Origin of the sequence: Yoonia sp. (assembly GCF_046498525.1) — a bacterium.
In the GTDB taxonomy this organism is placed as follows: domain Bacteria; phylum Pseudomonadota; class Alphaproteobacteria; order Rhodobacterales; family Rhodobacteraceae; genus Yoonia.
Genome location: NZ_JAWOAN010000013.1, coordinates 1 through 56,794, shown reverse-complemented (window position 1 = coordinate 56,794; position 56,794 = coordinate 1). Strand labels below are relative to the sequence as shown.

Here is a 56,794-nt window from a genome sequence, read left to right as displayed (position 1 = left end):
CTGGCACTGACGAAAGCCCCGGCGAGGTGATCCTCTATCAGGGCCGGTCGTTCAAATCCTACCGCGGTATGGGCGGTTTGCGCGCGGCGATGGGATATACCGGCTGTGCAACGATCGACGAGATGCGCAAGAGCTGTACTTTTGTGAAAATCACAGGTGCCGGTCTGAAGGAAAGCCACGTGCACGACGTGCGTATCACCCGCGAAAGCCCGAATTACCGGGTCGGCTAGGGTATGACCCCCGGCGCGCGTGTGGCCGCCGCGATTGCGGTGCTTGATCAGATCCAAGACGGTGCAGCGGCCGAGCAGGCCCTGACAGGCTGGGCGCGGAACAGTCGTTTTGCAGGGTCCAAGGACCGTGCCGCAGTGCGCGACCATGTGTTTGACGTGCTGCGCGCCAAACGGTCTTTGGGTGATGGGACAGGCCGCAGCCTGATGCAGCGATTGGCGGTGCGCGAAGGATGGGACCTTGATGCGCTTTTTTCAGGTGAAGGCCATGCACCTGAACCGTTGAGCCTGGCCGAAAGGGCGGCATCCGAGACACCGCTTGATCTTTCCGATGCGGCGCGGTGCGACCTGCCGGATTGGCTCTGGCCGCTTTGGAATGCAGGACTGGGTGATCAGGCCGTTACGGCGGCGCTTGTGCAGCAAGGCCGCGCCGAAGTGTTCCTGCGCGTGAACGGACGCAAAGGGACGGCGGCGCAGGCCGTGCAGGCCTTGGCCGATGAAGGGGTTGGTACTGTCGTGCACCCTAAGATTGCAGGCTGTCTGCGTGTCACGGAAAATCCGCGTCGCGTCAAAACCACACGCGCGTATCTGACCGGGGCCGTCGAGTTGCAGGACGCGGCCTCGCAAGAGGCGGTGCAAAACACGCCGGTGCCTGAGGGCGCGCGTATTCTGGATTACTGCGCCGGTGGTGGCGGCAAGGCACTGGCCTTTGCGGATATGTATCAGGCGCAGGTTTTTGCGCATGATGTTGCACCGCAACGCCTGAACGACGTTCCGGTCCGTGCTGCGCGTGCGGGGGTCGATATCGTGACGCTTGAGACAGCGCAGTTGGCACACCAGCCTGCTTTTGACGTTATATTTTGCGATGCACCGTGCAGCGGGAGCGGGACCTGGCGGCGCACCCCGGATGCCAAGTGGCGTCTGACAGAGGACCGTCTGGCCGCACTGATGCAAACGCAGGCCGAAGTGCTTGATAGCGCGTCACAGCTTGTCGCAGATGGCGGTATTCTGGTTTATGCGACCTGTTCGGTCTTGCCGCAGGAAAACGGGAAAGCCGTGGCGGAATTTTGCGCGCGCAGCCCCGCGTGGGGTGTTCTGCAGCAAAGCCAACGGTTTCCGGACGCCAATGGGGATGGATTTTTTTCCTGCATCCTTATGCGCAAGGATAACAACCTAGAATTGTAATTCAAGATCTGCTATGCGGTATTAAGGGCGGCTTAATCGTTTGAGGGTTAGGATCCTGTGATGCGTAGCGAGGTGACTTCTTGAATGCCCTTTGATCAATCATGCGAAACAACGCCCGCGGATGTTCCTGCAAAACCGCCCCGGGCGGCGCATCTGTTGGTGGTCGTGGCTGTTCTTGCTGCGTTGGCCATGATTTCGCCGCTGGCCTCACTGCAATATGGATTTGCCGTCTTTGGCGGCATCCTGATGTGTCTGGCGGCCTTTCTCAAGATCGCAGATCTCAATGCGGGGCGGGTCAATAGCCGTTTATGTCAAAATGCGCGGCGCGTGATCATGCATGATGTGGGGATTGGCTTTGTCACTGATGGCAGTTGCGTGGTGCAATATGCCAACGAAGGCGCGCATGACCGGTTCGGCGATACCAGGGGCCGTAGTCTGGCCGTGGTTTTCGAACTGATGTTGGCGAATCCGGGCAGTGTGTTGTCGCAAGTGATGTCGCAGGCCAGTGAAACAGGCGCGCAAACCGAAGATATCGTCACGCGCGGCGGTCACTTTCGCCTGCGCCTGCTGATCATGGCGAAGAACTGCCAGCTTTGGTGGCTTGATGACCTCAGCCAGACAGGTACGGGCGGTGTCAAACGGCGACAAAACCCGGCGTTTCCAATGGTTTCTGTCGCTCCGGACGGGTGGATCATTTCGATGAATGATTCGTTTCGGGGCTTGGTCGGGGCCGTACCGAAACGGCTGGAAGAGGTGTTTGCCGAGGTCCCTTTACGATCAGGACAGATGCATGACCTGCGGGGGGTGGAACGCACGGTTTCGGTTATGGTCGCGGTCGTTGAAGGCAAGGATACGGCGCATGATATCTATTTGCTGCCCGGAAACGGCGCAGCGCCGATGCCGCCCCAACTCGGTGCTGGCTGGGATGCGATCGAGGATTTGCCGGTGCCGCTGTTGAAGGTTGCGCAAGATGGCGCATTGCTTGGATCGAATCGCGAGGCCCGGAAACTTCTTGATATCGGACCGGCCCGAAAACTGCATCTTGCAGATGTCCTGACCGATCCGGGGCGACCGATAAATGACTGGCTGGCAGAGGCGTTGTCCGGTCGTGCCGGGAATGTGTCACAGGTTCTGCACGGGCGCGGAGACAAGCAGGATATTTTCGTGCAGGTCACCTTGAACACGGCAGGAGGCCCCGATGACGTGCACCTGGTTGCCGTACTGAACGATGTGACTGAATTGCGATCGCTTGAACTGCAATTCGTACAAAGCCAGAAGATGCAGGCGATTGGTCAGCTGGCCGGCGGTGTTGCGCATGATTTCAACAACCTGCTGACCGCGATTTCCGGCCACTGCGAGCTTTTGCTTTGCAGCCATGATGAGCATGATCAAGACTATGGTGATTTGATCCAGATCCACCAGAACACAAATCGCGCCGCCAGTCTTGTCGGTCAGCTTCTGGCGTTTTCGCGCAAGCAAAACCTGCACCTCGAAACGATCGACCTGCGCGACACGCTCTCGGATCTGACCCATCTGCTGAACCGGTTGGTGGGCGAGAAAGTGACACTGACGCTGGATCATGACCCGCAACTTTTCCACATCAAAGCTGACAAGCGCCAGCTTGAACAGGTGTTGATGAACCTCGTGGTCAATGCCCGTGACGCAATGGAGGGCGCGGGTGGTATCCGTGTGATCACCAAGAATACCCGACTTGTGAAAGCGATGCATCGCGATCGTGCCACCATTCCTGCCGGTGACTACGTGCTGGTCAAGGTCATTGATGAGGGGCAGGGGATTCCGGCAGACCAGTTAACCAAGATATTCGAGCCATTCTTCACCACCAAACGAACGGGTGAGGGAACCGGGCTTGGACTGTCCACGGCTTATGGTATCGTCAAGCAGACAGGGGGGTATATCTTCGTTGATACCGTCGTTGGCGAAGGCACGACGTTTTCACTGTTCTTCCCGTCCCACGTTGCAGGAGAAAAGGCCCCTGCAAAGCCTGCGCCCGCAGCTACGCCGCGTATCAAGACAAGCGCCGAAGGCGTTGTTCTGCTGGTCGAGGACGAGGCGCCGGTCAGGGCCTTTGCGACCCGCGCTCTGCGCCTGCGCGGCTATACGGTGCTTGAGGCAGATCACGCGGAAGCCGCTTTGGAAATGCTGGCAAACGAAGATCTGCATGTCGATGTTTTTGTCACCGACGTGATCATGCCGGGGCTTGATGGGCCGACATGGGTGCGGCAGGCGCTTGTCAAGCGCCCCGATACGAAGGTGATCTTTATGTCCGGCTATCCCGAAGATGCCTTTGATGATGGGCAACCGGAGGTCTTGGGCGCGGCGTTCCTGCCTAAACCGTTCTCGCTCAGCGATCTGACAGACGCCGTTCAGGACCAGTTGCAAGCGGTCCCGGAATTGACGGAACCCTGAACCATCATTGTCCCAGCGCCACCAGATGCGCGGCAGATCCGGTCAATGCGGCATAGTCATCTTCGATCACATATACGGCAAAATTGCTCATGAAGCCTGCAAAGCGGCCTTTGTCACGGAAGGCATCGCCAAAGCCGAAACGGGTCAGATGCGGGGCGAAAGCACGCGCGACGCCACCTACCAGATAAACACCGCCAAAAGGCAGTTGGATCAGTGACAGGTTCCCGCAGACTGTTCCCAAAATGCGCGAAAAAAGCTCGGCCGCTTGCACGGCGCGCGGGTCCGCGCTACTGGCGCAGGCGGTCATGATATCTTGGGCTGCACATTCGCGCGGATCGCCTGCTTCCTGACCCAGAAATGCATACACACGTTCGAGCCCGCGACCGGACAGCACGTCTTCGACTGCTGGAAAACCATGCGCCGTCGAGACAAACTGGCACAGACGCAGTTCCATTTCGGTGCGGATCGGCAGATTTGCGTGGCCGCTTTCTGATGGGGTCACGATGCGCCCATGTTCAAGATCGTAAACCGGTGCGGCATTGAAACCCGTTCCGACGCCGACAACCAGCTTTGCCGCGTTTGCATTATCAGCCGGTCCCGGCAGAATGCTGCGGATTTTGGAAACCTCGATATAACCCAGCGCATGTCCCTGCGCTTGCAGGTCGTTCAGGATCGCCACTGTCCTGGCTTTGGTCGCCCGCGCGAGTGTGTCCTTATCGATCGTCCAATCCAGATTGGTCAAGGTGGCCCTGCCATCGCGTACAGGACCCGCAACCGCAACGCATGCGGCGATTGGATCGACGCCGCCCTCGTCAGCGATATAGCGGGTCAGAACAGATTCGAGCCCCGGAAATTCCGCGTTCCGATAGCGCCTGATCGTGCCATCGACGATCCGGCGCCCATCAGCCAAAGCGACGCGGGTATTCGTACCGCCGATATCGGCGACCAGTGAGTAGGTGTCTTTGGGATGTCCCATGATAATCCTTAACGCGCGATAGCAGCTTTGAGCGCGTGATAGGACGCTTTGGGCGTACGCTTCAAGGTTTCAAAGTCGACGTGTATCATACCGAACCGTTTTTCGTAGCCAAAGGCCCATTCATAGTTATCCAGTAGTGACCAGTAGAAGAAGCCCTGCACGTTGGCCCCTTCTGCGATCGCCTGTTTTGTCGCATTTATGTGGTCGGAGACAAATTTTTCCCGTTCCGGGTCGACGACAGCCCCGTCTTCCACGGCGTCATCCCAAGCCATGCCGTTTTCAGTGACGTAGATCGGCATGTCTCCGACGTAGTCGTTTGACAGGCGGGTCAGGAAAGACTGCAACCCCTGCGGGTAAATTTCCCAGCCCATTTGCGTTTTGTCGCCGGGGCCTTCCTCGGATGCGATATGAGGCCAGACGGCTGTCTCGTCTGCCGTGACTTTGTGGCGGGTATAGTAATTAACCCCGAGGTAATCGATGGGCTGGCTGATCTCGGCCATGTCGTCTTGCCAGCCATTGGGCATGTGGGGCGCAAGCCCGGCCAGCGCCTCGGCGGGGTAGGTGCCTTTGGTGATCGCTTCGACGAACCAGCGGTTCATGATTGCATCCCATGTGGCGGCGGCTTCAGCCGCCCGAGCCGAAGTGTCCTTCGGTTCGGTGTGATCGAAATTGAGGACCACGCCACAGTTCTTCATGCCTTTCTCGCGCAGCCGCGTCATTGCGACACCATGGGCAAGGTTGATATGGTGCATGGCCCGCGCTGTCGCGCGGATATCCTTCAGGCCGGGTGCATGATTGCCGAGGAAATGCGACAGGTACGAGACACACCAAGGTTCGTTGATGGTTGCAATCGCCGCCACACGGTCGCCGATGCGGTCGGCAATGACTCCTGTGTAGTCGCCAAAGTATGCGCAGGTGTCCCTGTTCATCCAGCCGCCTTTATCGGCAAGCGCGCTTGGCAGTTCCCAGTGATAGAGCGTTTGAAACGGCTTGAGGCCGCGCTCCAGCATGGCATCCACCAGACGGTCGTAGAAATCCAGCCCTTCGGGATTTGGCGTGCGCCCGTCGGGCATGACCCGCGCCCATGATGTCGAGAAACGGTAGGCATCCATCCCCGCGTATTTGAGCAGATCAAGGTCTTCGGCGTAGCGGTGATAGTGATCGCAGGCGACCGCCCCGTCTTCGCCGCGCACCACATTACCGGGGCCTGCCGCGAAACTGTCCCAATGGGTAGGGCCTGCGCCGCCGAAACTGTGCCCTTCGATCTGATACGCTGCGGTGGCGGCCCCGAACAGGAAGCCTTCGGGGAAGTCGGATCGTTTGAAATCCATGTCAGTCCTTTCGGGGGGCAGGGCCGGTGGAAGACCCGACCATCAGTTGTGCTTCGAGCAATTGTTGCTGCGGTGTGTGAGTGGGATTGGCAATGGCGGCAAGGAGCATTTGGGCCAGTTTGCGGCCCGCATCACGGACCGAGGATCGGGTCGCCGTGAAAATTGGCACATCGCCACCGTTCTGCAGATAGGACAGAACGTCATCATGCGTGACGACGGACACGTCCTTGCCCATCACGAGGCCTTTTTCTTCGATGGCGCGCCGCACACCCAGAGCACAGATCAACGACGAACAGATGACGGCGGTTGGTGCATTGTCGCCCGACAGCATGTCACGGGTGCATTGATAGCCGAACACCTCGGTCATTTCGCCAGACCGCATCAGCAGAGGGTCCAAAGCGACATCGTGTGAACGCAACGACGCAGAATAGCCTTCGCGTCGGCGATGGGCGAAGTCCATGACCTCTAGCCCGTTGATCAGACCGATGCGCCGATGCCCAAGGTCAAACAGGAAATCGGTGGCGCGCTGAAACGCGCTGCGGTTGTTCACATCAAGCCATGCATAGGGTGTTTCATGGCCCGAGGCGCGTCCATGCACGGCAAATGGCAAACCCAATTCCTGCAAAAGCCCGATCCGCGGGTCATTCATCCGCGGACCATGTACGATCACGCCATCCACGGCGCGCCGCGACTTGAGCCCCTCGTAAATGCGTCGTTCGTCCGCGTCATCGACGATGGACAGGATCATTTCATAACCATGCCGTGAATATGTCTCGCCTGCGCCTGCGATGAAGTCGCCGAAGATCGGGTTCACCATCTCGTGCTTGCTGGAAAGCGGAATGACGTGCCCGATTGCCAGAGCCTGGCCTGTCGCCAGTCCCTTGGCGCGGGTGGATGGGGTATAGTTAAAGGTTCTTGCGGCCTCTTCGACCCTGCGCCTGGTTGTGGGACTCACTTCTGGGTAGCCGTTGAGCGCACGGCTGACAGTGGTCTGGCTCAGACCCAAGTTTTGCGAAAGTTCTTTTAAATTCATAGGGTCAGTCGAGCGTCCAAAGCGCTATTAATCAGAAATTTCGGCCATGCCGCGTCGTGTATTTTAACGCGCGGCCCGCGTTGACTAGCATGTTTTTATGGAAATCCAAGGAATTTTTAGCGCTAACACTGTTGTATTGACAGACGCTCTAACTTCGCTGACTGTGGGTAAATCCAAAGCGCTTTGGGGGTTTGATTCCTTGGCGCATTCGGGAGTGACAGCATGAGAATGCGAAGTAAGGTATGCGTCCTCGCGGCGCGATTGGGAGGAAAATCAATGAAAACGAAACTGTATGCCAGCGTGGCGGCGGTTGCCCTCACTGCGAGTGCGGCAAGCGCAGCCGGCCATCTGGCGTTTACACCGGGCGAAGGCGACTTCAGCTGGGACAGCTATAACGAGTGGGCTGCGAACGCACCGGACCTTAGCGGTCAGGATGTCACGATCTTCGGGCCTTGGCTGGCCCCTGAAGATGACATCTTCCGTTCGATGATCGCCTATTTCACCGATGCAACAGGCGCAAACGTCACATATACTGGCTCTGACGGTTTTGAGCAGCAGATCGTGATCGACTCGGAGGCCGGTTCGGCACCGAACATCGCCGTGTTCCCGCAGCCGGGTCTGGCTGCGTCGATGGCCTCGCAAGGTCTTGTGACGCCACTGGGCGACGACATGGCGTCCTGGGTTGCCGACAACTATGCGGCAGGCCAATCCTGGGTTGATCTGGGTACATATCCCGACGCAACCGGCGACGACCAGTTCTTCGGTTTCTTCTACAACGTGAACGTCAAATCACTGGTTTGGTATTCGCCAGAGAACTTTGAAGATGCCGGTTACGACGTGCCTGAGACAATGGAAGAACTGATCGCCTTGTCCGAGCAGATGATCGCTGACGGTGAAACACCTTGGTGCATCGGTCTGGGTTCGGGTGCGGCGACAGGCTGGCCTGCGACTGACTGGGTCGAGGACATCATGCTGCGCACGCAGCCACCAGAGGTCTACGACGGCTGGGTGACCAACGAAATCCCGTTCGACGACCCGCGCGTGATCGAAGCAGTCGAGACATTCGGCATGTTCGCCAAGAATGACGACATGGTTGCCGGTGGTGCCGCTGCCGTTGGTTCGACCGACTTCCGCGACAGCCCGACAGGTCTCTTCACATCGCCGCCGCAGTGCTACATGCACCGTCAGGCATCTTTTGCGCCTGCTTTCTTCCCTGAAGGCACGGAATTGGGAACTGACGCAGACTTCTTCTACTTTCCGTCCTTCGCCGAAAAAGACCTCGGCAACCCTGTACTGGGCGGTGGTACGTTGCTGGCCGTCACGGATGCGTCTGACGCAACGATGGCTTTCATGGAGTTCCTGCAGCAGCCGATCGCCCACGAGGTGATGATGGCACAGACTGGCTTCCTGACACCACATACAGGGGTGAACCTTGCCACATATGGTGATGACACGCTGCGTGGTCAGGGCGAAATCCTGCAAAACGCCACGACCTTCCGCTTTGATGCATCGGACCTGATGCCCGGTGCGATTGGTGCAGGTGCATTCTGGACAGGCATGGTTGACTATGTTGGCGGCGCATCCGCTGAAGAAGTCACCGGTGCGATCCAGGATAGCTGGGATGCACTGAAGTAATCAGCGTCGTTAGGAACGGATCTCATTAAGAACCGGTTCGGACGGGTGACCGTCCGAACCTACCAACGGCGCTCCATGCAGCCGTAAGAGATACATCGCGACGGGGAGGGCGCCATGAATCCGGCATTACAAGGATTGATCACGATCATTATCGGAGTGGGCGGCTGCGTCGGCTACTTCTACGGTGCGAACCTGTTCCTTGATAAGGTCTTGTTCAAGCCCAGCGGTCCAAACGCCGGCCGTAACATCAACCGTGCCAACCAGATCCGGCCATGGTTGTTTCTGATGCCTGCGCTTCTGGCGCTGGGGCTTTATCTGGCTTACCCTGTGTTCGCGACGCTGCGCCTGAGTTTTCTCGAACGTCTGCCCGGTAATGAATACGCCTTTGTCGGTTTTGATAACTACACCCAGATGTTCGCAGAGCCCAAGTTCATGGAAGCTTTGCGTAACAATGTATTGTGGCTGGTCGTTGTACCCGCTGCCGCCACAGGCTTTGGCCTTTTGTCCGCGCAACTGACGGACCGGCTGAGGTGGGGCAATATCGCCAAATCCATCATCTTCATGCCGATGGCGATTTCCTTTGTCGGTGCTGCCGTGATCTTCAAACTGATCTACGAGGCCCGTCCCGAGGATGTCGCGCAGATCGGTATTCTGAACCACCTTTATCTGACCTTTGGTGGGGACGCGCCCGTACAATGGCTGCAAATACCGTTCTGGAATAACTTTTTCCTGATGGCGGTGCTGATCTGGATCCAGACCGGCTTTGCCATGGTGATCCTGTCAGCCGCACTGCGCGGTATCCCCGAAGAAACTGTCGAAGCAGCGATCATTGATGGTGCCAACCCGTTCCAGATTTTCTTCAAGATCAAGATTCCGCAGATCATGTCGACCATCGTTGTGGTCTGGACCACGATCACGATTGCCACGCTCAAGGTCTTTGACATCGTGTTTGCGATGACCAACGGCCAGTGGGAAACGCAGGTTCTGGCCAACTATATGTACGATAAACTGTTCCGTGCGAACGATTGGGGTATGGGGTCGGCTTCGGCCATGATCATCATGCTGATGGTGACGCCGATCCTTGTCTGGAACGTCTATAACGCCCGCAAGGAGACGCAGTGATGGATGCGATGGCAGGAAGAAAGCCCGCAGTCGTGTGGGCGCTGAATATCTCGGTTGTGCTGCTTGTGGCGCTCTGGCTGTTCCCGACGCTGGGTCTGTTCATCTCGTCCTTCCGGACGGGGGATCAGATTACCGCCTCGGGATGGTGGTCAGCGCTGTTTCCCTCAGAGCAGACAATGCAAATCCGCGTTGCAGACCCGGACACCAACCGGATCGATCTGGGCAACGGACGGTTCATGGTCGAAGGCAACATCTTTGAGGATGAAGACTTTCGGGGTGAGCTGAATGCATGGGGCACATCAAGCCGCCGGCTGGGTGAATTCGAGCCCGGCACCACTGCCGACCTTGGCGACGGTGAAACCCTGACGCTTGAGGCGGATGGCACGTATGTCTGGGAAGGTGATGATGACCAGATCAGTGGCCGTGCGCAGCGACTGTTGCTGGATGTCGTGACTCCGCCGGACTTTACGCTGGAGAACTATAACTTCGTTCTTTTTGATGAAGATAACTCTCAAGGTATGGCCAAGGCGTTTTTGAATACGCTGACCGTTGTGATACCGGCGACGATCATTCCCATTCTGATTGCGGCGTTCGCGGCCTATGCGCTGGCGTGGATGGACTTTCCGGGGCGCGCGATCCTGATTGCCGTCATTGTCGGACTGTTGGTGGTGCCGCTGCAATTGGCGCTGATCCCGTTGTTGTCGTTGCATAACGCGATCGGGATCGGGAAGGGGTATCTGGGGGTCTGGCTGGCGCATACCGGTTTTGGTTTGCCCTTGGCGATCTATCTGCTGCGCAACTACATGGTTGGCTTGCCACGCGATATCATCGAAAACGCAAAGGTGGATGGTGCGACGGATTTCCAGATATTCACCAAGATCATCCTGCCGCTCAGTTTTCCTGCGCTGGCGTCGTTCGCGATCTTCCAGTTTTTGTGGACATGGAACGATCTGCTGGTCGCGCTGGTGTTCCTGATCGATTCATCGGGTCAGACGACCGTGATGACCAAGCAGATCGTGGAACTGCTGGGGACGCGTGGCGGTGACTGGGAAATCCTTGCCACCTCTGCCTTCGTGTCGATTGCGGTGCCTTTGGCGGTCTTCTTTGCGATGCAGAAGTACCTTGTGCGCGGTCTGCTGGCAGGCTCTGTGAAATAAGCAACTGCGGCCCAAGGGAACGGGGCCGCACTCAACCTAGGATGAAAGACAATGACGACGGCGCTTGCCTCGAATACAGAGATGGCTGTTGATAAAGACTGGTGGCGCGGGGCGGTGATCTATCAGATCTACCCGCGCAGTTTTCAGGACAGCAATGGCGATGGCATCGGCGATCTTTTGGGGATCGTCCAGCGCCTGCCTTACATCGCCTCGCTTGGGGTAGATGCGATCTGGATTTCACCATTCTTTACATCGCCGATGAAGGATTTCGGCTATGATGTCAGCGATTACTGCGATGTCGATCCGATGTTCGGCACCTTGGCCGATTTTGACGCGGTGGTCGAAACCGCGCATCGTCTGGGCATCCGGGTGATGATTGATCTGGTCCTGAGCCATACCAGTGACCAGCACCCGTGGTTTGCGGAAAGCCGCACCAGCCGCGCAAATGACAAATCGAACTGGTATGTCTGGTCGGACCCCAAGCCCGACGGCACACCGCCGAACAACTGGCTGTCGATCTTTGGTGGTTCTGCATGGCATTGGGACGCGCGCCGCGAACAGTATTATATGCACAACTTCCTTGTGGCCCAGCCTGACCTGAATTTCCATGAACCTGCCGTGCAAGAGGCGCTTTTGGATGTGGCGCGGTTCTGGCTGAACCGCGGGTGTGACGGGTTCCGGCTTGATACCATCAACTTTTACACCCACGACGCGCAATTGCGTGACAATCCGGGCCTTCCCCCCGAACGGCGCAACGCGACAATCGCGCCTTCCGTGAACCCCTATAACCACCAAGAGCATCTTCACGACAAGAACCAGCCGGAAAACCTTGATTTCCTGCGCAAACTGCGTGCTGTCATGGAGCCTTATGGTGCTGCCGCCGTGGGCGAGGTAGGCGATGCCCAGCTTGGGCTCGAGATCATGGGCCAGTATACCGCCGGTGATGATCTGATGCAGATGTGCTATGCCTTTGAATTTCTGGCGAAGGATCAGCCAACCGCCGCCCGTATCGTAGATGTCATGAACCATGTCGATGAGGTTGCGGCTGACGGGTGGGCCTGCTGGGCGTTTTCCAACCACGATGTCATGCGCCATGCCTCGCGTTGGGAGTTGCCGCCAGCGGCACAGCGTATGTTTGCCACGCTCATCATGTGTCTGCGCGGATCGGTCTGCCTCTATCAAGGCGAAGAATTGGGCCTGCCCGAGGCGGATGTTGCTTTTGAAGACCTGCAAGACCCCTATGGCATTGAATTCTGGCCGGAATTCAAGGGCCGCGACGGATGCCGCACACCGATGGTATGGGAACAGAGCAACCAGAACGGTGGTTTCTCTGCCGCACAGCCCTGGCTACCCGTCGCGACCGAGCATCTGCATATGTCGGCTGCAACTCAGGAAGAAGAGCCCGGCGCGCTGTTACATCATTATCGCAAGGCGATTGCATTCCGTCATACGCACCCTGCGCTGAGCGTGGGCGAACATGACAGTGTGAAAGCGAAAGGCGATGTTGTTTATTTCACGCGGTCAGATGGCAATCAGACGATTTTCTGCGCTTTCAACGTGAGCGAAACACCATCCGATTTCGATCTGCCCGAGGGGAGCTGGACACCGATCGGTGCCGAGTTGGGCAGTGCCCATACATCCGCAGACGGCAGACTGCATCTTGGGCCGTGGCAGGTTTGCCTCGCGCTCAAGTCATAATTTCAAGGGGAGTGAGACATGGCTGATCTGATACTGAAGGACATCGCCAAGACCTACGGGGGGGCTGTTGATGTTCTCAAGGACATCAACCTCGACATCAAAACGGGTGAATTGATTGTCTTTGTCGGTCCGTCAGGCTGCGGCAAGTCCACGCTGTTGCGGATGATCGCGGGTCTGGAAAAGATCACCGGCGGCACGCTTGAAATCGACGGCACGGTGGTGAACGATGTGCCACCCGCGCAGCGGGGCATCGCGATGGTGTTCCAGTCCTATGCGCTTTATCCCCACATGACCGTCCGCGATAACATGTCTTTCGCCCTGAAGCTGGCCAAGAAAACCCCTGCAGAGATCGAAGAGGCCGTGAACCGCGCCGCCAAGATATTGCAGCTTGACGAATATCTCGACCGCTTGCCCAAGGCCCTTTCCGGTGGGCAACGCCAGCGTGTTGCGATTGGCCGCTCGATTGTGCGGGACCCCAAGGTTTACCTTTTCGACGAACCGCTTTCCAACCTCGATGCCGCATTGCGCGTGGCCACGCGGATCGAGATTGCGCAACTCAAGGAATCCATGCCCAACAGCACGATGATCTATGTCACGCATGACCAGGTCGAAGCGATGACACTGGCGACACGGATCGTGGTGCTGGCCAACAAGGGCATTGCACAGGTTGGCACACCGCTCGAGCTTTACGAGCGCCCCGAAAACGAGTTTGTGGCCCAATTCATCGGCTCGCCTGCGATGAACCTGCTAGCGGGTGAAATTGTCGAGACTGGCGAACAGACGACAGTCAAGCTCGATGCAGGCGGGTTCGCGAAATCTGCGGTGCCGACGCGGACGTCCGACAAGGGCCTCAAGGTCAATATCGGTATCCGCCCCGAGGATATGATCTCGACCGATGGTGACGATTTCGCATTCGAGGGCAAGGTGAATATCACCGAAGCGCTTGGCGAAGTCACACTGCTGTATTTTGACAAGGTGGGCGACAATGACGCCGTGATCGGCAAGTTGCCGGGCATTCACGCGGAATTGCGCGGAAAATCCGTACGCATGGCTGCGGTTCCTGAAAAGGTGCAAATTTTCCACAACGGGAAGTCGCTTTATTACCGCTAGCACCCAACGCTATGAGGTTGCCATGAACGCGCCGATGTGATCGCATCGGCGCGTATTTCTTTGGAGACCACCTGATGCAGACACCCGTCAACATGCTGAAACAATCCCTTCAGACCGGTCAGTTACAAACCGGTATCTGGCTGACATCCGGCACGCCTGTTCTGGCAGAGCTTGCTGGGAACGCCGGCTTTGACTGGTGCCTGATCGACGGTGAACACGGGCCGAACACGGTGTCGGAAATACTGTCGCAGTTACAGGCACTTGCAATAAGCGGGACATCTGCTGTTGTCCGCATCGCCAATGCCGAGGGGTGGATGGTAAAGCAGGTGCTGGATTTGGGGTGCCAGACCGTGCTGGTACCGATGGTCGATAACGCCGAAAAGGCGCAGGCGATGGCCCGTGCGATGCGCTATCCGCCCGAAGGTAGCCGCGGCATGGGTGCGGCATTGGCGCGCGCCACCAGGTTCGGATCGGTGACAGATTACCCCCATACGGCCAATGCGCAGGTTTGCCTGCTGGTACAGGCGGAAAGTGCGGCTGCGGTTGCGAATATCGACGCGATTGCCGCCACTGAAGGTGTGGATGGTGTCTTTGTCGGTCCGGCGGACCTGTCAGCGGATATGGGCTATCCCGGCCAACCCGACCATCCCGAGGTCGAGAAGGCGATTGACCATGCGATTGCGCGCATTGTCGCTGCGGGCAAGATCGCAGGGATCATCACCTTTGATGAGAGCCGGTTCGCGGAATACGCCCGGAAAGGGGTGACGTTCCTTGGGGTCGGTGGCGATATGCTGGTACTCAACACCGCCCTGCGCGCTTTGGCAGGGCGGGTGAAAGGCTAAAGCTAGCCGCGACGGCGGCGTCCGGTGCGCGCGCGGCCTTCGCCTTCTTTCGGGGCGACACGGTTGAACTTGATCCATTCGTTGCCGGATGCGTCATTGTTGGTCAGGAAGTTGGCTGCGCGGATGGCTTCCATTTCCTTGCTTGCACGTGGTTTGGTCGATCCCAAGCCGAAAAGCTGCACGAAAACCTCGTCGTCGATGTCTTCGGGCAGGATGATTCCGGCGGCGGCAATCTCGGCTTTCTTTTCCGCGATCTTCTTGGGGCCGATAGGCAGGGCAACAGGGTTCATGATCGCAGAGGTCATCCCGGCCGTCATCGCCATGGGCAGAAAGGCGTTGTTGATGCCGTGTCGGTTGGGCAGGCCGAAGCTGATGTTGGACGCGCCGCACGTGGTATTCACGCCCAGTTCTTCGCGCAGGCGGCGCACAAGGGTAAAGACCTGCAAGCCGGCGGTTCCCATTGCGCCGATGGGCATCACCAGCGGATCGACCACGATATCATGGGCGGGAATACCGAAATCGGCGGCGCGTTCGACGATCTTTTTGGCAACGGCAAAGCGGACGTCAGGGTCTTCGGAAATGCCTGTATCATCGTTTGAGATCGCCACGACAGGCACGTTGTATTTCTTGACCAGTGGCAAGACCAGTTCAAGGCGCTCTTCCTCGCCGGTGACAGAGTTCAGCAGCGGGCGGCCTTCGGCTGCGGCCAGACCGTTTTCCAGTGCGCCGGGCACAGAGCTGTCGATGCACAGCGGCACATCGACGATGGCCTGCACACGCTGGACCATCTCGCGCATCAGGGGCGGTTCGACGAAGTTGTTGTCGGCATAACGCGGGTCTTCGGCCATCTTGTTGGAAAAGACAGCACCAGAATTGATGTCGAGGATATTTGCGCCTGCGGCGACCTGCGCAATCGCATCGGCCTCAACACGGCTGAAATCGCCCCGTTCGAGTTCTTCGGCAAGAATTTTGCGGCCCGTGGGGTTGATCCGCTCGCCGATCACGCAAAAGGGCTGGTCGAACCCGATGATGGCAGTCTTGGTTTTGGATTCGACAATCGTGCGTGTCATGTGAGGTCCTTAGGATTGAGAAGCAGGGACAGCGGATGCGCCGCCGTGTGCAATGGCCCAGTTGGCGTTGGTTTTGATGCCGCCAAGCGGGAAGAAGTGAACATTGGTGATGTTGAAGTCAGGGTTGGCAGCCTTGTGGGCGGCAAGCTGGCTCAGCACATCTGTGGGCTCGTAGGGCAGCAGCAGCTTGCTGACATCCATCGCACGCTTTTGCAGCACCTTGAGCGAGGGACCGACGCCGCATGCGATGGCGAATTTGATCAGGGTTTGCAGTTTGGCCGGACCGGCGATGCCGATGTGAACGGGCAGGGTGATGCCTGCATCCCGCAAGGCATCGGCCCAAGCGATGATCGGCCCTGCTTCAAAGGCGAATTGTGTGGCCAGCGCGATATCCGCGTCTGTCGTTTCGGAAAACTTCTGCTTCCAGCGCAGCGCTTCCATCACATTCTTGTCTGATCCGTCCTTGTCGATGTCGCGGTTGCCCTCTGGGTGGCCTGCGACGTGCAGGCGCTTGAAACCTGCCTTGTCGAACTGACCGGATTCCAGCAGTTGCATGGAAGAATGATAGTCGCCATGCGGCACGGCCACGCCACCGGCCAGCAAAAGCGCCTGATCGACGTCTGCTTCGCCCTGATAGCGAGCGATCCAGTCGGACAGCGTTGCTTCGTCCTTGATGATGCGCGCAGGAAAATGCGGCATGACTTTATAGCCGTCCGTTGCAAGGCGCTTGGCGGTTGCCACCATATCCTCGATCGGGGTGCCTTCGATGTGGGCAATATAGACACGGGTGCCGGCGGGCAGCAGATCGCGGAAATCCTCGACCTTTTCGGCCGTGCGCGGCATTACTTCGATGGAATAGTCCTTAAGGAAGGACTCCACTTCGGGGTTTACGGTCGTCTCGACGACATCTTTGTTTTTGCGGAATGAAAGCAAGGACATAAGCGACCTCCCAAGGGTGCGAAAAGGGAAAGGGGGCGGGGTGTTCAAGCCCAGCCGTCATTGGCGATGAGCGTCTTGATCCGCTCTTGGTCATAGTCAGCATCGATTTTGGCGACAGTGGTCTCTGCGGCCTCCTGATCGCTGCCATCGACGGGGATGGGGTCGGCCTTGCGAAAGCCCGCCATGTAATCATCGGACTCGGCGGCGCCCGATTTCATCGCGGCACGGTCGATTGCCTGCTCGAAGCGTTCCGGCAAGGGCAGTTTCACCCCGCGTCGTCCACGGCCCACGATGACCTGCGCCGGCATATCGCGCCAATAGACGATTGTGACGTCCGCCATGTGATTCCCCTTGTTTATCGTGCTCTCGTTCTATCATCGCGAAACCCACCTCAATGTCGGTTTTCGACATGCGACGTGCAGTCAGCGACCGCGTCAATTGCTAACCCATGGCGCTTGCCTGCGACACCGCTGTGCGCCCTCATAATTTGCATAAAGGTTGTGAGCGTTTACATGACAACGCATGACAAGCCTTGTGCAAACCTGTTCGGCCCCCTAGCTTCAAGTTAACTCGAAAATGGAGGGCGTGAGTTATGGCGCCCAAGCGTCCCAAAGGTGCGGGCGCGTTCCCCAAAGTGGTCGATACCTCCGCGCCGAAACCGCCTGATCCGGCGCAGCTTTATGCAGCATTGGATTTGGGCACGAACAGTTGTCGCATGCTGATTGCCCAACCAAAGGGCAGCCAGTTTCATGTGGTTGATAGTTTTTCCAAATCCGTGCAATTGGGCGCGGGGCTGGAAAGCACGGGCCGGTTGTCGCGCGCGTCGATGAACCGGACAATTTCTGCCATGCGCATTTGCCGCGAAAAACTCAAGCGGCATGGGGTGCAGCATATGCGCCTTGTCGCGACCGAGGCCTGTCGCCGTGCGCTGAACGGTGACAACTTTATCTCGCAGGTGCGGCGTGAAACGGGGCTGAACCTCGAGATCATAAAACCCGAAGAGGAAGCACGCCTTGCGGTGATTTCCTGTGCGCCATTGGTCAGCATGAATACCGAACAACTGCTGGTCGTCGACATTGGTGGCGGATCGACCGAATTGGTGTGGATTGATTTGACGAATGTCCCCAAGCGTGAACGTCCAAGGGCGATCATGCGCCTGCACGCCGGTTTCAAGTCTGACCCCGGCCCGTTTGCAGCCGCCAAGGTCGTGGACTGGATATCCGTTCCGTTGGGCGTCGCGACCCTGCGTGACCAGTTTTCCGATGTAGAGGATGACGCTGCACGCTTTGCCTTGATGAGCTGGTTCTTTGAGGAAAGCCTTGAGGCTTTCGCCCCCTATGCCGCAGCGCAGGCGCGTGAAGGGTTCCAGATCATCGGTACCAGTGGCACCGTGACCACGGTCGCCGCAAGCCATCTGGGTCTGAAACGCTATGACCGGACCAAAGTCGACGGGTTGCGGATGACCACGGACCAGATCGACACCGTGATCCGCGATTACCTGTCGCTGGGGCCTGCTGGCCGCCGTTCCGACCCGCGTATCGGCAAGGACCGGCAGGCGTTGATCATGTCGGGCTCCGCGATTTTGCAGGCTCTCATGCGGCTTTGGCCGACGGATCGCCTGTCCGTGGCGGACCGTGGTCTGCGCGAAGGCCTGCTTTATGCGCAAATGTCTGCGCATGGGGTCTTGGAAGACACGCCGTTTTAGGGGATAGGCAGGCATGGCCAAGAAACCCACAAAGAATACCTCCGGGCGCGGACAGCGCGATTTGACCGTAAAGGTGAAAACCGCGCGCGGCCGCAAGCTCAGCTCGACCCAATGGTTGCAGCGGCAATTGAACGACCCCTACGTCAAGCGCGCGCAGGCTGACGGATATCGCGGGCGCGCGGCCTACAAGATATTGGAACTGGACGACAAGTACCGCTTTCTGGTGCCGGGTGCCCGCATTGTCGATCTGGGCTGTGCGCCGGGTGGTTGGCTGCAAGTTGCGGTCAAGCGCGCCAATACGCTTGGCGAACGGACAAGCAAGGCGCAGGGATATGTGCTGGGGGTTGATCTGCAAGAGGTAGAGCCCGTTGCTGGGGCCGAAATCCACCAGCTCGATTTTCTTGAGGATGACGCCGACCTCAAGGTGCGCGAATGGCTGGGCGGTAAAGCCGATGTGGTGATGTCGGATATGGCGGCTTCGGCTTCGGGGCATAAACAGACCGATCACATGCGCATCATCGCGCTATGTGAAGCGGCAGCCTATTTCGCCTTCGATGTGTTGGAAGAAGGCGGGACGTTTATTGCCAAGGTTCTGGCCGGCGGCGCCGAGGGTGACTTGCAAAAGCTGTTGAAGGCGCGGTTCACGAAGGTGGCGAATGTCAAACCGCCTGCGTCGCGGTCGGATAGTTCGGAAAAATTCGTTGTGGCGACAGGGTTCAAAGGGTCAGACGCAGCTTAGGCGCGTTCCCCAATCCGCACAGCGATTTATCAGCGCCTCCGACGGCACTCGATCCGTCACAAAGTGATCCACCTGCGCCAGCGACGCAATCTTTACCGGCGCTTTGCGGGTGAATTTGCTGCTGTCGGCCACAAGGATCGTGGCCCGTGCTGATTTGATCACCTGTTGGCTGACCCGCACCTCTTCGGGGTCGAAATCTAGAAGATCCCCGCTGAGATCGATGGCCGATGCCCCGATCACCGCGAAATCGACCTTGAAGCGGTCGATCGCCAGTGCCGCCAGATCACCTACCAATCCACCGTCCGAACGCCGCAGACTGCCGCCTGCCACCACCACATCGCAGCTTGGGTTACTGGCAAGGATATTGGCGACGTTGAGGTTGTTGGTCACCACCATCAGATTGCAGTGGGCGTGCAGGGCATGGGCCACCGCCTCGGTCGTGGTGCCGATGTTGAGAAAAAGCGAGGCGTTATCGGGGATCAGCCGGGCGGTGCGCCGGGCGATCCTGATCTTGATGTCGCGGTGCAGGGCGCGCCTGTCCCCATAGCCGATGTTGCTGACGCCAGAGGGCAGGACGGCGCCACCGTGAACACGCTCCAGCAACCCGGCAGCGCAAAGCTGGCGCAGATCGCGGCGGATGGTTTGAACAGCAACACCAAGATCAGCGGCAAGGACGGTCGCAGTGACCTTGCCCTGCGCTTGGGCAAGCGTGCGGATGTGCGTCAGGCGAGTTTCGGTGTCCATGGGTTCGCTTATGTCAATAAGCGAACATAAGGCAAGGTAAAACCGTTATAAATATGACGCTTATGGATTTCCTAATGCTTTCGTATCGGATTACGCGAACATCTTCTGCGTTGTGACTTGCACCCGCAAGTGACGCGACTACAGCGGATGCAACCATATGAGGGACCACATGGACGCGGACTTTGACATTTTCATCATCGGTGGCGGCATCAACGGCTGCGGCATCGCGCGCGATGCGGCGGGGCGCGGGCTGAAGGTGGGCTTGGCCGAGATGAATGATCTTGGCTCGGCCACATCCTCGGCTTCGACCAAGCTTTTTCACGGGGGCCTTCGGTATCTTGAGTTTTTCGAGTTCGGTCTGGTCCGCAAGGCGCTGATTGAGCGTGAAGTGCTGCTGAAAAACATGCCGCATATCTCTTGGCCGATGCGTTTTGTGCTGCCTTACCACAAGGATATGCGGTTCGAGAATGACACCCCGACGTCCAAACTGTTGTCGACTGTGATGCCGTGGATGAAGGGCAGGCGGCCTGCGTGGCTGATCCGGTTGGGCCTTTTCATGTATGACCATCTGGGTGGGCGGAAAATCCTTCCCGGGACGCGTGTTGTGGACCTGACGCAGAACGTAGTCGGCGTGCCACTAAAGGATAAGTTCCAAAAGGCTTATGAATACTCTGACTGCTGGATCGAGGATTCGCGCCTTGTGGTGCTGAACGCCCGCGATGCCGAAGAACGGGGTGCAACGATCCTGACCCGCACCAAGGTGGTCAGCGCGGCCCGTGTCGATGGGCAATGGGAGATTGTGACAGAGCACGATGGCGCGCAGCAGACATATACGGCGCGGGCGCTGGTCAATGCCGGTGGCCCTTGGGTTGAAAACATCCTGCGCGATGTGGCACGGCTCAACACGTCAGAGGGCGTGCGTCTGGTGCGTGGCAGCCATATCGTGACCAGAAAGCTATTTGATCACGACAAGAGCTATTTCTTTCAGGGCGAAGACGGGCGGATCATTTTTGCCATTCCCTACGAGACGGATTTCACGCTGATCGGCACCACGGACTGCGAGCATGAGAACCTGTCACAGACGCCTTATGCAACGGATGAAGAGCAGGACTATCTTTGCACCTTTGCCTCGCAGTATTTCGAAAGGCAGGTGACCCGCGATGACGTCGTCTGGACCTACTCGGGCGTGCGCCCGCTTTATGATGACGGGGCAAGGTCAGCCACGGCAGCGACCCGCGATTATGTTCTGTCACTGGATCAAAACGGCGCGCCGCTCTTGAACATCTTTGGCGGCAAGATCACGACCTATCGCAAACTGGCTGAGAATGCGTTGAAAAAGCTCAGCCCGCTGGTCGGCGGCGGTGAACCCTGGACAGTTGACGCCGCGTTGCCGGGCGGTGATTTCAAAGTAAAGGATCGCGACCGGCTGGTTGCTGATTTGCAGGCGGATTATCCGTTTCTTGATGCGCGGTGGGCGCTGCGCCTGATCAAGGGGTACGGCACCGAGGCGCGTGCGATCTTGAATGATGCAAAGGCAGCGAGCGATCTGGGTCAGGACTTTGGCGCGACATTGACCGAAGCCGAGGTCAAATGGCTCGTGTCAAAGGAATACGCTCGCACCGCCGAAGATGTGGTCTGGCGACGGTCCAAGCTGGGTTTGCGGTTGACCAAGGATCAGATTGTGGCACTTGACGCTTTCATGGCGGCTTGAAACAAAACGACAAAGGGGGACGTATGACCTATATACTGGCCATCGACCAAGGCACCACATCAAGCCGTGCAATCATTTTTGATGCCCAGATGCGCATCAAGGCGACGGCACAGGAAGAGTTCACGCAATATTTCCCGCAGTCGGGCTGGGTCGAACATGATCCCTCCGATATCTGGTCTTCGGTGGCGTCGACCTGCCGTGGCGCGATTGAAAAGGCGGGGATTACTGCCGCCGATGTAGCCGCGATCGGCATCACCAACCAGCGCGAAACAACATTGGTCTGGGACAAGACCACAGGCGAGCCGATCCACAATGCGATTGTCTGGCAGGACCGGCGTACAGCCCCGTTCTGCGAGGTGCTGCGCAAAGAGGGGTTCGAGGCGACGATCACGCAGAAGACCGGCCTTCTGGCAGACCCGTATTTTTCCGGCACGAAAGTAAATTACATTCTCGACACCGTCGAAGGTGCGCGTGCGCGGGCCGAGGCTGGCGATCTTCTGTTTGGCACGGTCGATTGTTATCTGATCTGGAAGCTGACAGGTGGCAAACGACATGTGACTGACGCCACAAATGCCGCACGCACCATGCTTTACGATATCCGCAAGGGCCGGTGGAGCACAACGATTTGCGACCGTTTCTGTATTCCGATGAAGATGCTGCCGGAAGTTCTTGATTGTGCAGCAGACTTTGGCATGACGCGGGCTGATCTTTTCGGCAAGGAACTTCCGATCCTTGGCGTGGCAGGCGACCAGCAGGCCGCAACCATCGGGCAGGCCTGTTTCACGCCGGGGATGTTGAAATCGACCTATGGCACAGGCTGCTTTGCGCTGCTCAACACCGGCGATACGTTGGTGGAAAGCCAGAATCGCTTGTTGGGCACCATTGCCTATCAGTTCGATGGCAAGCCGACATATGCGCTGGAAGGATCGATCTTTATTGCCGGTGCGGTTGTCCAATGGCTGCGTGACGGGCTTAAGATCATCCGCGAGGCGAAGGAAACGCAACCTTTGGCGCAAACGGCGGATGCGGGTCAAGAACTGTATCTGGTGCCGGCGTTCACCGGCCTTGGCGCGCCTTATTGGGATGCGGATGCGCGCGGTGCGATCTACGGACTGACCCGCAATTCCGGCCCCGCCGAGTTTGCGCGGGCGGCATTGGAAAGCGTCGGTTTTCAGACCCGTGACCTGTTGGAAGCGATGAAGAGTGACTGGCAAAACACTGATACAGAGGGTGTTTTACGCGTCGATGGCGGGATGAGCGCCTCTGATTGGTCGATGCAATTCCTGTCGGATATTATTGGTGCGCCAGTGGACAGACCGACCGTGTTGGAAACCACGGCGCTTGGTGTTGCATGGCTTGCGGGTATGCGGGCCGGTGTTTACCCCGATCAGGCCGGTTTTGCGGCGAATTGGGCGTTGGACCAACGATTTGAGCCGCAGATGGACGAAGGAACGCGCGAACGGCGCTATGCGGGATGGAAAAACGCGGTGCGGCGGACTTTGACGCGGGCTTGATCCTACCGTCGCCCGTGTTCCCAGACCTCGAATTCTTCGGGGCGTTTGTCGCGTAGCTTTGCTTCTGCTTGTGGCGAGAGCGTCAGCCCCATCACGGGCGACACATTTTTCTGTTTCAGCGTGATTGTCATCTGTAACCGGTGTTCCAGATAGCCGATCACCTTGTCCCATTGTTCATACTGAAAAAGATGCTGCGCACCAATCTCGCCCTCGTTGATCCGCAGGAATTTGTTTTGCGATCCGACATTGGCAAATGAGGCGGGGTTTCCCTTGCAGTATTCCAGCACGAAGTCATCGAAACTGATGTCGATGGTACTATTCTCATGACCGATCAGGTCGGGGCGTGTGCGATAACGGTACCAGCTTCCCAGCCAATCGACCGGATGGCGGACAACGGCCATCAGTTCGGGTTTTTGCCCACCGGCCTGGGCAAAAAACGGTTTCAAGAATCGTTTGTAGCGATAGCAGGGCGCATGTTTCAGTTCGGGCGGATCGCGCAACACCATTGAGGCGCGGGGCGCCAAAGCCCCCTCCAACGCAGTGGAGCCCGTTTTCGGCACTGCCAGCAGAACCAGATTTTCTTTCCAGAAAACAAGCATTTGATTGGTGTCTTTCGTGTTACATGGGCGTGATGCTACGGTATAAACCATTCCTTAACCACTCCTGGATGAAGCTCGCTATTGAAATTTTATGTTGCAATGTTCTGCTTTTGATCTCATGAACAATGAGAACACAATAAGAACAAAAGCAGTGATTGCTGCCCAGCAGGGCGCGTGAAATAAGGACAGGACACATGGCAACGGCAGAACTCCTCAAAATGACTGACAAGAAGACCGCAGATAAAGAAAAGGCGCTGGAAAGCGCGCTTGCACAGATCGAACGACAGTTCGGCAAGGGCTCGATCATGAAGCTTGGCGGCCAGAACCAGATGCCCGAGATCGAGGCGACATCTACGGGTTCGCTGGGTCTTGATATCGCGCTGGGAATTGGTGGTCTGCCCAAGGGCCGCGTGATCGAGATTTATGGCCCGGAATCGTCCGGCAAGACAACGCTGACCCTGCATTCCATCGCGGAAGAGCAAAAGAAGGGCGGCGTTTGCGCCTTTGTGGATGCCGAACATGCGTTGGATCCGCAGTATGCCAAGAAACTTGGCGTCAATCTGGACGAGCTGCTGATTTCGCAGCCCGATACAGGTGAGCAGGCGCTTGAGATTGTCGATACGCTGGTACGGTCCGGCGCGGTGAGCCTTGTCGTGGTCGATTCCGTGGCGGCGCTCACACCGAAATCCGAATTGGAAGGCGACATGGGCGACAGTTCGGTCGGTGTGCACGCCCGCCTGATGAGCCAGGCGATGCGCAAGCTGACCGGATCAATCAACCGGTCCGGTTGCATGGTGATCTTTATCAACCAGATCAGGATGAAGATTGGCGTGATGTTCGGCTCGCCTGAAACGACGACAGGTGGCAATGCGCTGAAATTCTATGCTTCTGTCCGTCTGGATATCCGCCGCATCGGTGCGATCAAGGACCGCGACGAGGTTGTGGGCAACGCGACCCGCGTGAAGGTGGTCAAGAACAAGGTGGCGCCACCGTTCAAGCAGGTGGAATTTGACATCATGTACGGCGAAGGCATCTCGAAAACGGGCGAGTTGCTGGATCTGGGTGTCAAGGCCGGGATCGTAGAGAAATCGGGTGCCTGGTTCAGCTACGGCGATGAACGTATCGGTCAGGGGCGTGAAAATTCCAAGGTATTCCTCAAGGAAAACCCAAGAATCGCTTTGGAGATCGAGGATAAGATCCGCGCTGCTCATGGGTTGGATTTCGATCTGCCCGAAGGGAGCAAAGATGATGGTGGCGACGACCTTGTAGAGGTGTGACGCCACCAAGGTCGAGCGGCTGCCGCGTGCATGTCATCAGCTGATAATCGCGAATAGTCATTGAGAGGGTGCCGTGATCTGCGGTGCCCTTTTTCATTACGGCGGCAGTGTATTGGTTCGGTGATAAAGTTCCGGCATGCATTGTCGGTGGACAGTGTGCGGGCGCGGGGTTATTTCTGCACTTCAACAGAGATCACTGCCTGAAAGCGCGCTAATGACAAGTCTTGCTGACATCCGTTCGACCTTCCTGAATTACTTTGGGAAACAGGGCCACGAGATCGTTGCTTCCGGCCCGCTGGTGCCGCGCAACGACCCGACACTGATGTTTACCAATTCAGGTATGGTGCAGTTCAAGAACCTTTTTACAGGGGTGGAAACACGCGACTATGTCCGCGCCACGTCAAGCCAGAAATGCGTGCGCGCCGGAGGCAAGCATAACGACCTTGATAACGTGGGCTACACCGCGCGCCACCATACGTTTTTCGAGATGCTGGGCAACTTCAGCTTTGGTGATTATTTCAAAGCCGAGGCGATCGCCTTTGCGTGGGAGTTGCTGACCAAGGATTTTGGCATCGACAAAGACCGCCTGTTGGTGACCGTCTATCACACCGATGATGAAGCCGCCTCCATCTGGAAAAAGGTTGCGGGCCTGCCCGACGATCGCATCATCCGTATTCCGACCGATGATAACTTTTGGCGTATGGGGCCGACCGGCCCTTGCGGACCCTGCACCGAAATTTTTTATGACCACGGCGAACACATCTGGGGCGGCCCTCCGGGATCGCCCGAGGAAGACGGTGACCGATTCATCGAAATATGGAATATCGTTTTCATGCAAAACGAGCAGTTCGAGGATGGCACGATGAAGCCTCTCGAGATGCAGTCGATTGACACCGGCATGGGGCTGGAGCGCATTGGTGCCCTGCTGCAAGGCAAGCATGACAACTATGACACCGACCTGATGCGCGCATTGATCGAGGCTTCGGCGGATGTGACATCAAGTAACCCCGACGGACCGGGCAACACCCATCACCGGGTGATTGCGGATCACCTGCGCTCGACCTCGTTCCTGATTGCCGAAGGTGTGCTGCCGTCCAACGAGGGCCGGGGTTATGTGCTGCGGCGTATCATGCGGCGTGCCATGCGCCATGCGCATCTGCTGGGCAGCAAAGATCCGGTGATGCACCGTCTAGTACCCGCGCTGGTCCAACAGATGGGCGCGGCCTATCCTGAATTGGGGCGGGGTCAGCGTCTGATTGAAGATACCCTTCTGAACGAGGAACTGCGCTTCAAGCAAACGTTGGATCGCGGTTTGAAATTGCTTGATGAAGAATTGGCCGGTCTGCCCGCGGATGCGGCCTTGCCCGGCAAGGCGGCGTTCAAGCTTTATGATACTTTCGGCTTCCCTCTTGACCTGACCCAAGATGCGCTGCGCGAGAAGGGGCGTTCGGTTGACACAGCAGGCTTCGATACTGCGATGGCCGCACAGAAGGCCAAAGCACGCGCCGCATGGTCCGGCACAGGCGAGGCCGCCGACAGTGCGATCTGGTTCGATATCGCCGATGCAAGCGGGACAACAGATTTTCTGGGCTATGACACGCTGAGCGCCGAAGGCCAGATTACGGCACTCGTTGTGGATGGGCAGACCACGGATCATACCGATGGCACGGTGCAGATCGTTCTGAACCAGACCCCTTTCTATGCCGAGGCTGGCGGTCAGGTCGGTGATGCAGGGACTTTGCGCACGGAAACCGGCAAGGCAGAGATCACCGATACCAAGAAATTCGGCGAAGTTTACGTGCATTTCGCCAAGGTGACCGAGGGGCATCTGCATAAAGGACAGGGCGCAGAGTTGGCGGTCGATCCGCAGCGGCGGGCCAAAATACAGGCAAACCATTCGGCCACGCACCTGTTGAACGAAGCACTGCGCGAGGTGCTGGGCGATCATATCGCACAGCGCGGGTCGTTGAATGCGCCTGACCGGTTGCGATTTGATTTCAGCCACAACAAGCCGCTGAATAAAGCGGAACTGGAACAGATCGAACGGGATGTGAATGCGGTCATTCGCCAGAACAGCCCGGTCGACACCCGTATCATGACCCCCGATGACGCCCGCGCCATGGGTGCGCAGGCGCTTTTTGGTGAGAAGTACGGCGAAGAGGTACGCGTTGTGTCGATGGGCCACCAAGAAGGGTCCGGAAAGGGGACCGGCGGAAACACCTATTCGCTTGAACTTTGCGGCGGGACGCATGTGCAACAATTGGGTGAGATCGGCGCCTTTGTGACACTGGGTGACAGCGCATCAAGCGCGGGTGTTCGCCGGATCGAGGCGCTGACAGGGCAGGCGGCGCTGGATTATCTGCATCAGCAGGATAAACGATTGGGCGAAGTCGCCGCCGCATTGAAAGCGCCTGCATCGGAAGTGGCTGATCGTGTGAAGGCGCTGATGGATGAGCGTAAGGCACTGTCGAACGAGGTGGCGCAATTGCGCCGTGAACTGGCGATAGGTGGTGGCGCGAAAGAAGCGGTGCCGTCCGAGGTCATCAATGGCGTCGCGTTTCAGGCGCAAGTCCTGAAGGGTGTGACCGGCAAGGACCTGCCCGCCTTGATTGATGAAATGAAGACATCCATGAAAAGTGGTGTGGTGCTGTTGATTGCCGATACCGGCGGCAAGGCGGCCGTTGCCGTTGGTGTGACAGCCGATTTGACCGACCGTGTCTCGGCGGTTGATATTCTGCGTGCTGCTACGCCGGAACTGGGCGGCAAAGGTGGTGGTGGACGCTCTGACATGGCTCAGGGCGGCGGTGCCTCTGTCGGAAATGCCGATGCTGCGATTGCCGCGGCGAAAACTGTGTTGGAGGAATTGAAATGAGTGCACTCTGGATTGCCCATGCCACCGTGACGGACGAGGCCGCTTATGGCGAATACGCCAAACGCGCCACTGGTGCGATTGCCGATCATGGCGGTGTCTTTTTGGCCCGTGGCGGTGCCTATGAACAGTTGGAGGGGCCTGACCGCCCGCGCAACGTCGTGGCCCGTTTTCCCAGCTTGCAAGCGGCGCATGACTGTTATTATTCAGATGCTTATCAAGAGGCGTTAACCTTTGCCAAAGGGGCCAGTCAACGCGAGTTGAGCATCGTCGAAGAGATCGGCTGACCGGACGGACCGACATGAAATAGGTACAGGACAGACAAGAACGGCGGATACGATGTATTCGCCGTTTGCAGTTTTGGTCGGCCGGAGCAGGCCGTTAGCTTGCGCGCGACTGCCGTTTGCGCTCGTGAGGGTCCAGATACCGTTTGCGCAGGCGGATTGCGTTGGGCGTGACTTCGACCAGTTCATCGTCGTCGATATAGGCAATCGCCTGTTCCAGCGACATGGTGACGGGCGTGGTCAGGCGCACGGCCTCGTCGGTGCCGGATGCGCGCACGTTGGTCAGTTTTTTGCCCTTGAGCGGGTTCACTTCCAGATCGTTTTCACGGCTGTGTTCGCCGATGATCATGCCGGTATAGATCGCTTCCTGTGCGCCGATGAACATCTTGCCGCGGTCTTCGAGGTTCCAGAGGGCAAAGGCCACGGAGGTGCCGTTTTCCATCGAGATCAGTACACCTTGACGGCGGCCTTCGATCTTGCCCTTGTAGGGCGTACGTCCGTGGAACAGCCGGTTGAGCACGCCAGACCCGCGTGTATCGGTCAGGAATTCCCCGTGATAGCCGATGAGGCCGCGCGATGGCACATGCGCGATGATGCGGGTCTTGCCGGCACCTGCAGGCTTCATTTCGACCAGTTCGCCTTTGCGCGGGCCGGTGAGCTTTTCGACCACGACGCCTGTGTATTCGTCATCCACATCGATGGTGACTTCCTCGACAGGTTCCATGCGCTGACCGTCTTCTTCGGTAAAGATGACTTGAGGGCGCGAGATCGACAACTCGAACCCTTCGCGGCGCATGTTTTCGATCAGAACACCCATTTGCAGTTCGCCACGGCCCGACACCTCGAAGGCGTCGCCGCCGGGAGTGTCGGCGATCTTGATCGCCACGTTGACTTCGGATTCTTTCATCAGGCGTTCGCGGATGACGCGGGATTGTACCTTTTTGCCGTCGCGACCAGCCAGCGGGCTGTCGTTGATGCCGAAGGTGACCGTGATGGTGGGCGGGTCAATCGGCTGGGCCGGGATGGGGGTGTCAATGCTGGGGTCGCACAGCGTGTCGGCCACGGTCGCCTTGGACATGCCGGCGATGGTGACGATGTCACCCGCTTCGGCAAGATCAATGGGTTGTTGGCCCAGACCACGGAACGCGAGGATTTTCGAGACGCGGAATTGTTCCAGCTTTTCGCCCGTCCGCGACATGGCTTTGATCGTCTCGCCTGCCTTGAGCGTGCCTGCTTCGACACGGCCTGTCAGGATCCGCCCGATAAACGGGTCGGCCGACAGGGTGGTAGCCAGCATCTGGAACGGTTCGTCCTTGCGGGTGATCTGCGCTGGCGTCGGCACATGCTCTACGATCATGTCGAACAGCGCATCAAGGTTTTCGCGCGGCCCGTCCAGTTCGGCATCACACCAGCCGGCACGGCCGGATGCGAACATGGATGGGAAATCAAGCTGCTCATCACTGGCCTCAAGTGCTGCGAACAGATCGAACACTTCGTCAACCGCACGGTCAGGCTCGCCATCGGATTTGTCCACCTTGTTGACGACCACGATGGGCCGCAGACCCAATGCCAGCGCCTTGGAGGTTACGAATTTGGTCTGCGGCATCGGGCCTTCGGCGGCATCGACCAGCAGCACAACACCGTCCACCATCGACAGGATTCGCTCGACCTCGCCACCGAAATCGGCGTGGCCGGGGGTGTCGACGATATTGATGCGGGTGCCTTTCCATTCAACTGACGTACATTTTGCCAGAATGGTGATGCCGCGCTCGCGCTCGATATCGTTGCTGTCCATCGCCCGCTCTTGCGTGGCCTCGTTTTCGCGGTACACGCCGGATTGCTTGAGAAGTTCGTCAACAAGTGTCGTTTTGCCGTGGTCAACGTGCGCGATGATCGCAATATTGCGGATATCCATAGGTCTGCCTTTTGGGTAAGTTGCCGCGCGGATACAGTGCATACGCAGCAAATGCTAGCCCCTTATTCATCAAGCGGTTTGCCCATGCAGAAAAGGTGCATAACCCAAGGCAAAAAAGGGCCGCCCTGTGCGGCGGCCTGATTTGATCACAGAGCCTTGCTGAGGTTCTCGTCGATCTTTTCAAGGAACCCTTCGGTGGTCAGCCAGCCCTGATCGGGGCCAACCAGAAGGGCCAGATCCTTGGTCATGAAGCCGCTTTCGACGGTATCAACGACAACCTTTTCCAGCGTTTCGGCAAATTTCATCAGCTCTGCGTTATCGTCCAGCTTGGCGCGGTGCTTGAGCCCGCCTGTCCATGCAAAAATCGACGCGATCGAATTGGTCGAGGTCGCTTGCCCCGCCTGATGCTGGCGGTAGTGGCGGGTGACGGTGCCGTGTGCCGCTTCGGCTTCGACGATCTTGCCGTCGGGTGTCATCAGTTGGCTTGTCATCAGGCCGAGTGACCCGAACCCCTGCGCGACCGTATCGGACTGTACGTCGCCGTCGTAGTTTTTGCAGGCCCATACGAATTTGCCGGACCATTTCATCGCAGAAGCGACCATATCGTCGATCAGACGGTGCTGGTATTCGATCCCGGCTTCTTCGAATTTGTCTTTGAACTCGGCGTCAAACACCTCTTGGAACAGATCCTTGAAGCGCCCGTCATAGGCCTTCAGGATCGTGTTCTTGGTCGAAAGGTAGACCGGCCAGCCAAGGTTCAGGCCATAGTTGAACGATGCCCGGGCAAAATCGATGATCGAGGAATCAAGATTATACATGCCCATCGCCACGCCGGCGGACGGCGCGTCATAGACCTCTTTCTCGATCACTGTGCCATCTTCGCCCACGAATTTCATCGTCAGCTTGCCGGGGCCGGGCATCAGGAAATCAGTTGCCTTATACTGATCGCCAAAGGCATGGCGGCCAATCACAATCGGATCGGTCCAGCCGGGAACAAGGCGGGGCACGTTCTTGCAGATGATGGGCGCGCGGAACACGACACCGCCAAGGATGTTGCGGATCGTCCCGTTGGGGGATCGCCACATCTGTTTGAGGCCGAATTCCTCGACCCGATCCTCGTCAGGCGTAATCGTCGCGCATTTCACGCCAACGCCGATTTCTTTGATCTTTTCGGCAGCATCGATGGTGATCTGGTCATTGGTTTCGTCGCGGACTTCCATCGCGAGGTCGTAGTACAGCAGGTCTAAGTCCAGATAGGGCAGGATCAGCTTATCTTTGATGAAGTGCCATATGATGCGGGTCATTTCATCACCGTCGAGTTCGACGATGGGGTTTTCTACCTTGATCTTGGACATTCTGCGTCTCCGTGGCGAAGGGAATCTTGTTGTCCGATAGTTTAACATGCGCGCGGCGGAAAGTCCTGTATGCATATGTATACATATTTGGTCTTTGAAAAGCACCGCAGGACGTGACCCTGCAACCAAAGCGTTATGACCGGGCATGTTCTTTGCCAAGCCAATGAACACCCGTTCATCTGGTTATCAGCTTCTCATCTCAAAAACGCAATTTTTCGGCTTTGTCTCATGAACGCTGCCTCACTCTTGAGGCACCGGATTTTTTTTCCAGCGCAAAGCAAGCCGCATAACCGGTCTCTGTCTGAACCTGGCGGGGGGCTTCGACCTTGCAGCGATCCATCACCAGCGGACAGCGTGGGTGGAATGCACAACCCGGCGGCGGGTTGATGGGGTTGGGGATCTCTCCGTCAACAGGTTTCCGCCGGCGTCCCGACAGCGCCAGATCGGGCACCGCATCAAGTAGCATTTGGGTGTAGGGGTGTTGTGGATTTGAAAACAGACGCTTGCCGTCGGCCACTTCGACCAGCCGCCCCAGATAAAGCACGCCAATCCGGCTGGCCATGTGCCGCACCACGGACAGGTCGTGGCTGATGAATAGGTAGGTCAGGCCCATTTCGTCTTGCAAGTCTTTCATCAGGTTCAGGATTTGCGCCTGTACAGACACATCCAGCGCCGAGGTTGGTTCGTCGCAGACGATGAATTCCGGCTTGGATGATAGCGCCCTCGCTATGGCGATCCTTTGGCGTTGGCCACCCGAAAATTCATGCGGGAATTTCTCGGCATCCTTGGCGGATAGACCCACGGTATCAAGCAATTCAGCCACGCGGTTGGTCACGTCGGCCCCCTTGAGCAGGCCGAATGTGTGGATCGGTTCCGCGATGATATCACCGACACGCCACCGCGGGTTCAGGCTTGCAAAGGGGTCCTGAAAAATCATCTGGAACCGGCGGCGCAGGTCGCGCATGGCGGTCCCTGACGTGCCGGCCATGGTGTTCCCGTCGAATTCGATTGTCCCTTCGGACGCTGCAAGCAGGCCGACCACCAATTTTGCAATCGTTGATTTACCCGATCCGCTTTCGCCGACAAGTGCGAAGGTTTCGCCGCGCTTGATTTCAAAGCTCACGTCGGCGACGGCTGTCAGGAACTGTTTTTCATCCCGTTCCAGAATCCGGTTCAGGAATGGCTTCGAGATATCGAAATACCGCGTCAGGTGCTCGATTTTCAGTAGCGCATCAGCCATTCGCCTTCTCCTGTGCAGGGGTTTCGATGGCTTCATATAGCCAGCACGCAACCTTGCGCCCGTCGGCGTTGCGCAGGATCGGTTCGGGCCGTTCCTTAAAACAGCGGTCAAATGCCTTTTCGCATCGTGGATTGAAGGCGCAGCCTTGGGGGATCGCATTCAGGCGCGGCATCGCACCGGGGATCTGTACCAACCGCGCGTCGGTCTGCGTCAGCGTTGGGATCGAGCCCATCAGCCCTGCGGTATAGGGGTGTTCAGGTGCGGTAATCACCTGTCGCACAGGCCCGACCTCGGCGATCCGGCCGGCATAAAGTACCGCCACACGGTCGGCGGTTTCCGCGATCACGCCCATGTCGTGGGTGATCAGCATGACCGATGCGCCCCGTTCGGCGCAGATTTCCTTGATCAGGTCGATGATCTGGCTTTGTACCGATACATCCAGCGCGGTTGTGGGTTCGTCTGCAATGACCAATTCCGGTTCGGCGCAGAGTGCAAGCGCAATGACAACACGCTGCCGCATACCGCCTGAAAAATGGTGCGGATAGTCGTCGATACGCCTTGCCGCAGCAGGAATGCCCACGCGGTCCAAAAGCGCAACGGCTCTTTTGCGCGCCTCGCCTTCGGAAATATCGACGTGGGTGCGGATGGTTTCGATCAGTTGCTGGGCGACTGTATAAAGCGGATTCAGGCTGGTCAGCGGGTCCTGGAACACCATGCCGATCCGCTTGCCCCGGATCTTGCGCATGGGTTCGGCGCCAAGATTGTCGATCCGTTCCCCCTTGAGCAGGATTTCACCGCCAGCGATCCGACCCGGCGGTTCCAGCAAGCCGATAATCGCCGCACCGGTCAGGGATTTGCCCGCGCCGGATTCACCCACCACACCGAGAACCTCGCCGGGCATGATGTCGAAGGACACGTCGTCTATCGCGGTCAGCACGCCGCGACGGGTGGGGAATTCTACCCGCAGATTGCGGACGGAAAGCAATGCATCGCTCATGATCGTCACCTTAGCCGGGGGTTCAGTGCGTCGCGCAGCCAGTCACCCAACAGGTTAACCGACAAAGCCAGCAGCAGAAGTGCAATGGACGGGAACAGCAGAATCCACCACTCACCCGAGAACAGATATTGTTGGCCTATCCGGATCAGCGTCCCAAGGCTGGGCTGGGTCGGCGGCACACCGACACCCAGAAACGACAGCGTGGCTTCGGCGATGATGGACAGCGCCAGACCAATGGTCGCAATCACCAGCACCGGCCCCATGACGTTGGGCAGAATATGCCGCAACACGATCCGGGCAGGATGCACACCGATCACGCGGGCGGCCTGGACGTATTCCTTGGATTTTTCGACCATGGCGGCACCGCGCACGACACGGGCGTATTGCACCCAGTCGGACAGGCCGATGGACACGATCAGTACCCAGATGGCCACTTCCTCGCGCATCGACGGCGGGATGAAACCGCGCGCTACGCCAAAGATCAGCAGCGCAATCAGGATCGACGGAAACGACAATTGCACATCCGCAATCCGCATGATCAGACTGTCCACCCAGCCACCGCGCCAACCGGCCAGCAGGCCCAGCCCGATGCCCAGCACCAGTGCGAACACAACTGCAGAAAAGCCCACGAACAACGAAATCCGCGCACCGTAAAGAATAGTCGAGAAAATATCGCGGCCCTGATTGTCGGTTCCCATCAAGTAGGTATTGCCGGTGAACTGGTTCGGTTCGCCCGGTGGGGTGAAGCCGTCCATAAGGTTCAACGATGCGGAATTGAACGGATCATGAGGCGCGATCCAAGGTGCCAACACGGCACCCAATACGATGATCAACGCAATGAATGCGGCGACAATCGCGACCGGTGAATTCCGGAAAGACCAAGCGATATCACTGTCCCACATGCGGGCAAGGCGGTTCATGTCAGCAAATCCTCAATGACGTGTCGCCGCGCGATCGACGCGCAGCCGCGGATCAACCGCATAATAAAGCAGATCGACGATCAGATTGATGATCACGAAAACCAGCGCGATCATCATCAGATAGGCCGCCATCACAGGCACATCGACAAACCGGACCGAGTTGATGAACAAAGCGCCCACGCCGGGCCACTGGAAGACGGTTTCTGTAATGATCGCAAAGGCGATGATCGACCCAAGTTGCAGGCCGGTGATCGTGATCACGGGGACCATCGTATTCTTGAGTGCATGACCGAAGTTGACGGCGCGATTGCTTAACCCGCGGGCACGGGCGAATTTGATATAGTCGGTGCGCAGCACCTCGAGCATCTCGGCGCGCACAAGCCGCATGATCAACGTCATCTGGTAAAGCCCCAGCGTGATCGCGGGCAGGATCAGCGACGCACGCCCCGTTGGCGTCAGGAAACCGGTGGTCCAGCCGCCGATTTCAACAGTTTCGCCGCGTCCGAAACTGGGCAGCCATTGCAGTTCGACCGCGAAAACCCAGATCAGCAGGACACCGATCAGAAAAGTGGGCAGTGACACACCGATCAAAGACACCGTCATGATCGTATTCGACACCCAGCCATTGCGCCGCAGCGCGGTATAGACGCCAAAACCCACACCAAAGACAAACGCCAATATCCCCGATACCAGCGCTAGTTCCAGAGTGGCAGGCAGGCGCGACAGGATCAGTTCCATCACGGGCTGTTGCAGGCGATACGAAATCCCGAAATCACCCTGCACAGCGCGGCCGACAAATGTGGCAAACTGCGTCAGGAACGGGTCATTGAGGCCAAGTTGGTCGCGCAGCAGTTCGCGATCCGCGATCGAGGTTTCCTGCCCGACCATCGAATTGATCGGATCACCGACAAAACGAAACAGGGCAAAAGAAACCAAAGCCACGACAAGCATCACCAGAACTGATTGCAGGATACGGCGGATGACATAGGCCAGCATGATCAATGTGCCCTTTCGTTGCGGCGCGAATAGGTCAGGCCCGTTAAGAGAGGCCGAATTGCCCGCGTGGCGATGCACCACGCAGGCAAAAGGTTCAAGAACGATTAGTCACTGAAAGTAACGGTCGTCATTTTCGGCTGGTTTTCAGGATGCACATCAAGGTTGATGTCGTCACGCATCGCGTAGGCCAGCATCTGGTTGTGCACGTTAAGGAAAACGCGGTCTTCCATTACCTGGTCCCAGATTTCTGCGATGGTGGCATCGCGTGCCTCCAGATCGGTCATCGTCGCCAAAGCTTCGATTTTCGCGTCGACCTCGGGGTTGGAGTAACGCGAACCGTTGAAGCTGCCATAGCTGTCTTCACGGGTGTGCACGAGGAAGTTGAAGATATATGCACTGTCGAAGGTCGGAACGCCCCAACCCAGCAGATAGAAATCAGTTTCCCAGTTTTCGATCAGCGGAAAGTGCAGGCTGCGTGTTTGCGACACGAGGTTTGCATCGATATTTGCACGCGCAAGCATACCGACCATCGCCTGACAAATTGCTTCGTCGTTCAGATAACGGTCATTCGGGCAGTTCAGGTCAACCGAGAACCCGTCAGGATAACCCGCTTCAACAACAAGAGCGGCAGCGCGTTCCACATCGGGTGCACTGTAAGCGTGCATCTCTTCGGTCCAGCCGTTTACGAAAGGCGGCAAAGGGGCCGCTGATGGCTGTGACTGACCACGCATAACGACCTGCTGGATTGCATCGCGGTCCAGAACAAGGGCCATCGCTTCGCGGATTTCAGGCTTTTTGAACGGGTTGTCTGCCGCGTCGGATGAACGCAGTGTATCGGAGACCATGTCATAGGCGAAAAAGATGTTGCGGTTTTCCGGACCTGTCGTGATCTTGATGCCTTCGGTCTGTTCCAGACGTGCGATATCCTGCACCGGTACATCCTGTACCACGTCCACTTCCCCGGACAGCAACGCGGCAACGCGGGTCGCGGCCTCTGCGATCGGGGTATAGACGATTTCGGTCACGGCCGGGGCTTCGTCCCAGTGGCCTTCAAATGCGGCCATCACGGTACGCACTTCGGGGTCACGCGACACCACGGTATAGGGACCGGTGCCGTTGGTGTTACGTACTGCAAAGTTTTCTTCACCCGCGGCAAAGTTCTGCGGCTCGACGACGTCGTTTGCCTCGGACCAGCCCTTGTCCATGATGAACGTGTTGGTCAGGTTCTGCACATAGAGCGGTGACGGGCCAGTCATTTTGACATGAACGGTATATTCATCGACCATCGACACGCTCTCAACGGCGCCATGCAGCGCCTTGAAACCAGAGCTTTCGGCACGCACGCGGTCAAGAGAGAACACAACGTCTTCGGCGTTGAATTCGGACCCGTCGTGGAATGTCACGCCCTCGCGAAGCGTAAAGATCCAAACGGTCGGGTCTTCTTCGCTGATGCGCCAGTCGGTCGCCAGACTTGGTGTCAGCGATCCGTCGGTCGCACGGCCGACAAGCGTTTCATAGACATGGTGCAGCAAGGTCGAGGTCGGACCTTCGTTTTGTGAATGTGGGTCAAGCGTCAGCGCATCGGCGACGCGCGCCCAACGCAGTGTTTCGGCGCTGGCTGACACCGAGGTCATGACGAGTGCGACGGCAGAAACGGAAAGCATTTGTCGCGCGCGCGTGAAACTGTGACCCTTTGTGAATATCGGCATATTGTTCTCCTGTTGGATGAGTTCTTGACTTGATTTCATCTGTTTGCACACACGTTGCGGTTGACACCCTCAAGCGCTGCGCATGAAGATATATGTGCGCAATTTCGCGGCTACAGACAACAGCCTGAGCCAATAAAAGTCCCCCGACCGGGGAAGGCGCAAGTTGATGCATGTATTTTGCGCAATCTCCGGCGATATGCCAACAGCAAATTTAGCGCCTTTGTTGTCGCGCGAATTGGCGGGAAATCGTTTTTACCCTTCGCCAGACGAAGTGAGCCCTTTTTGAGTGTAGTGGCGCGTATCGGGATTTCCGCACCCTGACGATCAAGCCGTCGGAGACTTCGTGCGGGCGAGCTGAGCATCAGAATCGATGTGGATAGGGAATCGTGGCAACGTGTCAATAATTGGCAAAGCCTCTTGTCAGCATGAACCTGAAGACCCGTTGAGGTCAGTCTGATTTGGGCACAAAGCAAAGAAACAGGTTCAATGAACCTTTTTCCGATTTGGGGGGTTTCAGCTAAGTCACTGAAAAATATGGTAGGCCCGGCAGGACTTGAACCCGCAACCAAAGCGTTATGAGCGCTCTGCTCTAACCAGTTGAGCTACAGGCCCCCTTGCAATGTTTGCACTACCAGACCGGTGCGGTGCGTCAAGACAGGAATGAAATCCGGCACCAATTCCTGTTCCATTTGACCAGATGATGCGGTAACGAACGCCAAACGCCACAGGAGCTGCCCTATGACCAATAAAACCGGCCTGACCTATGCTGATGCAGGGGTCGATATCGATGCGGGCAATACGCTGGTCGAACGGATCAAACCAGCAGCCAAGCGCACTGCGCGTCCGGGTGTGATGGCGGGCTTGGGCGGCTTTGGTGCGCTTTTCGATCTAAAAGGGGCAGGGTATACGGACCCCGTGCTGGTGGCTGCCACTGACGGTGTCGGAACCAAGCTGCGGATCGCGATTGATACGGGCTGCGTCGATACTATCGGGATCGATCTGGTGGCGATGTGCGTGAACGATCTGGTGTGTCAGGGTGCTGAGCCTTTGTTTTTCCTTGATTACTTCGCGACTGGCAAGCTGGATCTGGACCAAGCGACGCGGATCATCGAAGGTATCGCCGCTGGGTGCGAGGCCTCTGGCTGCGCGTTGATCGGTGGCGAAACGGCGGAAATGCCGGGGATGTATCACGCAGGTGACTTTGATCTTGCAGGTTTCGCCGTTGGCGCGATGGAGCGTGGCGCGGCATTGCCCGCAGGCGTGCAAGAGGGCGATCTTCTGCTGGGACTGGCATCGGACGGGGTGCATTCCAACGGCTATTCGCTGGTGCGCCGCATCGTCGATCTGTCGGGACTTGGCTGGGACGACGCCGCGCCTTTTGCCGACGGTCCTTTGGGGGCGGCCCTGCTTGCTCCGACACGGCTTTACGTCCGGCAGGCGCTGTCTGCTGTGCGGGCGGGCGGCGTACATGCGCTGGCCCATATCACGGGGGGTGGTCTGACGGAAAACCTGCCGCGTGTACTGCCTGATGGTTTGGGCGCGCAGATTGATCTGGGGGCGTGGGACTTGCCGCCTGTGTTCCGCTGGCTGGCCGAAACCGGCGGCATGGCAGAGGCCGAATTGCTCAAGACATTCAACGCAGGGATCGGCATGGTATTGGCGGTGGATGCAGATCAGGCCGATGCTTTGACCGCAGTTTTGACCGACGCAGGCGAAACCGTGCATCAACTGGGCACCGTCACCGCAGGCGATGGCGATGGCGTCAGCTACAGCGGCGCGCTTTTGTGACCAAACGGGTTGCGATTCTGATTTCTGGGGGCGGGTCGAACATGGTTGCCCTTGCGCAATCCATGTGCGGCGATCATCCGGCGCGGCCTGTCCTGGTGCTGTCGAACGACCCGCTTGCGGCCGGTCTGGCCAAGGCGCGTGCACTGAATATTCCGACCTGCGCGATTGATCACAAACCCTACGGCAAGGATCGTGCTGGCTTTGAGGCGGCATTGCAGCAGACGCTGGAAACGGCGCAGCCGGATATCATCTGTCTGGCGGGTTTCATGCGTATCCTGACACCAGAGTTCACGGCGAAATGGGAAGGGCGGATGCTGAATATCCATCCTTCCTTGCTGCCGAAATACAAAGGGCTTCACACCCACACCCGCGCGCTCGAGGCCGGCGATACCGCACATGGATGCACCGTCCATGAAGTAACCGCCGCCTTGGACGATGGTCCGATCCTCGGGCAGGCACGGATGAAAGTGCGGGCAGATGACACGCCCGACACGCTTGCCGCGCGGCTTTTGCCGCTGGAACACGCGCTTTATCCGGCTGTCTTGCGCCGCTTTGCCGCTGGCGACCGGACTCCGGTTATGCTGGACCGTTGAGCCTGCGCTTTTCATCGGCTGCGCAATCGCCTATCAGTGCGGCACTGTTTGAAAAGACTTTTTGCACTGACGGAAAGATATGAAGAAAATCACAACGACCGAAGACTTGGCCGCATTCTGCCGAGAAGCCGCAAAACGCGCTTATGTGACCGTCGACACGGAGTTCCTGCGGGAACGGACATATTATTCAAAACTCTGTCTGGTACAGCTGGCCTATCAGGATGAAAGCGGCGCAGATGCCGCGCTTGTCGATCCGCTTGTCGAAGGGCTGTCGATGGAACCGCTTTACGATCTGTTCCGCGACCACGGCGTTGTGAAGGTGTTTCATGCCGCCCGTCAGGACCTCGAAATTTTCTATGTCGATGCAGGCGTCATCCCCGAGCCGTTGTTCGATACGCAAGTCGCCGCAATGGTCTGCGGATTTGGCGAACAGGTGGGCTATGAAACGCTGGTGCGCAAGATCACTAAATCCGATCTGGATAAATCATCCCGCTTCACTGATTGGTCGCGCCGTCCTTTGACTGACGCGCAGGCAACATATGCTTTGGCGGATGTCACGCATCTGCGCGACATCTATGAATATCTGTCTGCGCGGCTGGCCAAGTCTGGCCGCAGCAAATGGGTGGCCGAAGAAATGGATGTGCTGGAGGACCCGGCCACTTATCAGGCCGACCCCGATAATGCGTGGAAACGCGTGAAGACACGTACCCAGTCGGGCAAGTTTCTGGCCATCGTGCGCGAATTGGCGCGGTTCCGTGAGACATATGCGCAAGAGCGCGATGTGCCGCGCAATCGGGTGTACAAGGACGATGCGCTGGTTGAACTGGCCTCGACCAAGCCGCAATCAGAGAATGACCTGAACCGGTCGCGCCTGTTGCTGCGCGAGGCGCGCAAAGGTGACATTGCGGCAGGTATTCTGGATGCGGTCAAGGTTGGCATGGCGGTAAAGCCGGAAGACATGCCAAGCGTCGATAACGCGCGCGCCAAAATGCAGGTGAACCCGGCATTGGCGGACATGCTGCGCGTGCTGCTCAAGGCAAGGACTGATGATGCCGAGGTCGCACCAAAGCTGATCGCCAGTTCCGCTGATCTGGATGCGCTGGCGGCTGGCGAGCGTGATGTTGCCGCGTTGAAGGGCTGGCGCCGCGAGGTTTTCGGCAATGATGCGCTTCAGCTTTGCGAAGGACGCGTCGGTCTGGCGGTGAAGGGCCAAAAGGTTGTCACAGTCGCGCTTTGATCTGGACGTTGCGGGGTAGGGACCCTACATCCAGTCAAGGCAGAAAAATAAAGGGCAGCAAATGGCTAATCCTGAGTTTGAAGAACTGGTAGACACCTTTGAATTCCTTGACGATTGGGAAGACCGCTATCGTCATGTGATCGACATGGGAAAGGCGATGGACCCGCTTGAAGATGCGCTGCGGGTGCCTGCGACCAAGGTGGATGGCTGTGCCAGTCAGGTCTGGCTGGTCCCAAAGATCGAAGATGATGTGTTCACCTTTCGCGGCGAAAGCGACGCGATGATCGTGCGTGGGCTGATCGCTGTGTTGGTTGCGCTCTATAATAAGCAGCCTGTCACTGAGATCAGCAAGATCGACGCCGCCGCCGAACTGGGGCGTCTTGGGCTGAATGACCACCTGTCGGCACAACGCTCGAACGGATTGCGGGCCATGGTCGAGCGTATCCGCGAGACGGCGGCAGCGGCGGTCTAGAGGCCTCTGAGCGCCGGTGTCAGGTCACCATACCCGGTAAACCTGCGCTCGAACGCCAAGCCAAGCCTGTCTGCACAGTTTTTCGCTTTTTCAGTCAGCGCGGCATCATCGGTTTGCGCCTGATAGACCAGCTTTTCATAGTTCCCGAAGTACATATCGCGCAGGTCAGGGTGACGGTTCAGACCCAGCGGTTCCCAGACAAAGGCATCGAATTGCCGGACCAGAAAATCGGTAAGGTAAAAGGCCGTCATCTCGTCGCGCGCAGCAAATGTGTCATTGCCTTCAAAGAAGGAATAACAATGCGGCCCGGCGATCATTTCGATCCCCATGTCATCACAGGCCGCTTGCAGTTGGCCACCCGTGCCGCAATCTGCATAGACCACGAAAATCTGCTCATAGGCGTCCCGGTACTTGGCCACGGCCTCGCGGATCGCTGGAACAATCCGTTCGGGATGGTTGTGCAGGATGGCGGGCAGGCATTGCAGATCAAGGTGCGTCAGGCCATTGAACGCTCTTATCGCTAGAATTTCACGGGCCAGCGCACCGCAGGCGATCAACAGAACACGGCCCTCACCTCTTGGAGCAATACCTTCGGTGGTGAGAGTCGCGTCGGTTGTCATTATTTTCCTGCCGTTTTGTCGCGCTGTCTGTCGCTGTACCACCGCCACGCGAATGACGCACAAAGGGCGATCACGGACAGGATGGCAAGGCCCGCCATCGGCGCGGGTTTCACGGACCCGAACAGGGCCAGTACAACAGCGATCGTCGCCGCCGCAAGAGCGATCACAATCGCGATAATAAAGACCAATCGGTTAATCGGCATGTCGTCCTCCTGAACCTTTCAGATAAGGATGCCATGCCAATTTTGTAAGATCAGACGGCAGCCGCACCCTGATTGTGCTTGCGGGCCATGAATGTCTTGGCCGTTTCAACCGCAACTGCGGCATCGCGGCAGTAGGCATCCGCGCCGATGGCTTTGCCGAACTCTTCGTTCAAGGGGGCACCGCCGACAAGCACCACATAGTCGTCGCGCAGGCCTTTCTCGATCATCGTATCGATGACGACCTTCATGTATGGCATCGTCGTGGTCAGAAGGGCGGACATGCCAAGAATATCGGGCTGCTCTGTTTCCAGCGCCTCCAGATAAGCCTCTACCGCGTTGTTGATGCCCAGATCGACCACTTCAAAGCCCGCACCTTCCATCATCATCGAGACAAGGTTCTTGCCGATGTCATGGATATCGCCCTTGACCGTTCCGATCACCATCTTGCCAACGCGCGGTGCGCCTGTTTGGACCAGTAGCGGCTTGAGAATGAACATCCCGCCCTTCATGGCATTGGCGGCCAGCAGAACCTCTGGCACGAATAGGATACCATCGCGGAAATCGTGGCCCACGATGGTCATACCACCAACCAGAGCCTCGGTCAGGATGCGGTAAGGCGGCCAGCCGCGTTCCAGAAGGATGTTCACGCCTTCTTCGATCTCTTCCTTCATGCCATCATAAAGGTCATCGAACATCTGTGCGACGAGGTCTTCGTCGTTCAATTCGGACAGGATGATGTCATTTTCTTCGTCGGACATAGCCAAGCCTTTGCATTAGTTTGTAAAACAGTAGTGCGCCTTATTGCATAAATCTACCTGCTGGTTTCCGACATTCGCACGAACGTGACCGACGCGTCATTGTTTGTGTTCGTGAAATGTTCTAATAATGATTATGGATGATTTGCCACCCCAGAAATCACACCGGACGCTCGGGCGTGCTGCAGGGTCGAACCCTGATGTCCGGTTTGACACCCTGCATGCAGAGGCGGTCGATGACGGATGGGCACCGGATGAAGACGTGCCTGTGCTGCGCACCGAGGTCACCGATGAGATCGCGCGCTCTGTGATCTCGCGTAATACCTCGCCTGACCTGTCGTTTGACCGTTCCATCAACCCTTACAGGGGGTGCGAGCACGGGTGCATCTACTGTTTTGCCCGACCAAGCCACGCGTTCTTGGGGCTGTCCCCGGGTCTTGATTTTGAAACAAAGCTGATCGCGCGTCCGAATGCTGCCGCACAATTGCGCAAAGAGCTGTCGGATGTGCGTTACGTGCCCAAGATGATCGCAATCGGCACCAACACAGACCCCTACCAGCCCATTGAAAAGAAGCGTGAAATCATGCGCGAGGTGATGCAGGTGCTGCGCGATTTCAACCACCCTGTGGGCATTGTGACCAAGGGTACCTTGATTGAACGGGATTTGGATATTCTGGCCCCGATGGCCGCAGACGGGCTTTTGCGGGTCGGCATCTCGATCACGACGCTTGATGTGAAAACCTCGCGCACAATGGAACCGCGTGTCCCGTTGCCCGCGGCCCGCCTGCGGACCATTGACCGTCTGACACAGGCGGGCATTCCGGTGCGTGTCATGGTGTCGCCGGTCATTCCGGCTCTGACCGACCACGAACTGGAAGCGATTTTGAAGGCGGCAAGGAGTGCCGGCGCGGTCGCCGCCTCATCCATCATGCTCAGGCTGCCGCGCGAAGTGGCGGGATTGTTTCGGGAATGGCTGGCCGAAAACTACCCCGACAGGGCCGCGCGCGTGATGGGGCGGGTGCGCGATCTGCACGGCGGCAAGGACTACGACCCAGATTTTGGCACACGCATGGTGGGGCAGGGTGAATGGGCAGCCATGATGAAACAGCGGTTCAAACTGGCGACGCGAAAACTGGGTCTGGACAGGTCGCTGCCGCCCTTGCGCACGGATTTGTTTGCCCGTCCACCACAACCGGGCGATCAGCTTTCTTTGTTCTGACGTGCGTGTGCGCTTTGCCTGTCGGAGCCTCCGGCGGAGGTATTTTGTGAACATGAGAAGTCATAGCCAGGAATGACCCCGCACCGATCATGCGACCGGGCGGGGCTTCTCACGTTACGGTCATCGGCTCCTCAGCCTGTACCGTGGCACGATTGTGGCTGATCTTGGTTAAGAAGAACTGAACACAATTTCTTATGTTCAAAAATACCTCGGGGGGCCGCCAAAGGTGGCGGGGGCAGCGCCCCCTCTACCGTAGCCTCAGGAACGCCGCCGCCGCCCCCTGCGCGGTGATGCTTCGGGCCCGGCACCATCGGTGCCGTCAGAGACAGAAGAGAAATCGCCGAGTGCTGCCGTGATCTTATCCAGCGTTGGCAATGTGCCTTTCGGGCGGGTTTCCAGTGCTTCACGCATTGCGCGCAGATGCTCTGGTGTCGTGCCGCAACAGCCCCCGATGATCGTGGCACCGCAATCGCGGGCAAGCACGGCGTAATCGGCCATCAGGGCCGGCGTTCCATCATAGTGGATATGGCCGTCGTGGTATTTCGGAATACCGGCGTTGCCTTTGGCAATCAGTGGCAGCGTTGGACCAGCCGCCGCAAAGCCAAGAACCGTGCGTAACAAGTCAGATGCGCCCACACCGCAGTTTGCCCCGAAGGCCAGTGGCTGGTGTGCGAGCTTGCCGACTTTCTTGACCATATCCGCAGACGTCAGCCCCATCATCGTGCGACCGGCGGTATCGAAACTCATGGTGCCGCACCATGGCATGTCGGCCAGCGCGAACGCCTCGGCGGCAGCGGCGAATTCCTCGGGGGCACTGATGGTTTCGACCCAAAGCACATCGGCACCGCCAGCCTTGAGGCCTTCGGCCTGTTCATGGAATATCTCGACCGCGATCTCGTGGGTGAGGCTGCCCATGGGTGCCATGATCTCGCCGGTCGGACCGACGGAGCCTGCGACTACGATCGTCCGCCCCGCGGTATCTGCAACCTCGCGCCCCAATTCCGCTGCGGCCTTGTTCAGTTCCATCACGCGCCCCTCGGCGCCATGCAGCTTGAGCCGCGAGGCATTTGCGCCAAAACTGTTGGTCAGAAAGATATCGCTGCCCGCGTCAGCGGCACCCTTGTAGAGCGCCGTGATCTTTGCGGTTTCATCCACGTTCCACATTTCAGGCGCATCACCCGACATCAGCCCCATGTTGAAAAGGTTGGTTCCGGTCGCCCCGTCCGCCATCAACCAGTCGCGTGTCTGCAGCAGGGTCGAGAGAGCATTGGTCATGGGAAGTTCCTGTCTATCATCGGATTAAGTCTGCGCTCTCATGCCGTGCGCGGATGTGCAAATGCAAAACTTGCATGTTGATTATGCACAAAACCATAAGACCTTGCCTTACCGGGGCGCGGCTTTCGGCATGATCGCTTCGTCTACGCGACGCAACGTTCAGATTTCGTTCATGATCTGCGCTTTGGCCTCGGCCATCAGCTCGGCCATCTTGGTGCGGATCGTGGTTTCGTCGGCCCTGTTGCCAAGATCGCCCGATACCTTGCGATAAACGTCTTCATGGCCAGCTTCTTCGAAGTCCGATTTGACGACTTCCTTGGCGTAATCGTCTGCGTCGGTGCCAGTTTTACCCAAAAGCTCTGCTGCCCAAAGTCCCAGCAATTTGTTGCGACGTGCATCCGCCCTGAACTGCATTTCGGCGTCGTGGGCGAATTTGTTTTCAAACGCGTTTTCGCGATCGTCAAAGGTGCTCATGGGTCTGGCCTCTTGATTGGAACAACTGTTGTGTATGATATGCCTTGCCGGGTGCTTGCCCGCAAGGGGTGCTTGCACTATGACGCGCTCATAACGCGGCCTATTGCGGGCCGGACGACTGGGGCAAGGGGTCAGCATGGCACGCCGTAAAAAGATTTATGAAGGCAAGGCAAAGATACTTTATGAAGGCCCCGAGCCGGGTACGTTCGTGCAGTATTTCAAGGATGATGCCACCGCGTTCAATGCCGAGAAAAAAGAGGTCATCGAGGGCAAGGGCGTGTTGAACAACCGCCTGTCAGAATTCTTCATGACCGGTCTTGGCCAGCTTGGAATTCCCACGCATTTCATCAAGCGCCTGAACATGCGCGAGCAACTGATCCGTCAGGCCGAGATTATCCCGCTTGAAGTGATCGTGCGCAACTTTGCAGCCGGGACGATGGCCAAGCGCATGGGCATGGAAGAGGGCACGGCATTGCCGCGCCCGATTGTCGAGTTTTCTTACAAGAATGATAGCCTGGGCGATCCTTTGGTGCCCGAGGAATATATCATCGCCTTCGGTTGGGCCACGCAGCAGGAAATGGACGATATCGTAAGCCTTGCACTGCGCGTGAACGACTGGATGTCGGGTGTGATGTATGGCGTCGGCATCAAGCTGGTCGACTTCAAGATCGAGTTCGGTCGCGTCTGGGATAACGATTTCCAGCGCCTCATCCTTGCTGATGAGATCAGCCCCGACAGTTGTCGCTTATGGGATATCGAAACGGGCCGGAAGCTTGACAAGGACGTTTTTCGACGCGATCTGGGGAATTTGACGGATGCCTACACCGAAGTGGCCAAACGTCTTGGCGTAATGCCGTCGAATGTGACCCATACACCGAGCAAGCCCACGTTGATCAATTGAATATGACGAACATAGCGAGACCGAGAACATGACCATGAAAGCGCGTGTACATGTGATGTTGAAAAGCGGTGTTCTGGACCCGCAAGGCGAGGCAGTGCGCCATGCGCTTGGAAGCCTTGGATTTGAGGGGGTCGAGGGGGTGCGTCAGGGCAAGGTCATTGAACTTGATCTCGCTGATGGCACATCCGAGGCCACGATCAACGAGATGTGCGAGAAACTTCTCGCGAATACAGTGATCGAAAGCTATCGGGTCGAGGTTCTCTGATGCGTGCCGCTGTCATTGTATTCCCCGGATCGAACTGCGATCGTGACATGGCCGTTGCTCTAAGGGCTGCGGGTGCGGACGTCAGCATGGTTTGGCACAAGGATGCCAGCTTACCCGAGCAGGTTGACCTGGTCGCCATTCCGGGTGGCTTTTCCTTTGGCGATTACCTGCGTTGTGGCGCGATTGCCGCCAAATCCCCGATTTGCAAGGCTGTAGTGGCCCATGCCGAGCGCGGTGGCTACGTGCTTGGGGTGTGCAACGGCTTTCAGGTTCTGACCGAGACCGGACTTTTGCCCGGGGCACTGATGCGCAATGCGAACCTCAAGTTCATCTGCAAAACCGTTGATTTAAAAGTGGAAACATCTGTATCAGCCTTTACGGAAGGGTACAGTGCAAATGATATTGTAGGCTATCCGATTGCGCATCATGATGGAAACTACACCGTTGACGATGAAACGCTGGCAGCTTTGAAGTCCGAGGACCGGATTGCTTTCACCTATGTCGAAAATCCCAACGGTTCGGTCGCCGATATCGCCGGTGTTCTGTCTGAAAACCGCCGGGTCCTTGGCATGATGCCGCATCCTGAGCGTGCTGTTGATGCGGGCCATGGCGGGACAGACGGGCAGGCGCTGTTTCGTGGGCTTGTCGGACAACTGGCGCAGGCCTGATCTGGTCGCTTGCTGCAGTGCGGGTGTCGCCATAGACTGCCCGCATGATGAAACTGCGTAAATTTTCCGGTGGCAAGAGTAGGGGCAGATGGTATCTGCGCCTTTCGGTTCTTGTTATCAGCCTGCTTGCGGTCATTGTCATTTATGTATCCAACCAACTGCTGACCCAGCGCTTTACAGAAACGATCAGCAAACGCTCTGAGGTCCGGTTGGCGCTTTATGTCACCAATCTGATGAACGAGTTGCAGCGCAATTCCGTCGTGCCGCAACTGCTGGCACGCGATCCCGCCCTGATCAGCGCATTGGAAGACAGTAATTATTCGGAATCGACCGCACGGCTTTTGTCTTTTGTCGACGAAATCGGCGCCGCCTCTCTGACCTTGCTGGACCGTGACGGGCGCGCTGTGGCCGCCACCGATCGCACCGAAATCGGTGTTGATCATCGCAACACCCCATATTTCGTTGATGCCCTGCGTAACAACCAAACCGTGTATACCACCTTTCACAATAGTGAAGGGGCCTACGCATACATCTATTCCCGCCGGATCGAGGTTGGTGGCGCACTTCTTGGTGTCATCATGGTCGAGGTGGACGGCCAACGGCTTGAAACCGGTTGGGCAGGCGTGTCTGACGCAGTTCTGGTGATGGACAGCGAAGGCACGATCATTATGGCGACCGAACCGCGCTGGCGCGGTTTGGACGAACAAGAGGCGCTGGCCCGTCAATCAGCACCTTCCGCAATCGAGCGCGCAATACGGGCGACCCAAGGCTGGGCAGCGTTACCGGCGGATGCCTACCTGCGCGGCGAGGCTGTCTTGCGCCGCGAAATGCGCGTGCCCCATCAAGGGTGGCGGATGGTCAGCTATACGACCTATGCCTCCGTGCGCGAGCGGGTGAACGGTATTCTGGCGCTCGAGGTGATGGGATTCGCGATCCTGCTGGCCTTCCTGTTCTGGTCTGCCTCGCGGCGCACCGCGTCGCGGCTGGTCTTCTTCCAGCGCGAGTCAGCAGAGCTTCGCGCATTGAACCGCCGTTTGCAGCGGGAAATCGCCGAACGCGAGAAGGTCGAAAAAACCCTTGAGGTGGCCGAACAGACCATCGCGCAATCGTCGAAACTTGCGGCACTTGGTGAAATGTCGGCCGCCGTGAGCCACGAGTTGAACCAACCGCTGGCAGCGATGAAAACCTACCTTGCCGGCGCGCGCCTGTTATTGCAACGTGACCGCCCCGAAGAGGCGCTGTCGTCCTTCCAGCGCATAGATGACCTGCTGGAACGGATGGGCGCGATTACCCGCCAGTTGAAGTCCTATGCGCGCAAGGGGTCAGAGGCGTTTGAGCCTGTAGATACAAGGGCTGCGGTGTCGACCGCGCTTGCATTGATGGAACCGCAACTTAAAACCCGCGCGGTGAATATCATCCGCACATTGCCGAATGAGCCGGTGATGATCATGGGCGACAGGCTGCGGTTGGAGCAGGTGATCGTCAACCTTTTGCGCAATGCACTGGACGCCACGAAAACGGCGGCCAATCCGACGATTGAAATCCTTTTGGTGGCGGGCGACATCGTCAGCATCCAGATCCGCGACAACGGTGAAGGGATCGAAAATCTCGATGAGTTGTTCGAGCCGTTCTACACGACCAAACAACCCGGTGATGGTGTGGGACTTGGGCTTGCTATCTCTTCTGGCATCGTAAACGATTTAGGTGGGCGCCTGACCGCGCGGAACGCGGTTGATGGCGGGGCTATATTCGAGGTGCAACTGCCGACGATGAGGCAGGATGTCGCCGCGGCAGAGTAAGGAAAAAAGTCATGAGTAAAGCCATGAAGATCGCGATCGTCGACGACGAGAAAGATATGCGTCAGTCGATTTCACAGTGGTTGGCGCTGTCCGGTTTCGATACCGAAACCTTTGCTTCTGCCGAGGATGCGCTCAAGGGATTGGGTAACGACTATCCCGGCATTGTCGTCAGTGACATCAAGATGCCGGGTATGGACGGGATGCAGTTTCTCAAAAAACTCAAGGGTGTCGATAGTTCTCTGCCGGTGATTATGATCACCGGGCATGGTGATGTGCCGATGGCGGTCGAGGCCATGCGGGTGGGTGCGTTTGATTTTCTGGAAAAGCCGTTCAACCCCGATCGGATGACCGAACTGGCCAAAAAGGCGACGACGGCACGCCGCTTGACCCTTGATAACCGTGCGCTGCGCAAGGAATTGTCGGACGGCACTGCGTTGATCAAGAAACTGATCGGCCAATCGCCGCCGATGGAGCGCCTGAAAGAGGATATCCTCGATCTGGGACAGGCGGACGGGCATGTGCTAGTCGAAGGCGAGACAGGAACAGGCAAGACACTGGTTGCCCATGCGCTGCATGCCGTCGGTGCGCGGGCGCGCAAGAAATTCGTTCTGCTCAGCTGTTCGGCCTATGACGAGGAAACACTCTGTCGCACCATCTTTGGTCCTGCCCATGATGATGAACCGATCCCCGCGATGGAAGAGGCGCGGGGGGGGACTCTGGTGCTGGAAGACATCGAAGCATTGAGCCATACCCTGCAGGCGCGGTTGCTGACGGCGATAAACAACCAAGGCACACCTGCCGAAACACGCATCGTGGCCATCTGCAATCTGCAAGAACAGGACCAGACCTGCGAAAGCGTGCTGCGGCCCGACCTGTTCTATCGCCTTGCCGCGCTGCGGATCACCGTGCCGCCGCTGCGCCAGCGTGGCGAAGATATCCTAACGCTGTTTACCCGTCTGGGCGAACAGTTTGCCGAAGAATATGGTTGCGATGCACCCGAGGTCAGTGCGCAAGAGGCCGCCCAATTACTGCAGGCGCCATGGCCCGGAAACGTGCGGCAACTGATCAACGTGTCCGAACGTGCCGTGCTGCAGAACCGCCGCGGCACAGGCTCCATCGCGTCGCTGTTGATGGCCGACACGGAAGAACTGAAGCCTGCGATGACCACCGAGGGCAAGCCGCTCAAGGAATTCGTCGAAGCCTTCGAGCGGATGCTGATCGACAACACCATGCGGCGTCATAAAGGGTCTATCGTGTCGGTGATGGAAGAACTCTGCCTGCCACGCCGCACGCTGAACGAGAAGATGGCGAAATACGGGTTGCAACGGTCCGATTATCTATGACGTCAATCGCGCCAGGTCGCACCCGAATGACGGAGTTTGCACGCAACCACTTGTGCAAGGTGCCTTTCGTCCCTTATGTATTAAATACGGATGCTCGCGCGGCAGTTGCGCGGTGACATTCGATAGAGATTCTCTGTTTTTGTTTTTGATCATAAATCAAGACAAGACAGCTGATTTGATCCCCAGGGGTCAGAAGAACGCCACGGATCGCGCGACACCGCCGACCGGGCCATGAACGGGCCCCAGCACGCTGGGGTCGGAGAAGAAACGCGATGCAAAGCGCGCATAACATGAGGCACGATGCAGCCGCCCCGAGGGGCGCTGGAACAGCCCGCGCGCAGATCGCCTTAATCAGACATGTAACACGGTCAACAGCGCCCCCAGGGGCACCACCGGGGTTATGTGCGAACGGACAATATGCCAAAGAAAATGCTAATCGATGCCACACACGCGGAAGAAACCCGCGTTGTTGTGGTCGACGGAAACAAAGTCGAGGAATTTGATTTTGAGAGCCAGTTCAAGCGCCAGCTTGCTGGTAACATCTACCTAGCCAAGGTCACACGGGTTGAGCCATCGCTACAGGCCGCATTTGTGGACTATGGCGGCAACCGTCACGGGTTCCTGGCCTTTTCGGAAATCCATCCTGACTATTACCAGATCCCTGTCGCAGACCGCGAAGCGCTGCTGGCCGAGGAAAAAGCCTATGCCGAAAGCCTGAAGGCCGAAGCCGAGGCCGAGGAAGAAAAGCCTAAACCCACCCGCCGCCGCCGTAGCCGCACGAAAGCTGCCGACGTCGAAACTGGCGATGCAATTGCCACGGCAGAATTGGAAACGCCCGAGGAACAAACCTCTGACGATATTGCGGGTATGGAAACCATTGATCTTGGCGAGAGCGAAGAGGGCAGTTCGCCCATGGAGCTGGTTGGCGAAACGCCGGTCGAAACGCCTGCCGCTGGCGAAGACGATGACGACGATGACGATGACGATGATCAGCCTATGGCCGACCCAACGTCGAAGGATGAAACCATCGAAAGCGTCGCCGAAGAAGACGACACCGATGAGGTCCGTCCGGTGCGCAAGCCGCGCACCAAGCGATACAAGATTCAAGAAGTCATCAAGGTACGTCAGATCCTGTTGATTCAGGTCGTGAAAGAAGAGCGCGGCAACAAGGGCGCTGCCCTGACCACATACCTGTCGCTGGCCGGTCGCTATTGCGTTCTGATGCCGAACACCGCCCGTGGCGGTGGTATCAGCCGCAAGATCACGAACGCTGCCGACCGCAAGAAGCTGAAGGAAATTGCGAATTCCATGACCGTGCCTGAAGGTGCGGGTCTGATCATTCGCACCGCTGGATCGCAGCGCACGAAGGCCGAGATTAAGCGCGATTATGAATACCTGCAACGGATGTGGGAACAGATCCGCGAGTTAACTTTGAAATCGACGGCACCGGCCAAGATTTACGAAGAAGGTGATCTGATCAAGCGCTCTATCCGTGATCTGTATTCCAAAGAGATCGACGAAGTGATCGTGGCAGGCGAGGCGGGCTACCGCACCGCCAAGGACTTCATGAAGATGATCATGCCGTCCCACGCCAAGAACGTGAAATATTACAGCGAACAATTGCCGCTTTTTGCCCGCTATCAGGTCGAAGGCTATCTGAACGGGATGTTCAATCCGACCGTCCAACTTCCGTCGGGTGGTTACATCGTGATCGGCATCACCGAGGCGCTGGTCGCGATCGACGTGAACTCCGGTCGTGCGACCAAAGAAGGATCGATCGAGCAGACGGCCACCAAGACCAACCTTGAAGCCGCAGATGAAGTTGCCCGACAGTTGCGTCTGCGTGACCTTGCCGGCCTGATCGTCATCGATTTCATCGACATGGATGAACGCCGTAACAACGCCGCCGTCGAAAAGCGTTTCAAAGACAAGCTCAAGACGGACCGCGCACGTATTCAGGTAGGCCGGATTTCCGGCTTTGGCCTGATGGAAATGTCACGCCAGCGTTTGCGTCCCGGTATGCTGGAGGCGACAACGCAGATGTGTCCGCATTGCCATGGTACGGGGCTCTTGCGCTCTGATGATAACGTGGCCCTGTCGATCCTGCGCAGTCTGGAAGAAGAAGGCGTGCGTGGCCGCTCTAAAGAGGTGCTGGTCAAGGCGCCGATTTCGATTGCCAACTTCCTGATGAACGGCAAGCGCGAACATATTGCGGATATCGAAGCGCGCTATGGCATGTCGGTCCGGATCGAATGTGATCCGACGCTGGTGTCGCCGGATTACGCGATCGAAAAGTTCAAGACAGCGACGCGCGTGGTTCCCGAAGCAGCGCCATTTGTCAGTTCTGCTGTCATGATGGACGATGAAGAAGATGAAGACGCAGGCATCATCGTTGATGCCGAGGTAACCGAGGAAGCCACTTCGGAAACCAATGCGGAAGTCAGTTCTGACAACGGTGACACCGAGGATCGCCCCAAGCGCAAGCGCCGTCGTCGTCGGCGTCGTCGGGGTGGCAACAACAACGGTGAGGGGCAGAACCAGCCATCCGAGAACGGTGATGCAACGGCTGATGCTGCGCCAGAAGAGGCACAGATATCTGCCGCCGACGCGACCGAGGACGCGCCCGCGCCCGAGGAAAAACCCAAGCGCACCCGCAACCGCCGCAAAAAACCCGAGCCGGTTGCAGAAGAAACTGTCGAAGCGGCACCCGTCGCGGACAAGCCTGCTGAAGAGGTGACCGAAGAGAAACCCGCGCCAAGGCAGCGGACCCGCCGCAAGAAGGTGGAGCCGGTTGAAGGCGCACCTGCTGCTGAGGCCGAAGCACCTGCTGCTGAGGATGCGGAAAAACCGAAGCCGAAGCGCCGTAGTCGTGCCAAGCCCAAAACCGAAGCGGCCCCAGCCGAGGCAGCAGCAGAGGTTGTGACACAAGCGCCTGCCGCCCCCGAAGTCGCGCCGGAACCTGTTCCACAGCCGGAGCCACGGTCAGAACCGGCCCCCGCGCCGGAACCTGTTCCACAACCGGAGCCACAGCCAGAACCGGCCCCCGCGCCGGAACCCGCTGCCGAGGAGGCTGAGCCCGCAGAGGACAAGCCCAAGCGCAAGGGCTGGTGGTCGCTCGGTCGATAGTCATGACCTCGGTTGTCATTACCGGGGGCTGCGGCTTTTTAGGCGCAGCCCTCGCTGAACGGATCGTCAAGGATGGCGTGACCTTGCCCGACGGGCAGCATCTTGGCGCCCCCCGGATTCATCTTTGGGACCAACCCGGCGCAGTCGTACCTGATGTTCCGGACACGCATTTCACAGCACTTGATATTGCCGATCCGCATGCCGTGCGCCGCGCGATGCCTGATGATGTGGCTTTGATCTACCATCTCGCTGCCGTTGTCAGCGGACAGGCCGAAGACGACTACGAACTTGCAATGCGCGTCAACGTAGGCGGCACGAATGCGGTGCTCGAAGCCGCGAAATCCGTGCGCCAAGGCGTGCCCGTTATCGGCACCTCGTCACTGGCGGTCTATGGCGGGAACCTGCAAGAGCCGTTGACGGAAGACACCCAGATCCAGCCGCAGAACACATATGGCGTGACCAAGGCGATTGCAGAGCTGGTGATGGCCGATTATCGCAGACGCGGCTGGGTGGATGCCCGGACCTTGCGCTTGCCGACGATCATGGTGCGCCCCGGAAAGCCCAATGCCGCCGCGTCCTCTTTCGCGTCGTCGATCATCCGCGAGCCACTCGGCGGGGTTCCGACCATCTGTCCGGTCGATCCCGAAATGTCGCTTTGGGTGGCATCGCCTGATACCGCTGTCAGCGCACTGTGGCATGCGCCGTCGGTGGCCCGAGCCGATTGGCCTGCTTTTGGCGCTGTGAATATCCCCGGATTATGTGTTCCGGTGCTAAGCATGATCGGCGCATTGCGTGCCCGCGCAGGTGATGGCACGGTTGATCTGATCGAAATGAAACCGGATCAGCGGATCATGGATATCGTGGGCACATGGCCGACGTTGTTTGACACCAGTCTTGCCCAATCGCTTGGCTTTGCGGGTGATGCGGGTTTTGATGCGATCCTCGATCAGGCTTTCTTGATGAAATAAAGCTGGCCTTCGGGTGTGTCTTTCGTCGCGACCAATTCATGCCCGGCTTCATTGCAGAAATGCGGCACATCGACCACCGCCGCAGGATCATCTGCCAGGACCCGCAGGGTCTGGCCTGATGCAAGGCCCTGCAAGCGCTTGCGCGCCTTCAGAACGGGCAGGGGGCAAAGCAGCCCTTTGGCATCAAGATCAGCGTCATACGTCATGAGGTTGAAGTATGTCTGATATTTCATTTTGTCCACCAAGTTGTGACAACTTGGACCGTGACCTATCGCCCGCACTCGCATAGGTAGGGTGCAAAGGAAGACCACATGCTCGACACTGCCCTGATCTTTGATGCTGCCTTGATACCGGCGATGTTAGTCGCGACGCTTGCAGGTATCCTGTCGTTTCTGAGCCCCTGCGTGCTGCCGGTCGTGCCGCCGTACCTTGCCTACATGGGCGGTGTGTCCGTCAGCGAGATGGAAGAAACGACACAGGCGCGTAAGCGGGTGTTCATGTCTGCAGTCTTTTTTGTGCTGGGGCTTTCGACGATATTCGTGCTTCTTGGCCTCGCGTTTTCGACGATGGGGCGGATGCTGTTGCAGGTGCAGGATTGGTTCGTGATCTTTGCGGGCGCACTGATCATGATCCTTGGCGCGCATTTCGTGGGTGTGTTCCGCCTTGGATTTCTTGACCGCGAACTGCGCGTTGATGCGGGCGACAAGGGTGGATCGGCCTTCGGCGCTTATCTGCTTGGTCTTGCATTTGCCTTTGGCTGGACGCCCTGCCTTGGTCCGATCCTTGGTGCGATCCTCAGCCTTGCGGCGTCCGAGGGGGATGTCTCGCGCGGGACTGTCCTGCTTGCGGTCTACGCGCTTGGCCTTGGCATCCCGTTCCTGCTGGTTGCCGCTTTCTTCCCGCGTCTCAAGGGGGTGATGGGGTGGATGAAGCGGCATATGGAAAGGATTGAACGCACGTCTGGCCTGCTGCTCTGGACTGTTGGTCTCATGATGATGACCGGCCAGTTCGCCGCATTCAGCTATTGGCTGCTTGAGCGGTTTCCAGCGCTTGCATTAATCGGCTAACCTGCACGCAGGCATCAGCAAGGGACGGCGATGAAGGCACCATCAAGGCAGGTCGGCAAGAGGCGTGTATTTCATATTCCCGGTTATGACCCGATGCCACCGCGCCGTTACCGCGAGCTTTACCGGACCGAAGGTGCTGCACAGGCGAAGATCGGCGGATACCAGATCGGGGTGACGGCAGATACCTCTGAAGATACCTTTTGCTGGACGGTTGGCGCCCGGATCGACGGACAGCCGGTGATAGCCCAGATCAATGTGCTGGTTTGGGCCGATATCGTGCGTGACAGCATGGCGCAATCAATCCCGTCCACATACTGGCAACTGGTCCGGACCTCATGGATCTATATCAGCACCGGCACACTGCGCCGCCTGATGTGGATGCGCAAAGGGCCGGTGATTGCTGCACTTTATCCGGTGGTGATGTTGTTGGCGCAACTGGCCTTCGCCCTTCTCGCAGGGGTGGTGAGCGGCAGCTTGGTGCAAGATTCTCTAATGCGCGCTTTGGTGGTGGTTGGACTGACTGACGGTACTGTCTTCGATATCTTGGTCTGGACGGCATGGGGGATTGGTTGGGTCGTGACACTTGGAATTGTCGTCTGGTTGCTGCGTTGGTTCAAGGCGCGCGACAACAAGCTGTTTGCCTACTATCTGATGCATGATTACGCCTATTCTGCGCAATTGCGGGGTGAGACACC

At 57.9% G+C, this 56,794-nt stretch carries 50 protein-coding genes, 1 tRNA gene and 1 pseudogene; 30 read left to right on the top strand and 22 right to left on the bottom strand.

The window, feature by feature from the left end; translation table 11 throughout:
* The 3 genes from R6T97_RS00955 to R6T97_RS00945 all read left to right on the top strand — a co-directional run.
* The coding region (locus tag R6T97_RS00955) for an IMP dehydrogenase (RefSeq protein WP_410347437.1) at positions 1 to 230 on the top strand (230 nt) is incomplete at its 5' end.
* 3 nt (positions 231 to 233) lie between these two features.
* Positions 234 to 1,412 (top strand): RsmB/NOP family class I SAM-dependent RNA methyltransferase, encoded by a 1,179-nt coding sequence (locus R6T97_RS00950; RefSeq protein ID WP_410347436.1) that lies wholly within the window; start codon positions 234 to 236, stop codon positions 1,410 to 1,412.
* Between the two features lie 84 nt (positions 1,413 to 1,496).
* Positions 1,497 to 3,839, top strand: coding sequence for an ATP-binding protein (locus R6T97_RS00945; protein ID WP_410347435.1), 2,343 nt, complete (start codon positions 1,497 to 1,499; stop codon positions 3,837 to 3,839).
* 4 nt (positions 3,840 to 3,843) lie between these two features.
* Here the strand turns inward: R6T97_RS00945 and R6T97_RS00940 are convergent, their stop codons facing one another.
* From R6T97_RS00940 to R6T97_RS00930, 3 genes are read right to left on the bottom strand one after another with little or no spacing between them, the layout of a single operon-like run.
* A complete protein-coding gene (locus R6T97_RS00940) occupies positions 3,844 to 4,815 on the bottom strand; it encodes a glucokinase (protein WP_410347434.1) in 972 nt (323 codons plus the stop codon).
* Between the two features lie 8 nt (positions 4,816 to 4,823).
* Complete coding sequence (locus tag R6T97_RS00935; RefSeq protein WP_410347433.1) at positions 4,824 to 6,146, bottom strand: GH1 family beta-glucosidase; 1,323 nt, start codon at positions 6,144 to 6,146, stop codon at positions 4,824 to 4,826.
* Between the two features lies 1 nt (position 6,147).
* Positions 6,148 to 7,179, bottom strand: coding sequence for a substrate-binding domain-containing protein (locus R6T97_RS00930; protein WP_410347432.1), 1,032 nt, complete (start codon positions 7,177 to 7,179; stop codon positions 6,148 to 6,150).
* 276 nt (positions 7,180 to 7,455) lie between these two features.
* Here R6T97_RS00930 and R6T97_RS00925 point away from each other — a divergent pair, with 276 nt between their 5' ends.
* From R6T97_RS00925 to R6T97_RS00900, 6 genes are all read left to right on the top strand, one after another.
* Positions 7,456 to 8,814 (top strand): ABC transporter substrate-binding protein, encoded by a 1,359-nt coding sequence (locus R6T97_RS00925; protein WP_410347431.1) that lies wholly within the window; start codon positions 7,456 to 7,458, stop codon positions 8,812 to 8,814.
* Between the two features lie 114 nt (positions 8,815 to 8,928).
* Entirely contained in the window at positions 8,929 to 9,936 is a 1,008-nt protein-coding gene (locus R6T97_RS00920) for a carbohydrate ABC transporter permease (protein WP_410347430.1), read from the top strand.
* Positions 9,936 to 11,093, top strand: a complete 1,158-nt coding sequence (locus tag R6T97_RS00915) for a carbohydrate ABC transporter permease (protein WP_410347429.1) — start codon at positions 9,936 to 9,938, stop codon at positions 11,091 to 11,093. The genes R6T97_RS00920 and R6T97_RS00915 overlap by 1 nt, the downstream gene beginning before the upstream one ends.
* Before the next feature lie 81 nt (positions 11,094 to 11,174).
* Positions 11,175 to 12,791 carry an alpha-glucosidase gene (locus R6T97_RS00910; protein WP_410347439.1) on the top strand — a complete coding sequence of 539 codons (1,617 nt, stop codon included), beginning with the start codon at positions 11,175 to 11,177 and terminating at the stop codon, positions 12,789 to 12,791.
* An 18-nt stretch (positions 12,792 to 12,809) separates the two neighbouring features.
* Positions 12,810 to 13,901: an ABC transporter ATP-binding protein gene (locus R6T97_RS00905; protein WP_410347428.1), complete on the top strand. Its 1,092-nt coding sequence runs from the start codon at positions 12,810 to 12,812 to the stop codon at positions 13,899 to 13,901.
* Between the two features lie 74 nt (positions 13,902 to 13,975).
* Complete coding sequence (locus R6T97_RS00900) at positions 13,976 to 14,743, top strand: HpcH/HpaI aldolase family protein (protein ID WP_410347427.1); 768 nt, start codon at positions 13,976 to 13,978, stop codon at positions 14,741 to 14,743.
* Between the two features lie 2 nt (positions 14,744 to 14,745).
* Here the strand turns inward: R6T97_RS00900 and R6T97_RS00895 are convergent, their stop codons facing one another.
* Genes R6T97_RS00895 through R6T97_RS00885 form a run of 3 tightly spaced genes read right to left on the bottom strand, consistent with a single transcriptional unit; the run spans position 14,746 to position 17,093 of the window.
* Positions 14,746 to 15,813, bottom strand: a complete 1,068-nt coding sequence (locus tag R6T97_RS00895) for a methyltetrahydrofolate cobalamin methyltransferase (RefSeq protein WP_410347426.1) — start codon at positions 15,811 to 15,813, stop codon at positions 14,746 to 14,748.
* 9 nt (positions 15,814 to 15,822) lie between these two features.
* Complete coding sequence (locus R6T97_RS00890; protein WP_410347425.1) at positions 15,823 to 16,752, bottom strand: methylenetetrahydrofolate reductase; 930 nt, start codon at positions 16,750 to 16,752, stop codon at positions 15,823 to 15,825.
* Between the two features lie 44 nt (positions 16,753 to 16,796).
* A complete protein-coding gene (locus R6T97_RS00885; RefSeq protein ID WP_410347424.1) occupies positions 16,797 to 17,093 on the bottom strand; it encodes a virulence factor in 297 nt (98 codons plus the stop codon).
* 251 nt (positions 17,094 to 17,344) lie between these two features.
* Here R6T97_RS00885 and R6T97_RS00880 point away from each other — a divergent pair, with 251 nt between their 5' ends.
* The gene (locus tag R6T97_RS00880; protein ID WP_410347423.1) at positions 17,345 to 18,457 is read left to right on the top strand and encodes a Ppx/GppA phosphatase family protein; all 1,113 of its coding nucleotides are present in this window, start codon (positions 17,345 to 17,347) and stop codon (positions 18,455 to 18,457) included.
* A 13-nt stretch (positions 18,458 to 18,470) separates the two neighbouring features.
* A complete protein-coding gene (locus R6T97_RS00875; RefSeq protein ID WP_410347422.1) occupies positions 18,471 to 19,196 on the top strand; it encodes an RlmE family RNA methyltransferase in 726 nt (241 codons plus the stop codon).
* Here the strand turns inward: R6T97_RS00875 and R6T97_RS00870 are convergent.
* On the bottom strand, positions 19,182 to 19,940 hold the full coding sequence (locus R6T97_RS00870) for a DeoR/GlpR family DNA-binding transcription regulator (RefSeq protein WP_410347421.1): 759 nt from the start codon (positions 19,938 to 19,940) through the stop codon (positions 19,182 to 19,184). The genes R6T97_RS00875 and R6T97_RS00870 overlap by 15 nt on opposite strands.
* 169 nt (positions 19,941 to 20,109) lie before the next feature.
* Between R6T97_RS00870 and glpD the strand changes: the two genes are divergently transcribed.
* Both glpD and glpK read left to right on the top strand, forming a co-directional pair.
* Complete coding sequence (glpD, locus tag R6T97_RS00865) at positions 20,110 to 21,651, top strand: glycerol-3-phosphate dehydrogenase (protein WP_410347420.1); 1,542 nt, start codon at positions 20,110 to 20,112, stop codon at positions 21,649 to 21,651.
* A gap of 23 nt (positions 21,652 to 21,674) precedes the next feature.
* Positions 21,675 to 23,165, top strand: a complete 1,491-nt coding sequence (gene glpK, locus R6T97_RS00860; protein ID WP_410347419.1) for a glycerol kinase GlpK — start codon at positions 21,675 to 21,677, stop codon at positions 23,163 to 23,165.
* A 2-nt stretch (positions 23,166 to 23,167) separates the two neighbouring features.
* Here glpK and R6T97_RS00855 read toward each other — a convergent pair whose 3' ends face one another.
* Positions 23,168 to 23,764, bottom strand: coding sequence for a gamma-glutamyl kinase (locus tag R6T97_RS00855; protein ID WP_410347418.1), 597 nt, complete (start codon positions 23,762 to 23,764; stop codon positions 23,168 to 23,170).
* Positions 23,765 to 23,958: 194 nt separating this feature from the next.
* On the opposite strand from R6T97_RS00855, the gene recA reads away from it, so the two are divergent.
* From recA to R6T97_RS00840, 3 genes are all read left to right on the top strand, one after another.
* Positions 23,959 to 25,041 (top strand): recombinase RecA, encoded by a 1,083-nt coding sequence (gene recA, locus R6T97_RS00850; RefSeq protein WP_410347417.1) that lies wholly within the window; start codon positions 23,959 to 23,961, stop codon positions 25,039 to 25,041.
* Positions 25,042 to 25,255: 214 nt separating this feature from the next.
* Entirely contained in the window at positions 25,256 to 27,913 is a 2,658-nt protein-coding gene (gene alaS, locus R6T97_RS00845; RefSeq protein WP_410347416.1) for an alanine--tRNA ligase, read from the top strand.
* Positions 27,910 to 28,197, top strand: a complete 288-nt coding sequence (locus R6T97_RS00840; protein ID WP_410347415.1) for a DUF1330 domain-containing protein — start codon at positions 27,910 to 27,912, stop codon at positions 28,195 to 28,197. Before alaS ends, R6T97_RS00840 begins: the two co-directional genes overlap by 4 nt.
* A gap of 94 nt (positions 28,198 to 28,291) precedes the next feature.
* On the opposite strand, the gene typA is transcribed toward R6T97_RS00840, so the two are convergent.
* The 8 genes from typA to R6T97_RS00800 all read right to left on the bottom strand — a co-directional run bounded on the left by typA (position 28,292) and on the right by R6T97_RS00800 (position 37,938).
* Positions 28,292 to 30,109 (bottom strand): translational GTPase TypA, encoded by a 1,818-nt coding sequence (gene typA / locus R6T97_RS00835; protein WP_410347414.1) that lies wholly within the window; start codon positions 30,107 to 30,109, stop codon positions 28,292 to 28,294.
* A 146-nt stretch (positions 30,110 to 30,255) separates the two neighbouring features.
* Positions 30,256 to 31,464: an NADP-dependent isocitrate dehydrogenase gene (locus R6T97_RS00830; RefSeq protein WP_410347413.1), complete on the bottom strand. Its 1,209-nt coding sequence runs from the start codon at positions 31,462 to 31,464 to the stop codon at positions 30,256 to 30,258.
* Positions 31,465 to 31,690: 226 nt separating this feature from the next.
* The gene (locus tag R6T97_RS00825; protein ID WP_410347412.1) at positions 31,691 to 32,704 is read right to left on the bottom strand and encodes an ABC transporter ATP-binding protein; all 1,014 of its coding nucleotides are present in this window, start codon (positions 32,702 to 32,704) and stop codon (positions 31,691 to 31,693) included.
* On the bottom strand, positions 32,697 to 33,701 hold the full coding sequence (locus R6T97_RS00820; RefSeq protein ID WP_410347411.1) for an ABC transporter ATP-binding protein: 1,005 nt from the start codon (positions 33,699 to 33,701) through the stop codon (positions 32,697 to 32,699). Before R6T97_RS00820 ends, R6T97_RS00825 begins: the two co-directional genes overlap by 8 nt.
* A 5-nt stretch (positions 33,702 to 33,706) precedes the next feature.
* Positions 33,707 to 34,621 carry an ABC transporter permease gene (locus tag R6T97_RS00815; protein ID WP_410347410.1) on the bottom strand — a complete coding sequence of 305 codons (915 nt, stop codon included), beginning with the start codon at positions 34,619 to 34,621 and terminating at the stop codon, positions 33,707 to 33,709.
* 12 nt (positions 34,622 to 34,633) lie between these two features.
* A complete protein-coding gene (locus R6T97_RS00810) occupies positions 34,634 to 35,617 on the bottom strand; it encodes an ABC transporter permease (protein WP_410347409.1) in 984 nt (327 codons plus the stop codon).
* Positions 35,618 to 35,721: 104 nt separating this feature from the next.
* The gene (locus R6T97_RS00805; RefSeq protein WP_410347408.1) at positions 35,722 to 37,326 is read right to left on the bottom strand and encodes an ABC transporter substrate-binding protein; all 1,605 of its coding nucleotides are present in this window, start codon (positions 37,324 to 37,326) and stop codon (positions 35,722 to 35,724) included.
* Positions 37,327 to 37,861: 535 nt separating this feature from the next.
* Positions 37,862 to 37,938: transfer RNA gene (locus tag R6T97_RS00800), tRNA-Ile, on the bottom strand.
* Positions 37,939 to 38,064: 126 nt separating this feature from the next.
* On the opposite strand from R6T97_RS00800, the gene purM reads away from it, so the two are divergent.
* The 4 genes from purM to R6T97_RS00780 all read left to right on the top strand — a co-directional run bounded on the left by purM (position 38,065) and on the right by R6T97_RS00780 (position 41,416).
* Complete coding sequence (purM, locus tag R6T97_RS00795) at positions 38,065 to 39,114, top strand: phosphoribosylformylglycinamidine cyclo-ligase (RefSeq protein ID WP_410347407.1); 1,050 nt, start codon at positions 38,065 to 38,067, stop codon at positions 39,112 to 39,114.
* The gene (purN, locus tag R6T97_RS00790; protein ID WP_410347406.1) at positions 39,111 to 39,707 is read left to right on the top strand and encodes a phosphoribosylglycinamide formyltransferase; all 597 of its coding nucleotides are present in this window, start codon (positions 39,111 to 39,113) and stop codon (positions 39,705 to 39,707) included. Before purM ends, purN begins: the two co-directional genes overlap by 4 nt.
* 79 nt (positions 39,708 to 39,786) lie before the next feature.
* Positions 39,787 to 40,944, top strand: a complete 1,158-nt coding sequence (gene rnd, locus R6T97_RS00785; RefSeq protein WP_410347405.1) for a ribonuclease D — start codon at positions 39,787 to 39,789, stop codon at positions 40,942 to 40,944.
* A gap of 61 nt (positions 40,945 to 41,005) precedes the next feature.
* Positions 41,006 to 41,416 (top strand): SufE family protein, encoded by a 411-nt coding sequence (locus R6T97_RS00780; RefSeq protein ID WP_410347404.1) that lies wholly within the window; start codon positions 41,006 to 41,008, stop codon positions 41,414 to 41,416.
* Here R6T97_RS00780 and R6T97_RS00775 read toward each other — a convergent pair.
* The 3 genes from R6T97_RS00775 to R6T97_RS00765 are packed head-to-tail and all read right to left on the bottom strand — an operon-like array spanning position 41,413 to position 42,997.
* The gene (locus R6T97_RS00775) at positions 41,413 to 42,036 is read right to left on the bottom strand and encodes a DUF1638 domain-containing protein (protein ID WP_410347403.1); all 624 of its coding nucleotides are present in this window, start codon (positions 42,034 to 42,036) and stop codon (positions 41,413 to 41,415) included. The two genes, R6T97_RS00780 and R6T97_RS00775, sit on opposite strands and share 4 nt — an antisense overlap.
* Positions 42,036 to 42,239, bottom strand: coding sequence for a hypothetical protein (locus tag R6T97_RS00770; protein ID WP_410347402.1), 204 nt, complete (start codon positions 42,237 to 42,239; stop codon positions 42,036 to 42,038). Before R6T97_RS00770 ends, R6T97_RS00775 begins: the two co-directional genes overlap by 1 nt.
* 50 nt (positions 42,240 to 42,289) lie before the next feature.
* On the bottom strand, positions 42,290 to 42,997 hold the full coding sequence (locus R6T97_RS00765) for a corrinoid protein (protein ID WP_410347401.1): 708 nt from the start codon (positions 42,995 to 42,997) through the stop codon (positions 42,290 to 42,292).
* A 127-nt stretch (positions 42,998 to 43,124) separates the two neighbouring features.
* Between R6T97_RS00765 and R6T97_RS00760 the strand changes: the two genes are divergently transcribed.
* Positions 43,125 to 44,213 (top strand): PA0069 family radical SAM protein, encoded by a 1,089-nt coding sequence (locus tag R6T97_RS00760; protein ID WP_410347400.1) that lies wholly within the window; start codon positions 43,125 to 43,127, stop codon positions 44,211 to 44,213.
* 258 nt (positions 44,214 to 44,471) lie between these two features.
* Here R6T97_RS00760 and bmt read toward each other — a convergent pair whose 3' ends face one another.
* Entirely contained in the window at positions 44,472 to 45,488 is a 1,017-nt protein-coding gene (bmt, locus tag R6T97_RS00755) for a betaine--homocysteine S-methyltransferase (protein ID WP_410347399.1), read from the bottom strand.
* A gap of 159 nt (positions 45,489 to 45,647) precedes the next feature.
* A complete protein-coding gene (locus R6T97_RS00750; protein ID WP_410347398.1) occupies positions 45,648 to 45,962 on the bottom strand; it encodes a DUF1476 domain-containing protein in 315 nt (104 codons plus the stop codon).
* A gap of 136 nt (positions 45,963 to 46,098) precedes the next feature.
* Here R6T97_RS00750 and purC point away from each other — a divergent pair, with 136 nt between their 5' ends.
* From purC to denD, 7 genes are all read left to right on the top strand, one after another.
* Positions 46,099 to 46,863 (top strand): phosphoribosylaminoimidazolesuccinocarboxamide synthase, encoded by a 765-nt coding sequence (gene purC / locus R6T97_RS00745; RefSeq protein WP_410347397.1) that lies wholly within the window; start codon positions 46,099 to 46,101, stop codon positions 46,861 to 46,863.
* A gap of 34 nt (positions 46,864 to 46,897) precedes the next feature.
* Positions 46,898 to 47,128 (top strand): phosphoribosylformylglycinamidine synthase subunit PurS, encoded by a 231-nt coding sequence (gene purS / locus R6T97_RS00740; protein WP_410347396.1) that lies wholly within the window; start codon positions 46,898 to 46,900, stop codon positions 47,126 to 47,128.
* Entirely contained in the window at positions 47,128 to 47,796 is a 669-nt protein-coding gene (purQ, locus tag R6T97_RS00735) for a phosphoribosylformylglycinamidine synthase subunit PurQ (protein ID WP_410347395.1), read from the top strand. The genes purS and purQ overlap by 1 nt, the downstream gene beginning before the upstream one ends.
* A gap of 44 nt (positions 47,797 to 47,840) precedes the next feature.
* Positions 47,841 to 49,595 (top strand): ATP-binding protein, encoded by a 1,755-nt coding sequence (locus tag R6T97_RS00730; RefSeq protein ID WP_410347394.1) that lies wholly within the window; start codon positions 47,841 to 47,843, stop codon positions 49,593 to 49,595.
* An 11-nt stretch (positions 49,596 to 49,606) separates the two neighbouring features.
* Positions 49,607 to 50,938: a sigma-54-dependent transcriptional regulator gene (locus tag R6T97_RS00725; RefSeq protein WP_410347393.1), complete on the top strand. Its 1,332-nt coding sequence runs from the start codon at positions 49,607 to 49,609 to the stop codon at positions 50,936 to 50,938.
* Between the two features lie 417 nt (positions 50,939 to 51,355).
* On the top strand, positions 51,356 to 54,064 hold the full coding sequence (locus tag R6T97_RS00720) for an Rne/Rng family ribonuclease (RefSeq protein ID WP_410347392.1): 2,709 nt from the start codon (positions 51,356 to 51,358) through the stop codon (positions 54,062 to 54,064).
* 2 nt (positions 54,065 to 54,066) lie between these two features.
* Positions 54,067 to 55,032, top strand: a complete 966-nt coding sequence (denD, locus tag R6T97_RS00715) for a D-erythronate dehydrogenase (RefSeq protein WP_410347391.1) — start codon at positions 54,067 to 54,069, stop codon at positions 55,030 to 55,032.
* Here the strand turns inward: denD and R6T97_RS00710 are convergent.
* The gene (locus tag R6T97_RS00710; protein WP_410347438.1) at positions 55,011 to 55,238 is read right to left on the bottom strand and encodes a sulfurtransferase TusA family protein; all 228 of its coding nucleotides are present in this window, start codon (positions 55,236 to 55,238) and stop codon (positions 55,011 to 55,013) included. The two genes, denD and R6T97_RS00710, sit on opposite strands and share 22 nt — an antisense overlap.
* A gap of 105 nt (positions 55,239 to 55,343) precedes the next feature.
* Here R6T97_RS00710 and R6T97_RS00705 point away from each other — a divergent pair, with 105 nt between their 5' ends.
* Positions 55,344 to 56,099: a cytochrome c biogenesis CcdA family protein gene (locus R6T97_RS00705; protein WP_410347390.1), complete on the top strand. Its 756-nt coding sequence runs from the start codon at positions 55,344 to 55,346 to the stop codon at positions 56,097 to 56,099.
* A 30-nt stretch (positions 56,100 to 56,129) separates the two neighbouring features.
* Positions 56,130 to 56,794: pseudogene (locus R6T97_RS00700) on the top strand (hypothetical protein); the annotation flags it as partial.

Excerpts from the sequence above, each read along its gene's own strand:
- R6T97_RS00820 (WP_410347411.1), bottom strand. The coding sequence starts at position 33,701 with ATGAGCGATGCATTGCTTTCCGTCCGCAATCTGCGGGTAGAATTCCCC.
- glpD (WP_410347420.1), top strand. The coding sequence starts at position 20,110 with ATGGACGCGGACTTTGACATTTTCATCATCGGTGGCGGCATCAACGGC.
- R6T97_RS00765 (WP_410347401.1), bottom strand. The coding sequence starts at position 42,997 with ATGTCCGACGAAGAAAATGACATCATCCTGTCCGAATTGAACGACGAA.
- R6T97_RS00830 (WP_410347413.1), bottom strand. The coding sequence starts at position 31,464 with ATGTCCAAGATCAAGGTAGAAAACCCCATCGTCGAACTCGACGGTGAT.
- purC (WP_410347397.1), top strand. The coding sequence starts at position 46,099 with ATGGCACGCCGTAAAAAGATTTATGAAGGCAAGGCAAAGATACTTTAT.
- R6T97_RS00810 (WP_410347409.1), bottom strand. The coding sequence starts at position 35,617 with ATGCTGGCCTATGTCATCCGCCGTATCCTGCAATCAGTTCTGGTGATG.
- R6T97_RS00770 (WP_410347402.1), bottom strand. The coding sequence starts at position 42,239 with ATGCCGATTAACCGATTGGTCTTTATTATCGCGATTGTGATCGCTCTT.
- R6T97_RS00815 (WP_410347410.1), bottom strand. The coding sequence starts at position 34,621 with ATGAACCGCCTTGCCCGCATGTGGGACAGTGATATCGCTTGGTCTTTC.
- R6T97_RS00905 (WP_410347428.1), top strand. The coding sequence starts at position 12,810 with ATGGCTGATCTGATACTGAAGGACATCGCCAAGACCTACGGGGGGGCT.
- R6T97_RS00705 (WP_410347390.1), top strand. The coding sequence starts at position 55,344 with ATGCTCGACACTGCCCTGATCTTTGATGCTGCCTTGATACCGGCGATG.
- R6T97_RS00775 (WP_410347403.1), bottom strand. The coding sequence starts at position 42,036 with ATGACAACCGACGCGACTCTCACCACCGAAGGTATTGCTCCAAGAGGT.
- R6T97_RS00760 (WP_410347400.1), top strand. The coding sequence starts at position 43,125 with ATGATTATGGATGATTTGCCACCCCAGAAATCACACCGGACGCTCGGG.
- R6T97_RS00730 (WP_410347394.1), top strand. The coding sequence starts at position 47,841 with ATGATGAAACTGCGTAAATTTTCCGGTGGCAAGAGTAGGGGCAGATGG.
- rnd (WP_410347405.1), top strand. The coding sequence starts at position 39,787 with ATGAAGAAAATCACAACGACCGAAGACTTGGCCGCATTCTGCCGAGAA.
- denD (WP_410347391.1), top strand. The coding sequence starts at position 54,067 with ATGACCTCGGTTGTCATTACCGGGGGCTGCGGCTTTTTAGGCGCAGCC.
- R6T97_RS00880 (WP_410347423.1), top strand. The coding sequence starts at position 17,345 with ATGGCGCCCAAGCGTCCCAAAGGTGCGGGCGCGTTCCCCAAAGTGGTC.
- R6T97_RS00915 (WP_410347429.1), top strand. The coding sequence starts at position 9,936 with ATGGATGCGATGGCAGGAAGAAAGCCCGCAGTCGTGTGGGCGCTGAAT.
- R6T97_RS00950 (WP_410347436.1), top strand. The coding sequence starts at position 234 with ATGACCCCCGGCGCGCGTGTGGCCGCCGCGATTGCGGTGCTTGATCAG.
- R6T97_RS00945 (WP_410347435.1), top strand. The coding sequence starts at position 1,497 with ATGCCCTTTGATCAATCATGCGAAACAACGCCCGCGGATGTTCCTGCA.
- bmt (WP_410347399.1), bottom strand. The coding sequence starts at position 45,488 with ATGACCAATGCTCTCTCGACCCTGCTGCAGACACGCGACTGGTTGATG.
- R6T97_RS00910 (WP_410347439.1), top strand. The coding sequence starts at position 11,175 with ATGGCTGTTGATAAAGACTGGTGGCGCGGGGCGGTGATCTATCAGATC.
- R6T97_RS00855 (WP_410347418.1), bottom strand. The coding sequence starts at position 23,764 with ATGCTTGTTTTCTGGAAAGAAAATCTGGTTCTGCTGGCAGTGCCGAAA.
- alaS (WP_410347416.1), top strand. The coding sequence starts at position 25,256 with ATGACAAGTCTTGCTGACATCCGTTCGACCTTCCTGAATTACTTTGGG.
- typA (WP_410347414.1), bottom strand. The coding sequence starts at position 30,109 with ATGGATATCCGCAATATTGCGATCATCGCGCACGTTGACCACGGCAAA.
- R6T97_RS00875 (WP_410347422.1), top strand. The coding sequence starts at position 18,471 with ATGGCCAAGAAACCCACAAAGAATACCTCCGGGCGCGGACAGCGCGAT.
- recA (WP_410347417.1), top strand. The coding sequence starts at position 23,959 with ATGGCAACGGCAGAACTCCTCAAAATGACTGACAAGAAGACCGCAGAT.
- R6T97_RS00725 (WP_410347393.1), top strand. The coding sequence starts at position 49,607 with ATGAGTAAAGCCATGAAGATCGCGATCGTCGACGACGAGAAAGATATG.
- R6T97_RS00890 (WP_410347425.1), bottom strand. The coding sequence starts at position 16,752 with ATGTCCTTGCTTTCATTCCGCAAAAACAAAGATGTCGTCGAGACGACC.
- R6T97_RS00780 (WP_410347404.1), top strand. The coding sequence starts at position 41,006 with ATGGCTAATCCTGAGTTTGAAGAACTGGTAGACACCTTTGAATTCCTT.
- R6T97_RS00885 (WP_410347424.1), bottom strand. The coding sequence starts at position 17,093 with ATGGCGGACGTCACAATCGTCTATTGGCGCGATATGCCGGCGCAGGTC.
- R6T97_RS00710 (WP_410347438.1), bottom strand. The coding sequence starts at position 55,238 with ATGACGTATGACGCTGATCTTGATGCCAAAGGGCTGCTTTGCCCCCTG.
- purQ (WP_410347395.1), top strand. The coding sequence starts at position 47,128 with ATGCGTGCCGCTGTCATTGTATTCCCCGGATCGAACTGCGATCGTGAC.
- R6T97_RS00720 (WP_410347392.1), top strand. The coding sequence starts at position 51,356 with ATGCCAAAGAAAATGCTAATCGATGCCACACACGCGGAAGAAACCCGC.
- purS (WP_410347396.1), top strand. The coding sequence starts at position 46,898 with ATGAAAGCGCGTGTACATGTGATGTTGAAAAGCGGTGTTCTGGACCCG.
- R6T97_RS00825 (WP_410347412.1), bottom strand. The coding sequence starts at position 32,704 with ATGGCTGATGCGCTACTGAAAATCGAGCACCTGACGCGGTATTTCGAT.
- R6T97_RS00920 (WP_410347430.1), top strand. The coding sequence starts at position 8,929 with ATGAATCCGGCATTACAAGGATTGATCACGATCATTATCGGAGTGGGC.
- purM (WP_410347407.1), top strand. The coding sequence starts at position 38,065 with ATGACCAATAAAACCGGCCTGACCTATGCTGATGCAGGGGTCGATATC.
- R6T97_RS00895 (WP_410347426.1), bottom strand. The coding sequence starts at position 15,813 with ATGACACGCACGATTGTCGAATCCAAAACCAAGACTGCCATCATCGGG.
- R6T97_RS00940 (WP_410347434.1), bottom strand. The coding sequence starts at position 4,815 with ATGGGACATCCCAAAGACACCTACTCACTGGTCGCCGATATCGGCGGT.
- R6T97_RS00900 (WP_410347427.1), top strand. The coding sequence starts at position 13,976 with ATGCAGACACCCGTCAACATGCTGAAACAATCCCTTCAGACCGGTCAG.
- R6T97_RS00805 (WP_410347408.1), bottom strand. The coding sequence starts at position 37,326 with ATGCCGATATTCACAAAGGGTCACAGTTTCACGCGCGCGCGACAAATG.
- R6T97_RS00925 (WP_410347431.1), top strand. The coding sequence starts at position 7,456 with ATGAAAACGAAACTGTATGCCAGCGTGGCGGCGGTTGCCCTCACTGCG.
- R6T97_RS00930 (WP_410347432.1), bottom strand. The coding sequence starts at position 7,179 with ATGAATTTAAAAGAACTTTCGCAAAACTTGGGTCTGAGCCAGACCACT.
- R6T97_RS00870 (WP_410347421.1), bottom strand. The coding sequence starts at position 19,940 with ATGGACACCGAAACTCGCCTGACGCACATCCGCACGCTTGCCCAAGCG.
- R6T97_RS00840 (WP_410347415.1), top strand. The coding sequence starts at position 27,910 with ATGAGTGCACTCTGGATTGCCCATGCCACCGTGACGGACGAGGCCGCT.
- glpK (WP_410347419.1), top strand. The coding sequence starts at position 21,675 with ATGACCTATATACTGGCCATCGACCAAGGCACCACATCAAGCCGTGCA.
- R6T97_RS00750 (WP_410347398.1), bottom strand. The coding sequence starts at position 45,962 with ATGAGCACCTTTGACGATCGCGAAAACGCGTTTGAAAACAAATTCGCC.
- R6T97_RS00935 (WP_410347433.1), bottom strand. The coding sequence starts at position 6,146 with ATGGATTTCAAACGATCCGACTTCCCCGAAGGCTTCCTGTTCGGGGCC.